Source organism: Sporosarcina sp. NCCP-2331 (assembly GCF_023707945.1).
Lineage (GTDB): Bacteria > Bacillota > Bacilli > Bacillales_A > Planococcaceae > Sporosarcina > Sporosarcina cascadiensis.
Genome location: NZ_BRCD01000027.1, coordinates 1 through 47,948, shown reverse-complemented (window position 1 = coordinate 47,948; position 47,948 = coordinate 1). Strand labels below are relative to the sequence as shown.

46 protein-coding genes and 2 riboswitches are annotated in these 47,948 nt (G+C 43.6%); of the genes, 13 read left to right on the top strand and 33 right to left on the bottom strand.

Annotation, left to right across the window (positions count from 1 at the left end):
• Positions 1-469: 469 nt before the first annotated feature.
• From hisC to hisZ, 8 genes are read right to left on the bottom strand one after another with little or no spacing between them, the layout of a single operon-like run.
• Complete coding sequence (hisC, locus tag NCCP2331_RS14695; protein ID WP_251671647.1) at positions 470-1,531, bottom strand: histidinol-phosphate transaminase; 1,062 nt, start codon at positions 1,529-1,531, stop codon at positions 470-472.
• Positions 1,524-2,174, bottom strand: a complete 651-nt coding sequence (hisIE, locus tag NCCP2331_RS14690) for a bifunctional phosphoribosyl-AMP cyclohydrolase/phosphoribosyl-ATP diphosphatase HisIE (protein WP_251671650.1) — start codon at positions 2,172-2,174, stop codon at positions 1,524-1,526. The genes hisC and hisIE overlap by 8 nt, the downstream gene beginning before the upstream one ends.
• Positions 2,167-2,931, bottom strand: a complete 765-nt coding sequence (gene hisF, locus NCCP2331_RS14685; protein ID WP_153721867.1) for an imidazole glycerol phosphate synthase subunit HisF — start codon at positions 2,929-2,931, stop codon at positions 2,167-2,169. Before hisF ends, hisIE begins: the two co-directional genes overlap by 8 nt.
• Positions 2,918-3,643, bottom strand: coding sequence for a 1-(5-phosphoribosyl)-5-[(5-phosphoribosylamino)methylideneamino]imidazole-4-carboxamide isomerase (hisA, locus tag NCCP2331_RS14680; protein WP_251671646.1), 726 nt, complete (start codon positions 3,641-3,643; stop codon positions 2,918-2,920). Before hisA ends, hisF begins: the two co-directional genes overlap by 14 nt.
• A gap of 28 nt (positions 3,644-3,671) precedes the next feature.
• Complete coding sequence (gene hisB / locus NCCP2331_RS14675; protein ID WP_251671632.1) at positions 3,672-4,256, bottom strand: imidazoleglycerol-phosphate dehydratase HisB; 585 nt, start codon at positions 4,254-4,256, stop codon at positions 3,672-3,674.
• Positions 4,257-5,537, bottom strand: a complete 1,281-nt coding sequence (hisD, locus tag NCCP2331_RS14670) for a histidinol dehydrogenase (protein WP_251671630.1) — start codon at positions 5,535-5,537, stop codon at positions 4,257-4,259.
• Entirely contained in the window at positions 5,534-6,169 is a 636-nt protein-coding gene (hisG, locus tag NCCP2331_RS14665) for an ATP phosphoribosyltransferase (protein ID WP_251671628.1), read from the bottom strand. The genes hisD and hisG overlap by 4 nt, the downstream gene beginning before the upstream one ends.
• Positions 6,157-7,389 carry an ATP phosphoribosyltransferase regulatory subunit gene (gene hisZ, locus NCCP2331_RS14660; RefSeq protein WP_251671626.1) on the bottom strand — a complete coding sequence of 411 codons (1,233 nt, stop codon included), beginning with the start codon at positions 7,387-7,389 and terminating at the stop codon, positions 6,157-6,159. The genes hisG and hisZ overlap by 13 nt, the downstream gene beginning before the upstream one ends.
• Before the next feature lie 154 nt (positions 7,390-7,543).
• Here hisZ and NCCP2331_RS14655 point away from each other — a divergent pair, with 154 nt between their 5' ends.
• A complete protein-coding gene (locus tag NCCP2331_RS14655) occupies positions 7,544-8,338 on the top strand; it encodes a histidinol-phosphatase HisJ family protein (RefSeq protein ID WP_251671624.1) in 795 nt (264 codons plus the stop codon).
• A 60-nt stretch (positions 8,339-8,398) separates the two neighbouring features.
• Here the strand turns inward: NCCP2331_RS14655 and NCCP2331_RS14650 are convergent, their stop codons facing one another.
• Positions 8,399-8,965: a YdcF family protein gene (locus tag NCCP2331_RS14650; protein ID WP_251671622.1), complete on the bottom strand. Its 567-nt coding sequence runs from the start codon at positions 8,963-8,965 to the stop codon at positions 8,399-8,401.
• A 946-nt stretch (positions 8,966-9,911) separates the two neighbouring features.
• Positions 9,912-11,294: an NADP-specific glutamate dehydrogenase gene (gene gdhA / locus NCCP2331_RS14645; protein ID WP_153721859.1), complete on the bottom strand. Its 1,383-nt coding sequence runs from the start codon at positions 11,292-11,294 to the stop codon at positions 9,912-9,914.
• A 396-nt stretch (positions 11,295-11,690) separates the two neighbouring features.
• Here gdhA and NCCP2331_RS14640 point away from each other — a divergent pair, with 396 nt between their 5' ends.
• Positions 11,691-11,834, top strand: coding sequence for a hypothetical protein (locus tag NCCP2331_RS14640; protein WP_194841104.1), 144 nt, complete (start codon positions 11,691-11,693; stop codon positions 11,832-11,834).
• A 41-nt stretch (positions 11,835-11,875) separates the two neighbouring features.
• Here NCCP2331_RS14640 and NCCP2331_RS14635 read toward each other — a convergent pair whose 3' ends face one another.
• The gene (locus tag NCCP2331_RS14635) at positions 11,876-13,159 is read right to left on the bottom strand and encodes a glycoside hydrolase family 18 protein (RefSeq protein ID WP_251671619.1); all 1,284 of its coding nucleotides are present in this window, start codon (positions 13,157-13,159) and stop codon (positions 11,876-11,878) included.
• 126 nt (positions 13,160-13,285) lie between these two features.
• Here NCCP2331_RS14635 and NCCP2331_RS14630 point away from each other — a divergent pair, with 126 nt between their 5' ends.
• A complete protein-coding gene (locus NCCP2331_RS14630) occupies positions 13,286-13,921 on the top strand; it encodes a spore coat protein (RefSeq protein WP_153721857.1) in 636 nt (211 codons plus the stop codon).
• 106 nt (positions 13,922-14,027) lie between these two features.
• Positions 14,028-14,687, top strand: a complete 660-nt coding sequence (locus tag NCCP2331_RS14625) for an HAD family hydrolase (RefSeq protein WP_153721856.1) — start codon at positions 14,028-14,030, stop codon at positions 14,685-14,687.
• Positions 14,688-14,732: 45 nt separating this feature from the next.
• On the opposite strand, the gene NCCP2331_RS14620 is transcribed toward NCCP2331_RS14625, so the two are convergent.
• Together NCCP2331_RS14620 and metA are read right to left on the bottom strand one after the other, a co-directional pair.
• Positions 14,733-15,437, bottom strand: a complete 705-nt coding sequence (locus NCCP2331_RS14620) for a YetF domain-containing protein (protein ID WP_376776829.1) — start codon at positions 15,435-15,437, stop codon at positions 14,733-14,735.
• 86 nt (positions 15,438-15,523) lie between these two features.
• Positions 15,524-16,432 (bottom strand): homoserine O-acetyltransferase MetA, encoded by a 909-nt coding sequence (gene metA / locus NCCP2331_RS14615; RefSeq protein ID WP_251671617.1) that lies wholly within the window; start codon positions 16,430-16,432, stop codon positions 15,524-15,526.
• A gap of 93 nt (positions 16,433-16,525) precedes the next feature.
• A riboswitch (SAM riboswitch) is annotated at positions 16,526-16,632 on the bottom strand.
• 149 nt (positions 16,633-16,781) lie between these two features.
• Between metA and NCCP2331_RS14610 the strand changes: the two genes are divergently transcribed.
• Positions 16,782-17,051, top strand: a complete 270-nt coding sequence (locus NCCP2331_RS14610; RefSeq protein ID WP_251671615.1) for an AbrB/MazE/SpoVT family DNA-binding domain-containing protein — start codon at positions 16,782-16,784, stop codon at positions 17,049-17,051.
• A 42-nt stretch (positions 17,052-17,093) separates the two neighbouring features.
• Here the strand turns inward: NCCP2331_RS14610 and NCCP2331_RS14605 are convergent, their stop codons facing one another.
• Positions 17,094-17,405, bottom strand: a complete 312-nt coding sequence (locus tag NCCP2331_RS14605) for a thioredoxin family protein (RefSeq protein ID WP_251671613.1) — start codon at positions 17,403-17,405, stop codon at positions 17,094-17,096.
• A gap of 618 nt (positions 17,406-18,023) precedes the next feature.
• Between NCCP2331_RS14605 and serA the strand changes: the two genes are divergently transcribed.
• On the top strand, positions 18,024-19,610 hold the full coding sequence (serA, locus tag NCCP2331_RS14600) for a phosphoglycerate dehydrogenase (RefSeq protein ID WP_153721852.1): 1,587 nt from the start codon (positions 18,024-18,026) through the stop codon (positions 19,608-19,610).
• Between the two features lie 49 nt (positions 19,611-19,659).
• Here serA and NCCP2331_RS14595 read toward each other — a convergent pair whose 3' ends face one another.
• The gene (locus NCCP2331_RS14595) at positions 19,660-20,451 is read right to left on the bottom strand and encodes an HAD family hydrolase (protein WP_251671611.1); all 792 of its coding nucleotides are present in this window, start codon (positions 20,449-20,451) and stop codon (positions 19,660-19,662) included.
• Positions 20,452-20,628: 177 nt separating this feature from the next.
• On the opposite strand from NCCP2331_RS14595, the gene thpR reads away from it, so the two are divergent.
• Entirely contained in the window at positions 20,629-21,177 is a 549-nt protein-coding gene (thpR, locus tag NCCP2331_RS14590; protein WP_251671609.1) for an RNA 2',3'-cyclic phosphodiesterase, read from the top strand.
• A gap of 33 nt (positions 21,178-21,210) precedes the next feature.
• Here the strand turns inward: thpR and NCCP2331_RS14585 are convergent, their stop codons facing one another.
• On the bottom strand, positions 21,211-22,899 hold the full coding sequence (locus tag NCCP2331_RS14585) for a methyl-accepting chemotaxis protein (RefSeq protein WP_251671607.1): 1,689 nt from the start codon (positions 22,897-22,899) through the stop codon (positions 21,211-21,213).
• Between the two features lie 399 nt (positions 22,900-23,298).
• On the opposite strand from NCCP2331_RS14585, the gene NCCP2331_RS14580 reads away from it, so the two are divergent.
• From NCCP2331_RS14580 to NCCP2331_RS14570, 3 genes are all read left to right on the top strand, one after another.
• A complete protein-coding gene (locus NCCP2331_RS14580; protein ID WP_194841103.1) occupies positions 23,299-24,204 on the top strand; it encodes an AEC family transporter in 906 nt (301 codons plus the stop codon).
• Positions 24,205-24,381: 177 nt separating this feature from the next.
• Positions 24,382-25,539, top strand: coding sequence for an acyl-CoA dehydrogenase family protein (locus tag NCCP2331_RS14575; RefSeq protein ID WP_153721848.1), 1,158 nt, complete (start codon positions 24,382-24,384; stop codon positions 25,537-25,539).
• A complete protein-coding gene (locus NCCP2331_RS14570) occupies positions 25,536-26,093 on the top strand; it encodes an SLOG family protein (RefSeq protein ID WP_251671605.1) in 558 nt (185 codons plus the stop codon). Before NCCP2331_RS14575 ends, NCCP2331_RS14570 begins: the two co-directional genes overlap by 4 nt.
• A gap of 46 nt (positions 26,094-26,139) precedes the next feature.
• Here NCCP2331_RS14570 and NCCP2331_RS14565 read toward each other — a convergent pair whose 3' ends face one another.
• Positions 26,140-26,679, bottom strand: coding sequence for a hydrolase (locus NCCP2331_RS14565; protein WP_251671603.1), 540 nt, complete (start codon positions 26,677-26,679; stop codon positions 26,140-26,142).
• A 140-nt stretch (positions 26,680-26,819) separates the two neighbouring features.
• Complete coding sequence (locus tag NCCP2331_RS14560) at positions 26,820-29,009, bottom strand: malate synthase G (protein ID WP_251671601.1); 2,190 nt, start codon at positions 29,007-29,009, stop codon at positions 26,820-26,822.
• 696 nt (positions 29,010-29,705) lie between these two features.
• On the opposite strand from NCCP2331_RS14560, the gene metE reads away from it, so the two are divergent.
• Positions 29,706-31,997 (top strand): 5-methyltetrahydropteroyltriglutamate--homocysteine S-methyltransferase, encoded by a 2,292-nt coding sequence (gene metE, locus NCCP2331_RS14555; protein ID WP_251671599.1) that lies wholly within the window; start codon positions 29,706-29,708, stop codon positions 31,995-31,997.
• 41 nt (positions 31,998-32,038) lie between these two features.
• Here metE and NCCP2331_RS14550 read toward each other — a convergent pair whose 3' ends face one another.
• The 9 genes from NCCP2331_RS14550 to cobT all read right to left on the bottom strand — a co-directional run bounded on the left by NCCP2331_RS14550 (position 32,039) and on the right by cobT (position 41,810).
• The gene (locus NCCP2331_RS14550; protein WP_228551054.1) at positions 32,039-33,358 is read right to left on the bottom strand and encodes a Na+/H+ antiporter family protein; all 1,320 of its coding nucleotides are present in this window, start codon (positions 33,356-33,358) and stop codon (positions 32,039-32,041) included.
• Between the two features lie 153 nt (positions 33,359-33,511).
• Positions 33,512-35,032, bottom strand: coding sequence for a histidine ammonia-lyase (gene hutH / locus NCCP2331_RS14545; protein WP_251671597.1), 1,521 nt, complete (start codon positions 35,030-35,032; stop codon positions 33,512-33,514).
• Between the two features lie 171 nt (positions 35,033-35,203).
• A complete protein-coding gene (hutP, locus tag NCCP2331_RS14540) occupies positions 35,204-35,653 on the bottom strand; it encodes a histidine utilization transcription antiterminator HutP (protein WP_153721836.1) in 450 nt (149 codons plus the stop codon).
• Positions 35,654-35,807: 154 nt separating this feature from the next.
• Entirely contained in the window at positions 35,808-36,275 is a 468-nt protein-coding gene (gene ribH, locus NCCP2331_RS14535; protein WP_251671594.1) for a 6,7-dimethyl-8-ribityllumazine synthase, read from the bottom strand.
• Positions 36,276-36,287: 12 nt separating this feature from the next.
• Positions 36,288-37,481: a bifunctional 3,4-dihydroxy-2-butanone-4-phosphate synthase/GTP cyclohydrolase II gene (locus NCCP2331_RS14530; protein WP_251671592.1), complete on the bottom strand. Its 1,194-nt coding sequence runs from the start codon at positions 37,479-37,481 to the stop codon at positions 36,288-36,290.
• A gap of 22 nt (positions 37,482-37,503) precedes the next feature.
• Positions 37,504-38,148 (bottom strand): riboflavin synthase, encoded by a 645-nt coding sequence (gene ribE, locus NCCP2331_RS14525; RefSeq protein ID WP_251671590.1) that lies wholly within the window; start codon positions 38,146-38,148, stop codon positions 37,504-37,506.
• Positions 38,149-38,151: 3 nt separating this feature from the next.
• Entirely contained in the window at positions 38,152-39,240 is a 1,089-nt protein-coding gene (gene ribD, locus NCCP2331_RS14520; protein WP_251671588.1) for a bifunctional diaminohydroxyphosphoribosylaminopyrimidine deaminase/5-amino-6-(5-phosphoribosylamino)uracil reductase RibD, read from the bottom strand.
• A 127-nt stretch (positions 39,241-39,367) separates the two neighbouring features.
• Positions 39,368-39,513, bottom strand: a riboswitch (FMN riboswitch).
• Positions 39,514-39,673: 160 nt separating this feature from the next.
• Positions 39,674-40,585: a heme o synthase gene (gene cyoE, locus NCCP2331_RS14515; RefSeq protein WP_251671586.1), complete on the bottom strand. Its 912-nt coding sequence runs from the start codon at positions 40,583-40,585 to the stop codon at positions 39,674-39,676.
• A gap of 184 nt (positions 40,586-40,769) precedes the next feature.
• On the bottom strand, positions 40,770-41,810 hold the full coding sequence (cobT, locus tag NCCP2331_RS14510) for a nicotinate-nucleotide--dimethylbenzimidazole phosphoribosyltransferase (RefSeq protein WP_376776828.1): 1,041 nt from the start codon (positions 41,808-41,810) through the stop codon (positions 40,770-40,772).
• A 233-nt stretch (positions 41,811-42,043) separates the two neighbouring features.
• Between cobT and NCCP2331_RS14505 the strand changes: the two genes are divergently transcribed.
• Positions 42,044-42,544, top strand: a complete 501-nt coding sequence (locus NCCP2331_RS14505; protein ID WP_153721829.1) for a ferritin — start codon at positions 42,044-42,046, stop codon at positions 42,542-42,544.
• A gap of 19 nt (positions 42,545-42,563) precedes the next feature.
• On the opposite strand, the gene NCCP2331_RS14500 is transcribed toward NCCP2331_RS14505, so the two are convergent.
• From NCCP2331_RS14500 to NCCP2331_RS14480, 5 genes are all read right to left on the bottom strand, one after another.
• Positions 42,564-42,776, bottom strand: coding sequence for a cysteine-rich CWC family protein (locus NCCP2331_RS14500; RefSeq protein WP_251671585.1), 213 nt, complete (start codon positions 42,774-42,776; stop codon positions 42,564-42,566).
• Positions 42,773-42,922: a hypothetical protein gene (locus tag NCCP2331_RS14495; protein WP_153721827.1), complete on the bottom strand. Its 150-nt coding sequence runs from the start codon at positions 42,920-42,922 to the stop codon at positions 42,773-42,775. The genes NCCP2331_RS14500 and NCCP2331_RS14495 overlap by 4 nt, the downstream gene beginning before the upstream one ends.
• Before the next feature lie 15 nt (positions 42,923-42,937).
• Complete coding sequence (locus tag NCCP2331_RS14490) at positions 42,938-43,936, bottom strand: YcjF family protein (protein WP_376776827.1); 999 nt, start codon at positions 43,934-43,936, stop codon at positions 42,938-42,940.
• Positions 43,937-44,042: 106 nt separating this feature from the next.
• Complete coding sequence (locus NCCP2331_RS14485; protein WP_251671583.1) at positions 44,043-44,600, bottom strand: DUF420 domain-containing protein; 558 nt, start codon at positions 44,598-44,600, stop codon at positions 44,043-44,045.
• Positions 44,601-44,669: 69 nt separating this feature from the next.
• Positions 44,670-45,560 (bottom strand): LysR family transcriptional regulator, encoded by an 891-nt coding sequence (locus tag NCCP2331_RS14480; protein WP_153721824.1) that lies wholly within the window; start codon positions 45,558-45,560, stop codon positions 44,670-44,672.
• A gap of 129 nt (positions 45,561-45,689) precedes the next feature.
• On the opposite strand from NCCP2331_RS14480, the gene NCCP2331_RS14475 reads away from it, so the two are divergent.
• A complete protein-coding gene (locus tag NCCP2331_RS14475; RefSeq protein ID WP_251671581.1) occupies positions 45,690-46,664 on the top strand; it encodes a DMT family transporter in 975 nt (324 codons plus the stop codon).
• Between the two features lie 64 nt (positions 46,665-46,728).
• On the opposite strand, the gene NCCP2331_RS14470 is transcribed toward NCCP2331_RS14475, so the two are convergent.
• Positions 46,729-47,948 (bottom strand): methyl-accepting chemotaxis protein (locus NCCP2331_RS14470; protein ID WP_251671579.1); only part of this gene is annotated, 1,220 nt, incomplete at its 5' end.

Genomic DNA, 47,948 nt, shown 5'->3' with positions numbered 1-47,948 from the left:
CCGGTACACTGGGTGGTGTTTCAGGACTTATTATGTAGTAAGCAGTATGAGCATAATATCTGAGATTATTGTAGGTGAGGTGTTTCAGGCAATACTTATTATTCTGCTAAGGCAAAGATTCTTGTGATCAATGCGTTTGCAAAGTCAAAAAACGAAATAACACTAACTGAACTCGCACCCTGCAAAATAGTAGCATGACATACATTCTATAAGGTCAGCGAAGGCGCAACTGCGGGGTAGGCCGTTGTCATGAGACTGCTGGCGTGCTCTTTGCCAGTAGGCTCATGACGTAAGGCAATCCCCCAGCGCCGAAGCGGGTTTAAACTGCAAACTCACACCCCATTCAAACTTCCTGCAAAGTCGTTCAACGAAACCCGCACATATAAAATTAAGACCACACCAACCCGCAGAATGATTTTCGAAGTACATATATGGCAATTTACCAAAAACAGATCTTGGCGCTGACTTTTTATTTATTCAAATCTGTAAGCACTCTAAACAGTAACTCCATCTGCTCATCTGTACCGATTGTGATACGTAAATAATCACGTATACCCGCCTGGTCAAAGTGCCGGACCAGAATGCCGCGCTCTTTTAACTGCTCATACAGCACTTTTGCATCGTGCTTCACAGACTTGGCAAATAAAAAGTTTGCGTCAGACGGCAGCACATCAAATCCAATCTCCTTCAACATTTGTGCGGAGCTCTCTCTTGTGCGAATGATTTTCTTAGTGCTTTCTGAGAAATATGCATGATCTCGAAAAGCAGCTGTCGCGCCGGCCATTGCCAACCGGTCAATAGTATAAGAGTTGAATGAATCTTTAATTCTCGTAAGTCCCGCGATGAGGTCCGGCTGTCCAAGCGCAAACCCTACCCGCAGTCCGGCAAGCGCTCGCGATTTAGATGTTGTCTGGATGACCAGCAGATTAGCATAGCGATCGATCAGCTTCATAGCGGAAGGACCTGCAAAATCAATATATGCTTCGTCGATGATCACTACCTGGTCGGGATTCTCCTTCAAAATCGCTTCTATTACATCTAGTTCTGCATAAAGACTCGTCGGCGCATTGGGATTCGGCAGAATGACGCCGCCTTGTGAACCATAAAACTTTTCTGCCGGTAAAGTGAAATCCTCATTCAAAGGAACTTTTTCAAATGAAATATCAAATATCTTTGAATACACCGGATAAAAACTGTAGCTGATCTCCGGAAAGCGTATCGTTTTGCCCGGTTCAAAAAATGCCATGAATGAAAATGCCAGCACTTCGTCGGAACCGTTGCCGACAAATACTTGTTCAGCACTCAGTCCGTATGTATCGGCAATCGCATGCCGCAGAGGATCGGCTGTCGGTGAAGGGTACCGCTGCAGTGTATTTGCTTCGAGCGCCGACTGAATCGCCGTCAGCACTTTCGGACTCGGCGGATACGGATTTTCATTGGTGTTCAGTTTGATGATATCCGGTTGATTCAATTGTTCACCCGGAATGTAAGGTTCCGTCCGCCTCGCAACTGTGCTCAGAAATCTACTCATCGCGAAGCACTTCCTTTTTCGGTCTTCTTTCACGCAATACTTGCTGCACATCTTTCAGATCGACGTCGAGAATATTCATTAAGACCAGCGTGTGATAAATCAGGTCCGCGATTTCATTGGACACTTCTTCTTTATCGGCATTTTTCGCTCCGATGACAACCTCCGTTGATTCTTCTCCCACCTTTTTAAGGACCTTATCAATTCCTTCATCGAACAGGTAGGTGGTATAAGAGCCTTCCACCGGATGTTTTTTGCGATCTGCGATTTCATCGATTACTTCATATACCACTTCACGCAGTGATTCTTCCTGCTCGACTGCTGTCGCGAAGAAGCATGTTTTCTCTCCTGTGTGGCATGCAGGCCCCTGCGGTGTCACTTGGAGCAGTAATGTATCTTGATCGCAGTCAACAGAAATACGCTGTACCCGCTGGCGATTGCCGGAGGTTGCACCTTTGTTCCAGAGCTCCTGTCTTGAGCGGCTGAAGAACCAAGTTTCATTCGTTTCCAGCGTTTTTTCAATCGATTCTTTATTCATATAAGCGAGCATAAGGACATCACCTGTGCGGTCGTCCTGTACAATTGTCGGTATCAGGCCATTATCGTCAAATGTAAGTGAGTTGATCTCTAGTGTCATATTAGTCATTCCTAACTGCAATATTTTCTCCTGCCAAATACTCTTTCAATTCGCGGATATTGATTTCATTGAAATGAAATACAGAAGCGGCCAGTGCTGCGTCCGCCCTGCCTTTCGTCAAAACTTCTTTAAAATGTTCAGGCTTTCCTGCGCCGCCGCTAGCAATAATTGGAATATTGACCGCTTCCGCCATTGCCCTGTTCAATTCAAGATTATAGCCATCCTTCACGCCGTCTTCATCAATACTGTTGACGACCAGTTCGCCGGCCCCGAGCTTCTCCATTTTCTTAGCCCATTCAATCGCGTCGATATCTGTTTCTTCCATTCCGCCTTTTGCGAACACTGTCCATTTCCCTTCGCCTGTCTGACGGACGTCCATTGACAGCATAACGCGTTCTGCACCATATTTATCCGCCACTTCTTTAATAATATCGGGATTTGTCAGCGCAGCACTGTTAATAGAAATCTTATTGCCGCCGAGCGCAAATACTTTGTCAACATCTTCAAGTGTGCGGATTCCGCCGCCTACAATGAACGGAACCGGCACTTCTTTAGCAATTTCCTCTATTAAATCCAGGAACATTCCGCGATTTTTCGAAGAAGCTGAGATATCGTAAAATACCAGTTCATCCGCACCGTCTGCTACGTACTTTTTAGCGAGTGCCAGTGGATCTGCCACCTCTTGTACGTCCAGAAACTTCTTTCCTTTTACGACTTTGCGGTTGTCTACGTCTAAACACGGAATAATTTTTTTAGTTGCTGACATGACTGTCGTCCTCCAGTAGTTTTTCCAAGGATAGTTTGCCTTCATATAATGCTTTTCCGATAATTGCGCCGTACATATCTTTCGCGGCAAGTTTACTAATGTCTTCTTCAGTGGAGACACCGCCAGAAGCAATGATATCGATGGAAGAGGCTTCATTCATTATTTGCAGTTCTTCAAAGTTAGGTCCCTGCAGCATACCGTCCTTCATGATATCTGTATATACAACCGTTTTCACTCCGATTTTATCCAGTTCCTGCAGTAAGTCCACTGCTTTGACATCGCTCATTTCGGTCCAGCCGTCTGTTGCGACGAGCCCATTGCGCGCATCGATGGAGACTGCAATTTTTTCGCCGTACTTTTTGATTGCCTGTTTAAGAAATTCAGGATCTTGAATTGCCGCCGTGCCAATGATGACACGTGCAACGCCATTTGCAATGTGCGAGTCAACAATATCCATCGTGCGAATCCCGCCGCCGACTTGAACCGGTATTGTGACTGCTTTAGCAATTGCTTCAATTGCTTTTCTATTTAATGAATCACCTGTTTTAGCTCCGTCCAGATCGACGACGTGAATGTATTCAGCACCCTGGCGCTGCCATTCCTGCGCCATGTCGGTCGGCGAATCATTATATATAACTTCCTGGTCATAATCCCCTTGAATCAGGCGCACACATTTGCCGCCTCTAATATCAATTGCCGGAAATAAAATCATCCTCTGGTTCCCCCTAATGAAATGATAATTATAACGTTCCTTTAGTAGAAGGAACACCCTGAATATCCGGGTTGATGGTGCTGGCGACCCGCAGCACGCGGCCGAAGCTTTTGAAAATTGATTCGATAATGTGATGTGTGTTTTTTCCGTAGTCCAAGTTAATATGTAACGTGACTTCAGCATGGCTTGTGAAAGCGATGAAGAACTCTTCCACCAGTTCTGTGTCGAAACCCCCTACTTTATCTTTCATTCCGTGCACATTAAACACAAGGAATGATCTGCCGCTTATATCGATTGATGCTGTGGATAACGCTTCATCCATCGGCGTCGACACTGTCGCAAAACGTTCAATCCCTTCTTTAGTTCCGATGCATTTATTGAATGCTTTCCCTAAGACAATACCCACGTCTTCAACGGAGTGGTGCTGATCCACTTCGATATCCCCATCGCATTTCACCGTTAGATCAAACCGGCCGTGCTTTGCGAAAGCTGTCAGCATGTGGTCGAAGAATCCTACGCCCGTCTGAATCTTCGTTTCCCCTGTGCCATCCAAAGAAAAGTCCATATTTATGTTTGTCTCGCCTGTTTTCCGCGTGATTTGTTGTTTGCGCATTTACCTTCCTGCCTTTCGTACTTTAATGGAGTTGGCATGCCCATTCAGCTGTTCTGCTTCCGCCAGAACAATTACATCATCCGCCACTTCAGCCAGTGCTTCTTCAGAGTAATAGATAACACTCGACTTTTTCATAAAGTCATAGACGCCGAGAGGAGATGAGAATGCTGCTGTTCCGCTTGTCGGCAGCGTATGATTCGGCCCTGCCATATAATCACCCAGTGCTTCAGGAGCGTGTTCGCCAAGGAATATTGCTCCTGCATTTCTGATGGAAGCTAAATGTTCCATTGGATTTTTGATCATGAGCTCCAAATGTTCAGGCGCCAGCCGATTGACGATGTCAAATGCTTCTTTCAGTGTGTCGACCACAATGATGCGCCCGTATTGATCAATGGACTGTGCGGCAATTTCTTTGCGCTCAAGTTTTGCAAGCTGACGGTCCACTTCTGCGGACAAGTCTTCTGCAAATGATTCACTTGTTGTGATACATACAGCAGCCGCCCGTTCATCATGTTCTGCCTGTGACAGCAAATCTGCAGCCGCATAGACGGGATTCGTATTCTCATCCGCGACGACACAAATTTCACTTGGTCCTGCAATCATATCAATCGCCACATCGCCAAATACCCATTTTTTTGCACGGGCGACGTAAGCATTGCCAGGGCCTGTAATTTTAACGACTTTTTCAATTGTTTCTGTTCCGTAAGCAAGTGCAGCAATTGCCTGTGCGCCGCCGACCTTATAGATTCTATCCACCCCTGCTTCCTTTGCTGCAACGAGTACGTGAGGATTAATTTTACCGTCACGCTGCGGAGGTGTTACCATGGAAATCTGTGAAACTCCTGCTATTTTCGCAGGTAATGCGTTCATCAGGACGGTCGAGGGATATGCTGCTTTTCCGCCAGGAACGTAAAGCCCAACGCTGTCAATCGGCGTTACCTTCTGGCCAAGCATGATCCCTTCATTTGGATTGAAGAACCAGGACTGTTCTTTTTGTGCTTCATGATAATTTGAGATTCGCTGCTTTGCTGCACGTAGCGAACGGATAAAATCGTCTGTAACAAGTTGTTCCGCTTCCCGAATCTCTTCATTTGTAACCAGCATTTGAACCAGCTTCACGCCATCGAAACGCTCAGTGAACTCAAGCACAGCCTGATCGCCTTCTGCGCGGACACGTTCAATAATCGACAGAACATTCCGGTCGAATTCTACATCGGGCTGACTTGAATCGCTGCGCTTGAGCAGTTCTTCCCTGAATTCATTTCCTCGAATCGTTTTCATGCGCGCACCTCCAACCCTTCTTTCATATCCTGAATGAACTGCTGAATGTCTGCAGTTTTGGTTGCATAGCTGGCCTTATTTACTATCAAACGGGCACTGACATCTGCTATTTCCTTCAGCACAACCAACCCGTTCTCTTTTAAGGTGGTACCCGTTTCCACAATATCGACGATGACATCCGACATGCCGATCAACGGTGCCAGCTCAATAGAACCGTTCAGTTTGATCATTTCAGTGCGTATACCCTTCTTGTCAAAATACTCTTTTGAAACAAGTGGGTATTTCGTAGCGACAGTCAGAAATGGCTTGTTTTCTATGTGCGTTTCAGGAAATCCCGCTACCGATAATTTACATCTGCCAATTTCAAGATCAAGCAATTCATAGACATCACGCGGGTCTTCCATCATGACGTCCTTGCCGACGATCCCGACATCCGCTGCACCGTTCTCGACATACACCGGGACATCTACCGCTTTGACGAAAATGAGTTTAATCTTCTCTTGATCATCATAGATGACGAGCTTTCTGCTTTCATCCGTAAAATCTGAAAAGCGGACATCTGATTTCTCCAGAAATTTCATCGCCCGCTCGGCCGTACGCCCTTTGGCCATTGCGACAGTTAAATAGTCCATTCAGGTACCCCTTTCCTGCTCACAATCATCTCCAGCAATTCCTTGAAATCTGCAAACTCAGTTGTTCCTTCTTCATCTGTCAGCTCATTAACAAGTTCAGTCAGTTGAATCGTGTACATACTGTCTTTCGAATGAAATGTCTGTTTCATTGGCTTGGAGAGCACTCGATAATCACGTTCACGCAATTCATTTGTAATATCAATCGCATATTTCATTCGGCTTTCTTCATAAAGAACTGTGATATCTATGCTGAAACGCTCTTGAAGTTCTTTGTGCGCCGTTGCTTTTACCAGCGAATCAATCTCACAGGCAAAACCGATCGCCGGTCTTTTGATGCCGAATTCTTCACTTAAAGAATCATAGCGTCCGCCCATCAATACAGGTTTGCCAAATTTCTCTACATACCCTTGGAAGATGATGCCCGAGTAATATCCCATACGATTGATCAATCCAAGATCGATGACGATATGTTTTTTCAGGCCGTATAGATCTGCGATTTCGTATGTCTGTTGCAAATAGTTGATGGCCTGCTTTACAGATTCGCTTACCCGCAGATTTTGAAGCCTTTCAAAAACTGTTTCAGGGGCACCGTACAGGAACGGTAATTGTTCTAATACTTCTTTGACTGATGGGTCGATTTCCAAGTTTTCCAGGAATGGACCGATCTCCACAACATTCTTGGCCTGAATTATTATTTTCAGCTCAGCCGTCTGTTCTGCTGATAATGACAGGTCTGCAATTAATTCATTGAAGAATCCTGCATGGCCGATTTCAATTTTCACATCCGAAAATCCAACATCTCTTAATGCATGACATGCCAGCATAATGGTCTCGGCATCTGCTTCAGGTGAGCTTTCACAGAAATACTCGACACCCGCCTGCGTCTTTCCGATCTCCTCATTTTCCCGGAAGGTCTGTCTGAATACTTCCTGAACATAGTAATAGCGCATCTCTTCGGGCAGGCTGACGTTCATTTGAACAAGTTCCTGTGTCAAAGGAATAGTCACGTCCGGACGCAATACCAATAATTCACCGGTATAATCAATCACTTTGATCATTTCATTCTGATTGATCGATGTACGGACATTCGAATAGAGATCATACCTTTCAAAAGCTGACGTTTTAATTCGCTTATAACCATATGTAGTGAAACGTTTACTCAACGTTCCGATAATTTTTTCATGTCTCTCATGTTCATGAGCCAGGATTTCAGAATACAAGATACTTTCTACCGCCTTCCGTTCCAATAAATACTTCATCGCTTTACTACACTAAAGTTATTTACTACTATAATGGGTTATTTGGGTATTGTCAACTGTATCTGCCCTAATTCATCTGCTACAATATGGATTATAGAAAAGGAGACCTGATCAAATGTTTGATTATCATATGCACAGCGCATTTTCAGCTGATTGTGAAATCCCGATGGAAGAAATGGCCAAAGCATCCGTGGCCAAAGGATTGAAAGAAATTTGCTTCACCGATCACATCGACTATGAATATCCCGATGAAACAATACTGTTTGATTTCGACAAGATTGCTTATGCTGAAAAAATCCAGCAGCTCAACAATCAGTTTGAAGGACAGCTGACGATTAAAAAAGGCGTAGAAATCGGCCTGCAGCCCCATCTGCTAGATCGCTACGAACAACTCATGGACGAGCACAGTTTCGACTTTGTTATCTGTTCACTTCACACTGTCGAAAATAAATCGCTTCATTATAAGGAACTATTTGCCGACCGTTCTGTGGAAGATGCTTTTGAAACATACTATAAGGAGCTGCTCTACTGTGTCCAGAATTATAAACGGTACAGCGTGCTCGGCCATGCGGATCTGATCAAACGCTATACCGGACGGCCGCCGGCTCATTTATTCCATGATTACCTGGAAAAGATATTTAAGACCATTATTCCTGAAGGTAAAGGAATCGAACTTAATACCTCGGGCACACGTTACGGTCTGGCGCACAATATGCCTAGCGAAGATATCTTGCGCCTTTACAAACAATGCGGAGGTGAAATTCTTACGCTTGGATCAGACGCACACCGCCCTTCAGATATCGCCCATGAATTCAAGGAATCCATTGAACTGTTCCAATCAATCGGTTTCCGTTATATTGCTACATTCAGTAATGGCAAACCCCAATTCCATGCTATTTCTTCTTTATAAGAAAAAAGTGACGAAATCAATTGATTTCGTCACTTTTTTTCAGTATGTGTCAGTTTAATTTTATTTTCTGAAGATCCACGTCTTCAATAAAGCCAGCCGCTCCCGAATCAATACTTTTGTTTTTACAACATCTGGAGTCTTTGCCGCCACCACATCTGATTGCCAGCCCATTTGCTTTGCCAAAAATCGAGCTCTGGCCAAATGAAAATCACTGCTGATTATCGTCACACCGGCCAATTCGGGAAGCAGTTCTTTAGAAAATTGCAGGTTTTCATATGTAGAAGTTGACCGGTCTTCCATGATGAGCCGCTCTTTAGCTATTCCTTGATTGAGCAAATAACGATACATCGCTTGGGCTTCACTGATCGCTTCGTCTTTCCCCTGGCCGCCGGACAGTACTAATTTCACATGCGGGAAACGTGTTGCATAATCAGCTGCCGACTCCAGCCGGTACCGAAGCGATAAAGAAGGCGTTTCTCCGTTTACTTTCGCCCCTAACACAATGGCATATTCATGGGAACCGTCTGCTGTGTGATGTTGCGCAGATTCCATCTTTTCTTTTGGAATGAACCAAAACATCAATGCCAAAATCACTATGACAATGCCTGCAGCTGTCAGTTTTTTCATTCACTCGCCTCTCTTCTTGTTCAGTAAGACGGAATAGAATGGCGTTTAGTTCCAAAAAACCAGCGAAGCTTTATCGCCGCCGCTCATTGACTAATACTTTTTTAAAAATTGTTTTGAGTCTGCGCCATTATCTGTTCTTGACAACGTGTCACGTACGAATTGCGAAATTCCTACTGCAGTTGGGCAATGTGTGGATTTATAATGTGCATGTTTCGTTGCTCGACTTTGCTGGAATTTTGAATGAGATGTGTGTTTGTAGTTTAAACCCGCTGCGGCGCTGGGGGATTGCCTTACGCTGGTGTTGCAGGAAATATGTCATGTTGCTTTTTGGCAGGGTGTATATTTAGTTAGCTGTTGTTCTCGTTGCTCGATCTGACGGGAAGTTTGAAACCGGAATGCGTTTGTAGTTTGAACCCGCTTCGGCACTGGGGAATTGCCTTACGCTAGTGTGAGAATGAATGACATACTTCTTTTTCGCAGAGTGTGGATTAGTTGACTTGGTCCCGTTACTCGATTTGCAAACGCATCGATCACAAGAATCTTAGCCCATGCAGAATGATAGTAGTGCATGTAATACCACACCTATCATAATAATCTCAGATATAATGCTCATACTGCCTGCCCACATAAAAAGTTCTGAAACACCAGCCAGTGTACCGAAGTGGAAGGCGGCGACTCTGAGAGGATCAGCCCGACAGGTGAGACAACTTGCGGGAGCGCAGCGACCAAGTTGGCTCACCGCGGGCCCTCCAGAATGCGTCCGCCTGGAACGCAGGGAAACGGACTCCTTCCACCTCCTCTATACCCTATACTGCACCTGCACCACCCCAGCCAAATCCCAAACTTCTCATAAAATAAACTGTCAAGCACACGTTTTGGCGAAGACCATTGTTTTAAAACAAAAAAACAGACACATTGATTACATAATGTGTCTGTTTCTTATCGATTATCTAATTCCGTGAGCGACCATTGCATCCGCCACTCTCAAGAAGCCTGCAACATTCGCGCCCATGACCAGATTTCCCGGTTTGCCATAGTCATCAGCCGCATTTTTACAATCGGTGTAAATATTTTTCATAACAACTTTCAAATGCTCATCCACTTGCTCTGCTGACCAGGAAAGCCGCTGGCTGTTTTGCGACATTTCCATCGCAGATACCGCTACGCCGCCTGCATTGGCTGCTTTAGCCGGAGCAAATAGAATATTATGATCTTGGAAGATCTCGATTGCTTCAATCGTACAAGGCATGTTCGCACCTTCTCCAACTGCTTTTACGCCATTTGCAATCAGCATATGCGCTGCAATCTCATCGATTTCATTCTGCGTGGCACATGGCAGCGCGATATCGCAGGCAACAGACCAGATCGCACTGCAATCTGCATGGTATTCAGCTTCCGGACGTTCTTTTGTGTATTCCCAGATTCGTTTATTGCCGTATTCCTTCAGCTCTTTCACAAGTTCTAAATCGATGCCGTCTTTATCGTAAATATAGCCGTCTGAGTCACTGCACGCGACAACCTTGGCTCCAAGCTGCATCGCTTTTTCCATTGCATAAGTAGACACGTTTCCTGAACCTGAAACGATCATTGTCTGGCCTTCCAATGAAAGATCGTTCTCTTTCAGCATTTCATCTACAAAATAGACAGTTCCGTAACCCGTCGCTTCTTTACGTCCCAAGCTGCCGCCGTGATCAGGATTTTTCCCTGTCAGAATGCCTGCCTCGTAACCGCCTTTAATTCGGTTATATTGGCCGAATAGATAGCCGATTTCACGTTTGCCGACTCCGATATCACCTGCCGGAACATCAATGTCCGGTCCGATATGGCGGCTGAGCTCTGTCATGAAGCTCTGTGTGAAGCGCATGATCTCGCGGTCTGACTTTCCTTTCGGATCAAAGTCAGAACCCCCTTTACCCGCACCAATCGGCTGGCCTGTCAATGCATTTTTGAAGATTTGCTCGAAAGCCAAAAACTTCATGATACTGTTATTTACAGAAGGGTGGAAACGAAGGCCGCCTTTATAAGGACCTAAATCACTGTTGAACTGAACACGGAACCCTCGGTTAACATGAACTTTCCCCTGATCATCTTCCCAAGCCACTCGGAATGAAATGATACGTTCCGGTTCTGTAATGCGCTCAAGAATTCCATTCGACATAAACTCGGGATGCTTTGCAAAGACAGGTCGTAAGGAATCAAAGATTTCTCTGGTAGCTTGCAAGAATTCTTTTTCGTCCGGATTCCGTTTCTTTACCAGCTCATATACTTCGTGTACGTAATCATTTGCCCGTTTGCGGTTGTTGAATTGAACTTCATCAATCTTTGTCATATGCGACCATCCCTTTCCTTGTTGGTAGTTAAAAGCTGACGACCGACCAGTCGCTCACTTTACTCAGTAGAAGTTATCCTGCACGCTTGAATCTACACAAAATACTTCTCATAGAGGATGAATTCTACTGAATAAATTGAATTTTAATTGTTCGAAATATTTCTGTGTATTCCAATATTATCACTGAAACCATAGTAAGTTACAAGATTTTTTTATTTTTTATTCCGTTTGCTCCAATTTTTGTGTCAGTTTTATGTATTAATTAGAAATTTCCCATTTACAATAAACAGAATATATAGTATTATTAATCTATTCAAACAATCTGCGCGGAGCTAGCAGAACAGTGGCTTTTGCCTGAGCGGGAGAAACAATACGAAAAGAAAGAGGCGAAGCAATATGACAAAGAAAAACAACCCAATCCGCTCAATTATAGGAGCTAATCTGCTGCTCATCATGACTTTTGCTTTCTTACCCGCCTTACTCGTAAATCCAGACATGGAATTTTTCCAAAACGCTGTAAAAGCACTGACTAATGAATAAAATGACGCTAAAGAGCCTTCCCTCTGAGGAAGGCTCTATTTTTATCGTTTCCGGATAGTAAACCGGTCCTCCAGCAACAGCCAGTTTTGTGGAAACGATAAGCCGAGTTTCCAGTACATAATACCGCGAAGCTTAAAATCCTTAAGCAGCGTAAACTTCGCATTAATGCTTCTTGCATCTTCAAACCACACTTCATGCTCGATGCTTTGCTCATCATAATACGTATAATGAGGTGCTTGAGATAAAGCGTCGTATTCGATCGACACATTTTGATCGATTGCAAGATTCGTCGCAGCTTTGGGACTGAGCGCGGTGGCTGGCTTACTTTCCACCTGGCCGAATGGTGCCGTCCAATCGTAGCCGTATAAATTTTGACCAAGAAAGATTTTGTCTCTTGGAACTTGACTGACAGCATATTCCACCACCTTTGTGACTGGACCAATTGGACTGACGGCCTGCGGGGCACTGTATGTATATCCCCACTCATATGTCATCAAGACTACAAAGTCGCAAATTTCCCCATGTGCCTTATAATCATGCGCTCCGTAGATTCCTGTCATCACCTCGCCCGCTTTCGGGGCAAGCGCAGACGATAGTGTCAGTCCCGCCTTATGGATTTGATCACGTGCATTACGCAGCATTTGATTATATAATGCACGGTCTTCGGGAAATAATAACTCAAAGTCAAAATGAACGTCTCCATATCCCGAAGCTTTCGCCGTATCGATGGCATTTTTAATCATGTTATTTTGTGCGGTTTGATCTGTAAATAACACGTGTCCGAGCTCTGCACTGAAGCCATAGTTCTCTAAGTTTGTCAGTACAAGCATATTAACCGCTCCAGCGTCTTTTGCAATGGACAGAATATCTGCTGTTTCAGGTGCCTTCAAAGAACCGTCCCGCTGAACTTCATAGCTGAACATCGCTAAATATGTAAGCTGTTCAACTCGCTCCCTCACTTCCGCAAGCATATCCTGACTTACCGGGTTACGTGGCTCCACATACAGCAACGCATCAATCGGCGTCTTTTTCTCTTGAGGAATGTATAAACGCTGTCCTATTCTTAATATACCCGCAGGATTAATGGCATTAATCTTGGCAAGCTCTTCAAAAGAAATTCCATAAGTTTGTGCGATTTTGTAAAGACTGTCGCCCGGCTGCACCCAATAATAAGTGCCGATAATTGGTATCACTAATGCTTGTCCAATTGCCAGACGCGTCTCACTCACGAGTTCATTGACTTGAGCGATCAGTTGGTACGGTACACCATACATTTTGCCAATCATATATAAACTTTCTCCCGGCTGCACAACATGAATTTGCATATCCAAACACACCTTTCTTCTAGTCTCTACCAAAGATATTGTCGGGACAGTCAAAATATGCATGATGAATAATTTATCCTTTTCTTCTCATACTACCGTTGATGTGAATTATAATTGAAGGAGGAAATGTATTTGACAAATCAATTCGAGACATCCCAGCACATGCATGACGGTCCAGTAACACCCTCAATGAACCATGGCGGTCATGAACTTTTTGATGTGCACGAAGTATTAAATGCAGCAGTAGGTGCGCTGAATCAATCCATGTTGCTGCGTCCGCACGTAAAAGATCCGGAACTCTTGGATATTCTGGACCGCCAGTATCGTTTTATGCTGGACGAGTACAATATTACAGTCGAGTGTTTCAAAAGCGGAAAAGATCCTTCACATCCTACACAGCGATATCAAATGCAGGAAAACAGTGATTTTGTCTATGGGATGAAAGAAAAAGCGCCTTCCAAGCCGATCCAATCCACAGCGGAGATAACGGATGAAATCGTATCAGGTTTCTTGCTGGGTGCAGTTAAAGAAGGCGCCACAGGCAAGACTGCTGCTTCTCTTGAAGTTTGTAACCCTGTTGTACGCCGTGTATTAGCAGATTCGATTCCAAACTGCATTGAAATGGCATATGAGTTGTCGATTTACCAAAACAAACATCATTACTACCAAGTACCGCAACTGAACAGCCAGGATATGAATATGCTTCTCAACTCATATGCTCCTTCACAAGGACAGCCAAGTATGCCGAAAAACCTTCAGTAATTCACCTCATTGCAGACGGAGATTTTTTCTCTCCGCCTGCTTTTTTGCTTTTCCACTCATTATATTTGTATACTGTAAGGAGATGAATGAACTGAGGGGTGTCTGAATGAAAGTTGCAATTTTTGATTTTGACGGCACGTTATATACGAAAGAAACGTTTAAACTCCTGATGGAACATTTAAAAAAACATCCGGCCTATCAGCAATATTACGGCAAGTTTTACCGGTCCATCCTGCCATTGTATATTCGTTACAAATTAAAAATGCTTCCGGAACCGGTCATGAAAGAACGTTCCATGATGCTTTATTTGAAGGCATTGGAAACACTGACAATTCCCCAGCTTCGGGTTTACTTCGAAGAAATGCAGGACGAGATGTCAAGTGATTTTAATGAAGACGTCGTCAATAGACTCGCTAAACATCGGGAAGAAGGTTATCACGTACTGTTGGTTTCAGGTGCTTACACACCATTTTTGACTGCAGTTACGAGCCATTTAACCTTTGATGAAATCATCGGAACCGAAATCCCTGTCAATGGGGAGCATATAGCGATGGACCAGCCCTTCTTACATATTCAAGGACAGCGTAAAAATGAGATGATTTACTGCGCTTTGGAAGGGAAGACAGTGGAATGGGAAAAAAGCTTTGCCTATGGGGACAGCATTTCAGATCTGCCTGTATTGGAACAAGTGGGTCATCCCGTTGCCGTCAGACCTGATGCAAAACTTGCCGCGATTGCCAAGCAGCGTGCCTGGCAAATACTGTAAAAATGTCGCCGCACGCCAGTAACCTGACATGCGGCGACATTTAGTTCAAACACTTTTCAATGTATTAACATACAGACTGCCATCCGTCTGAATTTCTGCATACAGCACTTGCTCCGGCCTTGCGATTCCCTGCTGTTCCAGCTGCTTTGTCAACCATACATCTGTCAGCTTCAATTCTCGCATATTCTTTTCTTCCACTTTGCCGTTTGTGATTATTTCAGTAGGAATATATTTCGGCGGAGGTGATGAAGCCTGCACATCTTTCTTGGTGGCCGGTTCCTCCCCTGTTTTCAACATCACACTGAGATTTCCGTTTGTTTCGAATATCGCATAATTTACTTCTTTCATGGAAAATATGGACTTTTCACGAAGCAACATATTCAGATCATTAAAACTCAGTCTTAATTTGCGGAGTGAACCTTCAATGATTTCACCATTTTCAATCACAATCATCGGTTTATCGTCCAATAAAACACGCAGTTTGATTGATTTGAATGATAAGTAATTAGCGACAATTGTCAAAACTGCCCATAATATCATTCCATACAAACCATTCAAGAAAGGCGTTTCCGACTCTCCTGCCAGGTTAGCCGCAATCGAACCTATAGTAATCCCTGTTACATAATGAAAGAACGTTAACTGCGATACTTGCTTTTTCCCCATAAAACGCGCCAGGATCAAGAGTACCACAAAGGAGAGCACTGTCCGAAGTGTCATTTCCCAGAAAGCCAACTCCCAAAATTCATCTATATTCACAAACGTACACCTCCATTGTATGGAGTATGTGTGAAACGGATGGACTTATACGCTCATCATGTCAGAAGCAGCCGGCTCTTTCAATTCCATACGAATGGAGTTGCCTGATAGACGTAGTAATTCAGCCAGTTGGAAAACAGTAAATGCGTATGAGAACGCCATGTATTCATCGGCTCCTGATTTGGATCATCATTCGGATAATAATTTTCAGGAACATCAATTTCCATTCCCTTTTCAACATCCCTTTTATATTCACTGTCTAATGTATGCGCATCATACTCCAAGTGACCTGTCACCATAATATGTTTTTCATCGTTGGAGATGACGATAAACGCTCCCGCATCTTCTGAAACAGAAAGCAGGGTCAGATCTGGGTGTTTCTCTATTTCTTCAATGGATACACCTGTATGTCTTGAATGCGGCGCTACAAATACATCATTGAAACCGCGTGAAAGATTTACTGTCTGATCATAGACTTCGTGTGCAAATACACCAAAACACTTTTCCGGCAGTTCAAACTTATCAATTCCGTAATGATGATAAAGTGCAGCCTGTGCTCCCCAGCAAATATGAAGGACTGAGGTCACGTTCGTCTTGGTCCAATCCATAATATCTTCCAGCTCTTTCCAATAAACTACATCTTCAAACTGCATCAGTTCTATCGGTGCCCCTGTAATAATCATTCCATCAAAACGGCGGTCTTTAACGTGCTCAAAAGTTGTGTAAAATGTCTCTAAATGTGTCTGACTGACATTTTTCGATGTATAAGAGGCGGTATTCAAAAATGTCACATTTACCTGAAGCGGTGTATTACCCAGCAATCTCAGCAGCTGCAGTTCCGTCTTTTCCTTTTCAGGCATTAAATTTAGGATTAATATATTTAACGGGCGGATATCCTGTGCAACCGCTCGATTCTCATCCATCACAAATATCTTCTCTTCTTTCAGTAACTCTCCTGCTGGTAACTGCTGCGGTATATTAATCGGCATGTTTCTTCCTCCTTGGCCATTCACTCGGCCAGTTATTTTCAATAAAAAAACCTTCATTTTCCTATAGATAAGAAAATGAGGTTCGGGATATCATTCTTATCTCTCAAGAAAACAATCTTGTTGGAGTTAGCACCTTCCTGTTTGCACAGAGGTTGCTGAAGCGTCATCAGGCCAGTTCCCTCAGCTTCTCTTGATAAGTTTTATGTAATTACAGACTATTATAACATTAATATATAAATTGTATAGCGGAATTATCAAATAGTTCTGCTCATTCCAGCCAATCAAATTGTATAAAACAAAATTTTCCGTATAATAGACATACAGACTATTATTTCCGAAGGAGGCATCCATGAGATCTTTAGGTATTGTTCGCAAAGTCGATCATCTTGGCAGATTCGTCATTCCAAAAGAACTTCGTCAAACTCTGCAAATTGTCAAAGGGGATCCAATAGAAATCTTTTCGGAAGATGAACAGATCATCTTGAGGAAATACCAAGTTAACAAAGCTTGTTTCATAACCGGTGAAGTAAACGAAGATAACAAGGAATTATCTAACGGATTATTCATCAGTCCCGAAGGTGCAAAAATACTGCGGAAACAGATTGGTGATATGGAGTAACAGGAAAACCATCCCAACTCGCGGGATGGTTTCTGTTTGTGCTTATAAACTATTGATAAACTCTTCAATTTCCTCTTTTGTTTTGCGATTCTTGCTGACGAAACGTCCCAATTCCTTACCTTTGCTATAAGCGACAAAGCTGGGAATGCCAAAAATATCATGCTGACTGCAAAGGTCAATGAAATCGTCGCGGTCAACAGAAAAGAATTCATACTCCGAAAACTCGGTTTCCAACTCCGGCAGAAACGGTTCGATCACTCTGCAATCAGGACACCAGTCTGCAGTAAACAAGAAAATTACACGCTCTTCTTTCTTCAGCTCGTCAAATTGTTCCAAAGTCTCAAGTTTCCTCATAAATATAACCTCTTTTCTACTTATTCTGCCGTCATTATAGCATTGTTTACTATCCTTCTTCTCTCTTGACGACTTATCTAATTTACAGAACAAACTTGATATTAAGTGCATTTCTTTCGTTTTCATCATCCAAACACGAATGTTCACAATATATTCAATAAGATACGTTCGCATTTAATACTTTTTGATTTTTTGCTTAAAAGTAATTGACAATTGTTTTGGACGTGTTATGATTAGTTCTAAATTTAATACATGCAAAACAATTTTGACGAAGACATACCTTTCCGTAATAGAATTTCTTAGAGAGCTGATGATGTGGTGAGAGTCAGCAAATTCTTAGGATGGCGGCACTTCCGAATTGATTGGCTGAATATTCAGTAGGCCGATCCGTCACATGCACGTTACGCATGCTGAATGAAGGCTGCTCCGGCAGCAAAACAAGGGTGGTACCGCGTTAGTTAATCGAGCTTTTCGCCCCTTACGTATTGTAAGGGGTGGAAGGCTTTTTTATTTTTCCTAAAAGGAGGTTAGCGCAGCTTACATAGACGATTGATCAGATGAATGCTCATTACCCGAATGCAGGACCAAAACAAATTACTGAAGGAGAGAATGATAATCATGGCTTTTAAAGTACTTATTAGTGACCCACTCAGCGAGGATGGTATTTTTCCATTAAGGCAGGCAGAAGGTTTTGAAATTGTTATTGATACAGATTTGACTCCAGATCAGCTGAAAGACAGAATTAAAGGTTTCGACGCCCTTCTAGTGCGCAGTCAAACTACTGTAACAAAAGAATTATTAGAATCTGCAGATCAATTGAAAATTATCGGCCGTGCAGGTGTAGGCGTCGATAACATCGATTTGGATGCAGCAACTGAAAAAGGAATCATTGTTGTCAATGCTCCTGACGGTAATACAAACTCAGCAGCTGAGCACACTGTCGCGATGATGATGGCGATGGCACGGAAAATTCCTCAGGCTTTCAATTCTTTGAAGAACAATAAATGGGACCGTAAATCTTTCCTTGGGGTCGAACTGAAGGATAAAACACTCGGTATTATCGGGCTGGGCAGAATCGGAGCAGAAGTTGCACGCCGTGCTAAAGGTCAGCGTATGAGCGTTGTCGCATATGACCCATTCCTGACAGAAGACATTGCTAAAAAATTAGGCATTGAGATCGGAACAGTAGATGAAGTACTGGCTGCAGCAGATTTCATTACCGTCCACACGCCATTACTGAAAGAAACTCGCAGAATGATTAATAAAGAAGCATTCGAAAAAATGAAAGACGGCGTTCAGATCATCAACTGTGCACGCGGCGGAATCATTGACGAAGATGCTTTGTATGATGCAATTGTTGCCGGGAAGGTTGCCGGAGCAGCGCTTGATGTATTTGAAGAAGAGCCTTTCCTTGACCACAAATTGCTGACATTGCCGCAAGTGATTGCTACACCTCATTTAGGAGCAAGCACAATTGAAGCGCAAGAATCTGTTGCAGTAGATGTCAGCCGTGACGTTGTGAACTTCCTCAATATCGGATCTGTTCGCAACCCGGTAAATTTGCCATCCGTTTCTCGTGATGTATTAGCAAAAATCGAGCCTTTCTTCGATCTAACTGAAAAGCTTGGTATGTTCCTGTCCCAAATTCAAAACTCTGTTATTGAAGAAATTAATATTCAATATGCAGGCGAATTGGCGAACTATGATGTACGTGCATTAACACGCAACACAGTAAAAGGTTTGCTGAAGCGTAATCTTGGCGAAACTGTAAATGACGTGAATGCAAAGCTTTTGGCTGACCGTTATGGCATAAAAATAAATGAACAGAAAACGACGACTGCTAAAGGTTTTCTTAACTTAATCACAGTAGAAATCGTTACACAGAAAGGCATCCGCAAAGTAGCGGGTACTCTTCTGAACGGACTGGGACCGCGCATCGTAAAAGTAGATGACTATGTAGTGGACGCTATCCCTAAAGGTCACTTGCTGTTCATCCGCCACATTGACCAGCCAGGCGCAATCGGCCGCGTAGGTACTTTGCTTGCAGAAGAAAATATCAATATCGCTGCAATGCAGGTAGGACGTTCTGCTGAAGGCGGAGACGCAATCATGATGCTTACAGTCGATCACCATGTGGAGTCTGCTTCTGTTTCCCGTATTAAAGAAGTCCAAAATATCCATGATGCAAAAGCGGTTGATCTATAAGAATGACAAAAATCCAGCTGATAGAAAATCAGCTGGATTTTTTATGTTTTTAGTTTGTAAGTTGGGATAGTATTGGAAATAAACTTTCTAAGTGGTCAATCTCATACGTCGGTTTCACTCCATCGACAGGCAGCTTGCTTTCACGGTTGATCCATACATTTTTCATACCCACTCTGCTTGAGCCGAGTATATCGGTCATCAGATTATCACCGATCATCAGTCCTTCATCCGCAGTTATACCGCAAGTATCCAGGACATGCTGAAAAATCGTTGCATCAGGTTTGCCTTTACCAAAAGCTCCGGACACGATGATATGGTCGAAATACGGCGGTATCTCCGGAGAAATCGTCAACTTGATCTGCTGCAGACTAGGAGACCCGTTCGTCAGCAAAATCAGCTGATAATTCCCTTTTAAACGATCCAGCACATCAAATGTTTCTTCGTAAATATAGGGATGATTTTTCCGTTCTTTCGGGAACACCTCCGCTAGCTCTCTTCCAAAAGCTTCATTATCCACGCCTGACTTCTTCAGTCCTTTAATCCATGCATCCTGCTGGTAACCCGGAACAATCTCTTTCATTTTCTGAAATTCTTCACCCGGATCATCAAATACGCCCCAAAGACCTTCAAATGGATTGATGCCTATATTTTGTGTATGAGGATAAGTTTCATAAGCTGCATACAGTTCTCTAGCTTCCTGGCGCACTGCTTTCTCAAGCTCAACCGGGTTAACACCTGTCTTTTTCGTAGCATATTCACATGTCTTCTGAAATGCCATGGCAATACTTTTTGCATCCCAAATCAGCGTATCATCCAAATCAAATATCAGTGTTTTGATCATATCGCCTGCCCCCTTCTCTTTTCTGCTTTTACGTTAGATACATCTTTAATTATACACATTCCCCTGCCAGTTTGTCAGTTTGCTCCTCATCTTTATCATGTAAATGCAAATTTTCTGCCTTCCATGCATAGTTATCTGCAGAGAAGGGAATCTAATAAGCAGGAGGTGAACTGAAAAGTGGCTCAACATTACTTTATCGGCATCACGGCCGCTGATTCCGCTTCAGAGCTGGCAGAAAAGTTTCGCGTCAAATATCTGTTAAAAGAAAAATATAAAGTCCTTCCGCACAAGGATGATTTGCATATAACCATGCGGTATATAGGAGAGATGAACGAAAAAAGCGCAGAAATGCTCATTTCTTCCCTGCATAAGATCGCGAGTGACCATCCATGTTTCTCTACATCTCTTACAGGTTTAGAATTTTTCGGTTCGTCTACCGGTCCTCGTGTTGTCTATCTTTCAGTTAAAAAGGTTAACGCAATGTGCAACCTGCAGAGACAGATTGCCAGACGGACTGAAAAAATACTGGACTTGGAAAAGGATACACGATTTGTTCCGCATGTGACGATTGCAAAAAAACGTAAAACTGCTGATAAAATGCAATTGGTGAAAGAGGAAATAATACCTATTCCCATTCATATAAATGGCTTCACCTTGTTTAAAATCAATCCAAACGTTATACCTTCCTACGAATCGATAGAATATTTCCCCTTGAAAAAAAGCTGATTGCGTGTTTGCAATCAGCTTTTCTCTATTTAATCATATTTGAAAGCGGCCCATATCGCTTTGAAGCTGTTCTGCCAGCACCGCCAATGTTTGGGAACTGGAGGTAATCTCTTCGTTTGCTGCCAGCTGTTCTTCTGTTGCAGCACTTGTCGACTGTGCCTCTGCAGAAGCCTGGATCGCTAATTCTTCTACGCGCTTAGAACCAGCTGCCACTTCATCTGTCATCGCGCGGATTTCTTCAATAGCCGCGGAAACAGTGGAAACTTTTTCACTGACATCTGATGTCGCATGTTCGATACTCGCAAAAACTGCATTCGTTTTCTCGGTCGATGCCAGCCCTTCCTCTACACGTTTATGGCCTTCATCGGTACTTGCAACAACCTTTGTCACATCTTCAATAATCGTGTCAATCATTCGGCCGATTTCCTGAGTAGATTGTTTGGACTGTTCCGCCAAATTTCGCACTTCGTCAGCAACGACTGCAAAGCCTTTGCCGTGTTCCCCTGCCCGAGCTGCTTCAATCGCCGCATTTAATGCTAATAGATTTGTCTGTTCCGCTATGTTCGTAATCATGGCGGTTACATTTCTAATGTTTTCTGAACGGGCGGCCAATTCATTGATTGTCACCATCGAATCACCAATCGTCTGGCTGATATTGTTCATTTGATCTGTCGTTTCATTCATCAATGAAGAACCTTCTTTTACCAAACGGGCGACATCTTCGGAAGAACCAAGCATTTCTTCATTATCCTCTGTAATCTGGTCAATCGCCGTTATCATTTCTTCCATTGAAGCAGTAGACTGACTGACTATGTGTGTCTGTGCTTCACTTGTCTGCAGATTTTTCTCGGAAATCTCTGCAACCATTTCCGAAGCAGCCAAGCTTTCTTCCGCACTGGCAGATAATCCTTCTGATTGAACAGCCAGCTGACTCGCTGAATCTTTTGCCCGCTGAATGATGCCTCGCAAATCTGCAACCATCGAATTTAAGGCTGTCGCCATATCCCCGATTTCATCCCGGTTTTTGATAGTTACTTCATCCAAAGCAAAATTTCCGGCTGATACTTTATTGAGCGCACTTGTCATTTGTTGAACAGGACGGCTGATTAACCGGCTGATGATAATAGTAATAATGATACTTCCGATCAAGCCAAGCACGATGAGTACAACCATCAGTAAGATTGCAGCATTTGTATAACCTTCCACTTGCTTTTCAACCTGGTTTTGCTGTTCTTTTTGGTACTTAATCATGGCTTGTATATTAGTTGAGATAATCTCTTGATAAATTGCACCATTCGTTCCAGTCTGCAGCGCTCTGTCACGGTCACCTATTTCTATTTGACTTATTATATTCCTTATGACGCCATCGTAATTTGTCGTTGCCGCACGAATTTCTAAAATAGCGTCTTTCATATCTTTATTATGTATAATCTTATCTAACTCTTCCAAACGAACTTGATTACTTTCTTGTTTTTCTTGAATTTCAGATAGATAGGTATCATTCCCATGCAGCATGTACCCGCGGATACTGCTTGTTAAATAGTTTTGATCACTCATTTGCTGCTCAAGTAAAACTACTTTATACATACGGTCATCTATTAAAAAACGATATTTTTCATTGACATTTTTTAAAGACAAATAACCTATTGCCCCTATAATAACCATAATAATGCCAACGCTTAAAAAACCAACCCAAATTTTCCTGCCCACCGTGAATTTCACGATTTCATCCCCTTTATTCAAATGAATGAATACTTATACAAAGGTATTCATTTATAAATAATTATACCGCAATATGCTGTACTCGTATACAAGGAGATTTACTGTTTTAAAAATTTAAAGCAATCTATAATCATTTGTCTTTTTATGTCTTTTTATAAAAACATAAAGTCATTCGAACTAGTGTTAGTTATTAAACCAGTTCTTTAAAGCCTGAATCTGAAAGGGTTCTTTACTCCCTGCCTGTTCAATTTCTTTCATTATTGCACATGCCATTCACAGTCATTTTTATACAATTCGTTGTATAAATATTATTTTCTTCGTTCTTCTGCAGAAACCTATAGATTCTGTTACTCAAAATTGTTTATAATAGAGTGGCAGCTTAGAAAGGACGGAATTTTCTTGGAACTTATCGGTATTATCGCACCTGTATTATTTATCTTCCTAATCGGCTTCATCGGCCAGAAATTTCTTTCATTCGACATTAAGACGCTCTCCACGGCAGCGCTTTACTTAATGTCACCATTTTTAGCTTTTCGTACTTTCTATAAAAATGAGTTGGACAGCACGTATCTCTATATTGCTGCATTTGCTCTCATATTATTGATCGTGTTATTCATAACGGTCTGGATCACAGCAAGTGCAATGAAAGCATCCCGGTCTGAACGTTCTGCAATGATACTGAGCGCCGCTTTCATGAACAGCGGGAATTATGGCGTACCGGTGGTATTATTTGCTTTCGGCTCGGAAGCTTTTGATTATGGAGTTATCATGATGGTATTTCAGTCGATCCTGATGAACTCCATCGGCATTTTCTTCGCTTCAATAGGCGGTGAAGCGAAGGCAACGTGGCGCGATTCCATGCAGCGGGTCATTCGAATGCCATTGATCTATGCCGCCATCCTTGGTGTCATTTTTCAATATACGTCGATTAACCTGTCAGACTCCATGATGCAGGGGGTTGATTTGATAGCAGACGCTTCCATTCCTGTAGTGATGCTTGTTCTCGGCATGCAGTTGGCAATGATTGTTCGCAAGCGCGTTGCCTACCGCTATGTTACAGCAGCTACACTTATCCGAATGGTTTTCTCTCCTATAATAGCGGTCGTTATTTTGTTGTTCCTTCCTGTCGATAACTTGCTGAAAGCTGTGCTTATTATCCAAGCGGCAATGCCTGGTTCAGCAAATACAACCATGTTTGCTGTACAGTTTGGAACAGAGCCTGATCTCGTTTCTTTTACAACACTGGCTACAACTTTATTAAGCTTATTGACTATTCCGATCGTACTTTATTTAGTCATGACGTAATCTGTATTTCCTGCTAGTTTTTTGTTCGTCTGAATGGTATTTTGTTTAGTTTTCTAGTATACTGTAATTTCATGACCTTGAAGGAGATACTCAAGGATTTCTTGTTTTTATACATACAGACTCTAAAGAATTACTCAATAGAAGAATGTAGACTGAAGCAGTTAGGACGTGTTACTCGTGTCGACAGAACTTTTTATCACAACGGACTTTCAACGCCGGTGGGTCAATGAATTGACCGAGGCAGGTCCGTTTTTCAGCAGCTTTTCAGAGCAGTCTGACAGACAATCCAAATTCCCAAAAGAGAATATACAAAAACTTGTTGAAATGGGCTATACTTCGTTAATCTTACCCAAGCAGTTCGGCGGAGCCGGAATCAAGGTAACGGATATGGTGCTCTTCCAAGAGACAATTGCCCGGTTTGACAGCTCGACAGCTCTTGCAATCGGCTGGCATCAGGCAACCGCCGGTGAAATTTTCGAGAAAACCATCTGGTCTGCTGAACAATTAACACACTTCAGCGAAGCCATCCAAAATGGAGCATTGGTCAACCGTTCAGCTACTGAAGTCCAGAGCGGCAGCCCTACTCGCGGCGGTCGGCCGCAAACAGAAGCGGTACGTTTCGAAAATGGCTGGATCATAACTGGCGAAAAGACCTTCACTACTATGGCTCCTGTTCTCACCCATTTTCTTGTTTCAGCCTGGGTGGAAGAAAAACAGCGAGTTGGATTCTTTTTGATCCCGCGTGAAGCAGACGGACTTTCTATTAAAGAGACCTGGCATACGATTTCGATGCGCGGGACAGAAAGCCAAACATTAGTATTGGAACAAGTGAAAGTTCAGGATCAACAGCTAGTTGAATTGAATGAACTGCGCCCAGGCAGCAAACAAAATGGCTGGCTGCTGCATATACCGGCCTGTTATCTCGGTATTGCACAGGCAGCACGGGATTATGCTGTCCATTTTGCTTCAACATACCAGCCTAACAGCATGAATGAACCGATTGCTTCGCTGTTTAATATTCAGACACAAATCGGCAAAATGGATTTAGAATTGATTAAAGCGCGTCATTTACTTTATGACATTGCTGGGATTTATGATAATCCCGAACGCCGTATTCATTTACAGAACGAACTAGGAGTCGCTAAGTCGATTGTCACGAACAGCGCAATTGAAATAGTCAATCTTGCAATGCGGATTGTAGGCGCAAAAAGTTTGGAACTTTCCAACCCCCTTCAACGCCATTACCGCGATGTGCGCGCCGGCCTTCATAACCCGCCGATGGATGATATGACTATCACAAAATTGGCTCAAGCCGCAATCAGCGGACAGCAATGAGTAAACGCGTACTCGTCAGCGGCTATAAAGCACATGAATTAGGGATTTTTAATGAGCAGCATCCCGGCATTGCGATCATAAAAAAAGCACTGACAGATCGACTTCTCTCCTTGCTCGATCAGGGATTAGAATGGGTGATCGTCAGCGGCCAGCTTGGAGTCGAGACTTGGGCGGTCGAGTGTGTATGGGAACTGCAAGAAGACTATCCGGAGCTGCAATATGCGGTCATCACTCCATTCCTGGATCAGCAGGCTAACTGGAATGACGAGAAGAAAGAAATGTATGAACAGATTATCGCGATGTCAGACTACTCTGTGAGTCTGACAAACAAACCGTATGAGGCGCCCTGGCAATTTGTAGAAAAGAATAAATTTCTTCTGCGTAACTCAGATGCGCTGCTCCTTGTATACGATGAAGAAAATGAAGGTTCTCCAAAATTCATTAAGCAGATGGCCACACAGCTGGCAGAAACGACTGAATATGAACTTTTGACTATTACTGCTGACGATTTGCAGCTTATTGCGGAAGATTTGCAGCGTGAAAAATGGGAATAAAGAAAGCGAACGCCAATGTGTAACAAAGGCAGTTCGCTTTTTTCTATTATTTTATGATTTTCAATACTTGTTTAAACCCACTTGTGCCTGCTTGACCTACCAGTTCATAAAGGGCTGTTTCCACGCAAGTAGCTGCGATGCCGAGACCTTTCATTTTCTGCAGACCGATTTGTTTATTCGCTTCGGTCCGTGAAGTGACAGCGTCTTCAATGACTTCAACTTCATATCCCTGTTTCACTAAATCCGCCGCAGTCATATAGACACAAATATGTGTTTCAATTCCCGCAATAAGAACTTGTTTCCTGCCTGTAGCTTTCAGCTGTTTCATGAATTCTTCATTGCCGGCTGCACTGAAAGTCATTTTGGCAATCGGCTCCTGCCCTTTCAACAAACTCGATAAAGATTCTGTAGTGGGTCCCAGCCCGTCAGGATATTGCTCCAGCCAGAGGATTGGAATGTCTAAAACATGCAATCCTTTTATCACTTTTTCAAGATTTTCGTGCAGTTTTTCACTTTCATTCACTATTTGGGCAAGTTTTCCTTGCACATCCACGAGTACAAAAACGGTTTGATCTTTCTGCAACATATCTATTCTCCCCCTTCTTCTACTATTGCCGATAGTATAACATATTTACAGATTTATTAGAAAAAATCTGGAACACCGGCTTTGAATATAACTGAAAAACCGTCACAGAAAGTCGGTTGACTCTCCGTGACGGTATATCTTTAGTTTTGTACAGTTGCTTCTTGTTTCGCTTTTTCTTTCGCCTCAATACGGCGTGCGTGCAATATCGGCTCTGTGTAGCCGCTCGGCTGTTCAGCGCCTTTGAATACCAGATCACAAGCTGCCTGGAATGCAACAGAGTCGCCGTAATTTGGAGCCATTGGCTGATATAATTCATCTCCGGCATTTTGCTCATCCACCACTTTTGCCATGCGTTCCATAGTTTCCTGTACCTGCTCTTTTGTACAGATACCGTGACGCAGCCAGTTTGCAATATGCTGGCTTGAAATACGCAATGTTGCGCGGTCTTCCATCAAACCGACATCATTGATATCCGGAACTTTTGAACACCCAACCCCCTGATCAATCCAGCGGACCACATAGCCAAGAATTCCCTGCGCATTATTATCCAGTTCAGACTGAATTTCTTCAGCAGGCCAATCAGAGTTTGGAGCCAGCGGAATTTCAAGAATACCGTCCTGATAATCAATCGAGCTGTCGACACCCGCCTGCACTTCTTTCACATTCACCTCATGATAATGCAGTGCGTGCAAAATAGCTGCTGTAGGTGAAGGCACCCATGCTGTGCTGGCGCCCGCTTTCGGATGAGCGATTTTCTGTTCCAGCATCGCAGCCATCATATCAGGCATTGCCCACATTCCTTTACCGATCTGCGCATGTCCTGGAAGTCCTGCTTGAATTCCTACTGCAACGTTTGAAGATTCATAGGAAGCAAGCCATTTAGAGGCTTTCATATCATTTTTGCGGATCACAGGGCCGGCTTCCATCGACGTATGGATTTCATCTCCCGTACGGTCTAGGAATCCCGTGTTGATGAAGGCAATTCGCTCTTTCACTTCATTGATTGCAGATTTCAAGTTCAACGACATTCTGCGTTCTTCATCCATTAGACCAATTTTTAATGTATTGCGTTCTAATTTCAGCACATCTTCAATACGGTCGAAAAGTTTATTCGCAAATGCAGCTTCTTCCGGACTGTGCATTTTCGGTTTAACGATATAGATTGAACCGTGACGGGAGTTCTTGAATTCCGTGTCTTCTTTCAAATTATGTGTGGCAATCAGTGAAGTGATGACACCGTCCAGGATCCCTTCCGGTACTTCATTGCCGTGTTCATCAAGGATTGCGTTATTTGTCATCAAGTGACCAACATTGCGTACGAACATTAATGAACGGCCATGCAATGACAGTTCTTTGCCGTCCGCCGTTTTATACGTACGGTCAGGATTCATTCTTCTCGTAACCGTTTTGCTGCCGCGCTGGAAAGAAGCTTCCAAGTCACCTTTCATCAGACCCAGCCAGTTGCGGTAAACGCCGACTTTATCTTCAGCATCCACTGCAGCGATAGAGTCTTCGCAGTCCATTAATGTAGAAAGCGCCGCTTCCATAATCAGATCTTTTACGCCCGCTGCGTCGTCTTTTCCGATCGGATGGCCGCGGTCAATCGCAATTTCGATATGCAAGCCGTTATTTATCAGCAATACAGCGGACAGAGCGTCTTCCGTACCATTGTAACCGGCAAATTGAGAAGTGTCTTGTAAAGTTGTTTGATTGCCATTCTGCAGTGTGACTTCTAGCTTGCCGTCTGCTACTGTATACGCTGCCGCATCAGCATGAGACCCTTCAGACAGAGGAGCTGCCTGATCCAGCAGGTTTTTAGCGAAATCGATTACTTTCTGACCGCGGATCGGATTGTACTGCACCCCTGCTTCTGCGCCGCCTTCGTCACTGATGACGTCTGTTCCGTATAATGCATCATACAAACTTCCCCATCTTGCATTGGCTGCGTTCAGAGCATAGCGTGCATTATCGACAGGTACTACCAGCTGGGAGCCTGCCTGTACTGCAATTTCTTCATCTACATTCGAAGTCGTTACCTGGAAGTCTTCTGCAATCGGTTCTAAATAGCCGATTTCTTTAAGAAAATCTTTATATTGATTTGGATCAATTTTTCCGTTATTTTTCTGATGCCATTCATTAATTTTCTTCTGCAGGTCAAGACGTTTTTCCAGCAGCGCTTTGTTTTCAGGAGCAAGTTCATGAATAAGTGAATCAAAGTCTGACCAAAATTGATTTTTTTGGATTTCTAAGCCTGATAGAACTTCATCATTAATGAAGTTATACAGCTCGTTTGCAACTTGCAGTTTACCAACTTTTTCATAGTTTGTCATGGAATAAATCCACCCCTTAAGATTTTTTGCCGCTCTGTTGTATAACATACGGCATCGAACACGATTCTTCAGCATTGATCATAGTTGCCCCCACAGCCATTGATCAAGAAAGCGACTTGTAATTGACGATTCATGTCCTAATTTGAAGTCGTGTTAGTACTTATCATACCTAAAGTCTAGATAACTTTCAACTGAATTGTGAAAATTTCAACACTATCTAATTCAGCCGTCAATCTATTGTTTTTCAAACAGTTATATAACAGTTCATTTCTCCTTCCTCCATGACTATTTAACAATTTGACGAGTCAATATACTTTACTGTAAGGCGTAAAATTAATAAGTTATAATGAGTCAGATCTATTTGACACTACAATCCCCTTGTGATAGTTTTAGAGACAATCATCTGAATTGAATAGTTTGAAAATAGGTGAAATGAAAGAATGAGTCATGTCTTTCACTTCTTAAAAGGGAATCCTTTTCTTGGAGCGGTCCCGCCACTGTGAAGACGCCTTTGCGTCCAGCCAGATACCTGCCTGTTTTCATAACGCTTAATCCTACGGTGAATAGGGAGGTGTTAGACACACGCAAATTGTAATGCATGCTTATTTACGCATGTATATTTACACATACGCGCATCTCTAACATACTTCGTTAGAGATGCTTTTTTATTGAAAAAATGTAAGGGGGAAATGAAAAATGGTAAAAAGCAGTATACTGGGTTATCCCGTTATCGGAGAAAATCGTGAATGGAAAAGGGCACTTGAAGCCTTCTGGTCGAAGAAAATTACAGAAGAGGAACTACTTCAGACAACTAAAGAGATCCGGCTGCATAACTTGAAAAAGCAGAAAGAAGCAGGAGTGGAACAGATTCCGGTAGGTGATTTCACATTGTACGACCGCGTACTAGACACTTCCGCAATGTTCGGAATCATTCCTTCCCGTTATCAGTGGAAAGGCGGTCCGGTTTCGACTGCACAATATTTTTCGATGGCACGCGGAAATGACGATGCAGTTGCATCGGAAATGACCAAATGGTTCAATACGAATTATCACTATATCGTACCGGAATATGAAGGCCAGCGTTTTCAGCTGACGGAGAACAAACCTTTGGCTGCCTATCGCGAAGCAAAGCAAGAACTCAATATTGAAGGGAAGCCTGTACTTCTCGGTCCTTATACGCTGCTGAAATTATCAAAAGGCTATGAAGACAAAGACGTTCCGGCGATCATTCTTCAGCTGATCCCCCTCTATCAGCAGATACTTCAGGAACTGCAGGAGGAGGGCGTAAAGTGGGTTCAGATCGATGAACCCATTCTTTGTACTTCCATCTCTGCAGATGAAATGAAAGCTGTAACAGAAATCTATCTTCAGCTGACGAAAAATATCGACAGTCTCAATATTATGCTGCAGACGTATTTCGACTCTGTTGAACATTACGGAGAAACAATTGCCCTGCCCGTTGCAGGAATCGGTCTTGATTTCGTACACGGCGGTAAAAAGAACCTTGAAAACTTGACAACCCACGGCTTCCCCGGCGATAAAATCTTAGGTGCGGGCATAGTGGACGGACGAAACATCTGGCGCTCTGATTTAGATGTTAAACTATCCCTTCTTCAGACAATCAAGCAGTATACAAGCGCAGAAAAACTATGGATTCAACCGTCATGCAGCCTCCTACATGTACCTGTAACAATCCGTTCCGAGCAGAAACTGGACTCCGTCATCACCAATGCTCTGGCATTTGCGGATGAGAAAATCAGAGAAATCAACGCTCTTTGCAACGCAGTGCACAAAGGTAAAGAAACAGCGGCAGACTTTGCTGACAGCGAAAGAGCATTGACTGCATTCAATGAACTGTCTGCCCGCAAGCGCCTAGATATACGCGAAGCTTCATCAGGCAGTATACTATCAGACAGCAAACGCAATCTACCGTTCGCAGAGCGTAAAGCAAAGCAGCATGAAAAATTTCAACTGCCTTTACTTCCCACTACTACAATTGGAAGTTTCCCGCAAACACCGGAAGTGCGCAGGACACGTACAAAATGGCGCAAAGGTGAAATCACAGATCAGCAGTATAAGGATTTCGTCAATGCAGAAATCAGTGAATGGATTAAAATTCAGGAAGAGCTGGGTCTGGACGTCCTGGTACACGGTGAATTCGAACGTACCGATATGGTTGAATATTTCGGCGAGAAACTGGATGGTTTTGTCTTTACTGAGAAAGCGTGGGTTCAGTCTTATGGATCGCGCTGCGTCAAGCCTCCCATCATTTATGGAGACGTTGCTTTCACAAAGCCGATGACTGTTGAGGAATCCGTCTATGCAAAGTCGCTGACGGATCATGAAGTAAAAGGAATGCTGACAGGTCCAGTCACTATTCTGAACTGGTCTTTCGTAAGAGATGACCTGCCAAGAGAAGAAGTCACAAATCAAATTGCTCTGGCACTTCGCAAAGAGATCGAATCACTTGAAGCAGCCGGTATTCATATGATCCAAGTAGACGAGCCCGCACTGCGTGAAGGACTTCCATTGAAGAAAACAGAATGGGATCACTACTTAAATTGGGCAGTGAATGCATTCCGGGTTGCGACTGCCTCGGTAGAAGACACGACGCAAATCCATACGCATATGTGCTATTGTGACTTCAACCACTTTATCGATGCAATCAGTGCACTGGATGCAGATGTTATTTCCATTGAAACGTCACGCAGCCACGGTGATCTGGTCGAGTCGTTCAATGAATATCACTATGATAAAGGAATTGGTCTCGGCGTCTATGATATCCACAGCCCTCGTGTGCCGGCAATAGAAGAAATGACAGCAATCATCGACAAAGGATTGGAAGTACTGGATCCTTCACAGTTCTGGATTAATCCGGACTGCGGTTTAAAGACAAGAAAGCGCGAAGAAACAATCGCAGCTCTAGAACATATGGTTAAAGCAACAGAGCAGGCACGTGAGCGTTTAGGCGTTACCGCAACAAAATGACTAAAAGAGCAGACCCGTAAATCAGGTCTGCTCTTTTTATTTTATAAAACCATTGCGGCAATGACACCAAAAATAACTAATGGAATATTGAAGTGCAGGAATGTCGGTACACATGTATCCCAAATATGATGATGCTTGCCGTCTGCATTCAGACCCGATGTCGGTCCAAGCGTACTGTCTGATGCCGGAGATCCAGCATCGCCCAGTGCTCCTGCTGTACCGATTAAAGCGGCTGTAGCAAGAGGCGAGAATCCGACCGCCATACAGATTGGAACAAAAAGTGCGGCAATAATCGGAATCGTCCCGAATGAAGAACCGATCCCCATTGTGATCAAGAGACCAACCATCAGCATGATAAAGGCGATCATCATTTTATTGTCACCCAGTATTCCTGTAGCTGAATCGACAAGACTTTCTACAGCTCCTGTCTCTTTCAGTACAGTAGCATAACCAGAAGCAATCAGCATGACGAAAGCAATCATACCCATCATCGCGATGCCGTCATTTACGACCTTTTCCCCGTCTTTAAATGGAATAACAGTCAGGACGAACATCAGGAAGATCCCCGCCAGCGCACCAAGTATCAACGAATCAGTAGTCAGCTGGACAACCAGCGCGGCAATAATTGAAACGATTGTAAAGCCATGGCGGATATTAAATTTCAAGTCAATATTTTCTGCTTCTTCTTCTCTCAGAATATTGATTTTCTCTGCATCATCATCTGCATATTCACGCGGCTTACGATAGGAAATGAATACAGCAACCAATAGTCCGACAATCATACCGCTGCCTGGAATCAACATAGCCAAGTTAGCTTCGGAAAGAGTAATATTCATTCCGCTTGCAACCATTTCATCAACAATAATTCCTTTGAAGATCAAACCGAATCCCGCAGGAATCATAATATACGGCGTTTTCAATCCGAAAGTAAGCGCTGTCGCAACACCTCTGCGGTCAATTTTCATTTTATCAAATAAATGCAGCATTGGCGGAATTAAAATGGGAATAAATGCAATGTGAATCGGTACTAAATTTTGTGAGAAACAGGCAACGAGAGCAATTGTTAATAATAAAATAATCCGCTTGCCTCTTAATATTCTCACTAAATTCTTCACTAAAAATCCTGCAATTCCTGACATGCCGATCATTACGGCAAACATCCCGAGCAAAATATAGCTTAACGCGGTATTCGCCTGTCCGCCCATTCCTGAAACGAGCATGGACGTGGCATCTGATAAAGAAAGCCCTTCCATCAGACCCGCCACTCCTGCAGCCACTAAAATAGCGAAAATTACATTCACTCGGAATAAACTTAGTACTGCCATTATAACGACGGATACTACAACTGTATTAAATAACATTTTCTCATCTCCATGTCTTCTATCTGCGCCCTTGAAGCAAGCGCTTACAACAACCTGCGAATAACATCCAGCTGCAGCCGGACGGAAATAATCGCCGCCGGCATTAGACTGGATATGTCATTCTTGCATTACAATATTATATTAGCAGTAAGATTATGCTTGTTTCGGCAGAGATTGATCCGCAAATGCTTTCCAGTCCATCTCAAGCAGCCATGCAGCAGCAGCTTCGATATCCTTAGAGAAAATGCGATCTTTTTTAATGCTTGGTACAACAGTACGAGCTTCTTCATAGAACTTCTTCGTAAAGTCAGCCAGTTTTTCAGCTCCTCTGTATTCTGCAGCCTGCATTGCACAGATCAATTCAATCGCCAGTACTCTGCGCGCATTCTGAATGATTTGGTACGCATGGCGAGAACCGATAGTCCCCATGCTGACGTGATCTTCCTGGTTGGCAGAAGACGGAATCGAGTCAACACTTGCCGGGTGAGCCAGCGTTTTATTCTCTGAAACTAATGATGCTGCAGCATATTGCATAATCATCGCTCCGGACTGTAAGCCGGGTTCTGGGCTCAGGAATGGCGGCAAATCGTTCAGCTGCGGATTGACAAGACGCTCAACCCGACGCTCTGAAATATTCGCAAACTCTGCCATGGCAACTTTCAGGAAGTCCATAGCAAATGCGATCGGCTGGCCGTGGAAGTTGCCGCCTGAGATAACCTTTTCACCTTCATCAAAAATTAACGGATTATCAGTTGCCGCGTTCATTTCGATTTCCAGCTTTTCTCTTACATAATCAAGAACCTGCCAAGACGCCCCGTGAACTTGAGGAATACAGCGTAATGAATACGCATCCTGCACACGAAGTTCCCCTTGTCTTGTTGTCAACTGGCTGCCGATGAACATACGGCGCATACGCTCCGCTACTTCTGTCTGCTGGCGGTAGCCGCGTGCTTCGTGAACATCCGCATCGAAAGCATCCACGATTCCGCGCAAACTTTCCAATGTCAATGTAGAGATTGCTTCTGTTTGATAAGCAAGCTGTTCCGACTCGATGTAATTGACCAGTCCCATTGCGGTCATCGCCTGCGTTCCGTTGATCAGCGCCAAGCCTTCTTTCGCTTTCAATTTAACTGGCTCGATACCTTCCTGAGTCATTGCTTTCATGGATTCCATACGCTCGCCTTTATAGAATACTTCTCCTTCTCCCATCAAAACAAGTGCTAAATGTGACAGAGGAGCCAAGTCTCCGCTTGCGCCGAGTGACCCTTGCTGCGGGATAACCGCATGAATGCCGGCATTGACAAGATCCAGCAGACGTTCGATTACGACAGGGCGAATTCCTGAAAATCCTTTTAAAAGAGCATTTGCACGAAGCAGTGTCATCCCGCGGGATACCATTTCAGGAAACGGTTCGCCGATTCCGCATGCATGCGAATGAATTAAATTTAATTGAAGCTCTTCCGTATTTTCCGGTTCAATGAGCACATCACTGAATTTACCGAATCCTGTTGTGATACCGTAAACAACTTTACCTTCTGCCACAATCTTTTCTACTGCTTCGCGGCTTTTCTGAACCGCTTTCATACTTTCTTCTGAAGCCTTTACCTGCACTCCATTTACCAATACTTCTCTTGCCTCTTCAATTGTTAGTGTACGTCCAGTTAATTCGATCATTTACATTTCCTCCTTGATGTCATTTGCTCCAGTTGCATACATCTCATGAAGTAAGAAACCTTTTTGAGCAGGCAAAAAGAGGCTATATCGACAGACGGATCCCTAAAGGGGTACCGCGCATGTCAAATATAGCCTCCTTATTGTCTAAATAACTATAGGCTTATTTCTTATTTACATGTGATTGATCCCTAAACCAATTGCCTCATGTTCGAAACCGCGAACCGGTGCTCCGATTGTACCGTAAACTGCCACGGCAATCCATTCGCCTTCTGCTTCATGTTCGAAAGGCGTGCCCCGGACAATCGCAAAGCGGAGACCAGCAGTACGCAGCATGCCGCCTAATTCCACCTGGCCGCGCGTTACGCCGTGCATGGCTTCAATAATCGCGTGATACAGTGAGTGCATTTCACGATAGACATCCTGGTCTACAATTCCTTGCCGTTTTGCCAGGGTTTCGATGGCCGCTACAATCTTTTGAAACTCCATCGATCCTACTTTACCCTTACCATAACGCCACCCCAGCTGCTGTAGTTCATTCTCAATTCTTTGATCTTCTGCTTCACTCTCTGAGAACGTATACAAAACTGCCTGGCGTCCAATCCTTGTATCAAGCTTTTCCATGTTGTACCTTCTTCTTCAGATGTACTCACATCTAATTTTCACTACTGACTGACTCTATTATTGCAGATGTATTACAGTTGGTCAATACATGCACGAAAATAATTAAAGCGCTTTCTTTGTCACTGCGTTTGGAGCAGCTGCTCCAAACGCAATATTAATCAAACTGGCGCGACAGATTTGCCATTTCAATTGCCGAAACGGCTGCATCCCATCCTTTATTTCCAGCCTTTGTGCCCGCGCGCTCAATGGACTGCTCAATCGTATCTGTCGTCAATACACCGAAGATGACAGGTACTCCCGACTGAAGACCTGCCTGCGAAACTCCTTTTGCCGCTTCATTACAGACGTAGTCAAAATGAGGCGTTGCGCCGCGAATAACAGTGCCCAGCGTAATTACTGCATCGTATTTCTTGGAATCCGCCATTTTTTTCGCAATGAACGGGATTTCAAAAGCCCCCGGCACCCACGCAATGTCCACATCCGATTCAGCTACGCCATGTCTCTTGAATGCATCCTGTGCTGCCGAAAGTAATTTCCCTGTGATAAATTCATTGAAACGCCCTACAACAATACCCACTTTTAACCCTGTACCTGTTAAATGACCTTCAAATAATTTCCCCATTGTCATCTCTCCTTAGATCGTTAATAAATGCCCGAGTTTTTCTGCTTTTGTCTGCAGATATTTTTCGTTTTCTATTTTCATCGGCAATTGAATCGGCATGCGTTCAACAACTTCCAATTCATAGCCTTTCAAACCCGCTATTTTCTTTGGATTATTGGTCAGCAAACGCATTTGTCTGATACCAAGTTCGCGCAGTATTTGTGCTCCTATACCGTAGTCACGCAAGTCTGCCGCAAAGCCTAATTTTTCATTGGCTTCTACTGTGTCGTATCCCTGCTCTTGCAGTTCATAGGCTTTGAGTTTGTTGATGAGGCCGATGCCTCTGCCTTCCTGACGCATATACAGCAGCACGCCGCGGCCTTCCTGCTCAATCTGCGCTAATGCGGCATGTAATTGAGGTCCGCAGTCACAGCGGCAGGATCCGAATACGTCTCCCGTCAGACATTCGGAATGAACACGTACCAAGACCGGCTCGTTCGTTGTCATATCGCCTTTAACCAATGCCACATGCTCTTTACCGGTAAGCGCCTCGGTATAACCGATCATGCGAAACTCCCCAAAATCAGTAGGCAGCTTGATTTCCGCTTCCCTTACAATTAATTGCTCCTGCTGCAGGCGATAACGAATCAAATCCTGGATCGTAATCAGCTTTAAATTCAGCTCTTCCGACATCTTCCGCAATTCCGGTACGCGCGCCATCGTGCCGTCGTCATTCATAATTTCGCAGATGACGCCTGCGGGTGAACTGCCGGCAAGCCTAGCCAAGTCTACTGCAGCTTCCGTATGTCCTGTACGTTCCAGAACCCCTCCAGATTTCGCAACTAGCGGAAAAATATGACCCGGCCGTTTGAATTCATTCGCAGCTGCAGCAGGCTCCATCATCTTGACAATTGTATCTGCACGTTCAAATGCACTGATTCCAGTATGTGTGGTGATATGGTCGACACTGATAGTAAATGCAGTGCCATGTGTATCAGTGTTATGATCTGTCATCATCTGCAATCCAAGCTGCTGTGCTTTCTCCTCCATAATCGGCACACAGATCAAACCGCGTCCTTTCGCTGCCATAAAATTAATAATTTCAGGTGTGATCTGATCGGCCAGCGCGACAAAGTCTCCTTCATTCTCACGGTCTTCATCATCTACTACGATGACGACTTTGCCCTGTTTTAAATCTTCCAGTGCTTCTTCGATTGTATGAAACATTTAATTTCTCCTCCTCATTCACTCACAAGAATCCATGCTGCCTCAAATAATCTTCAGACATTGTTTCTTTTTTACCGACACCCCGGTTCAGCATATTTTCCACATATTTTGCGAGCATATCACATTCAAAATTGACCGTTTCACCTATTCGCTTATTGGCGAGAACGGTCATTTCCTGTGAATGCGGAATGAGCGAAATGGTGATATCTGTTTGATTTACTTCAAAGATCGTCAATGATGTTCCGTCTAATGAAATCGAGCCTTTGTTAAGCAAATAAGGTTCATATTTTTCGGGCAATGCAAGCCTGATATAAAGGGCATTATCGACAGTTCTCTTCTCACGTATCACAGCTACTCCGTCTATATGGCCGGTGACAAAATGACCGCCAAATCGTCCGTTTGCAGCAAGTGCACGTTCTAAATTCACTCTGCTCCCGGCTGTCAGCTGGCACAGAGATGTAGACGATACGGTTTCCGGCATCACATCAGCCGAAAACTGACTGCCTGTAAACTCTGTTACCGTCAGACAGACACCGTTTACCGCGATGCTGTCACCGAGATGAACATCTGTCAGTACTTTCGAGGCAGCAATTGTCAGAGTCATCGATTGGGAATCGGGACGTACGCTTTTGACTGAACCAATTTCTTCAATAATTCCTGTAAACACTGCTCAATCCACCACTTTCGGTATGGCTGTTATTTTGATATCGGGACCGATTAGTTCCACGCTTTCGAAAATCAGGTTGAGAGCTTCATTCATCATACGCGGATTCAACCCGCTGACCGGTGTCAGCGAATCCCGGCCACCAAGCAATTTAGGCGCCATATAACAAATCACTTTCTGTACAGCGCGTGCTTTGACAAAGGAAGCATTGACCGCTGCACCGCCTTCAACTAACAGTGTCATGACATCCCGCAAGCCAAGCTCCAAGAGAATTTCTCCGATGACAAGATCAGTTTTGAGCATACGGATCACTTGAACATGAGGCTGTGTAAATAAATTTTCACGCTGCGGATCTGCATCTTTTCCGCAAAAAATCCATGTGGAAGTCTCACTGTTTTGAATCACCTGACTGTGTTCTGGTGTTCGCAGCCAGGTATCTAAAATAACTCGAATAGGATGTTTTCCACCTTGGGGCAGTCTGGTGGTGAGAAGAGGGTTATCATGAAGTATAGTTTGAACGCCTACTAAAATCGCATCTTGGGAATGACGAAGCAGATGGACATCGAGCCTTGCCTGCTCACTCGTCACCCATTTACTGTCTCCTGCAGAAGTTGCAATTTTACCGTCAATTGTCATCGCTGTTTTCATTGTCACATGAGGTGTTTTTGTTCGAATAAAATGAAAAAATGATTCATACAGTTTCTGTGCCTGTTTGCTGCACAGGCCATCCTGTACCTGTATACCCGCGGCTCGCAGACGTTCCATGCCTTTGCCTGCTACCAGCGGATTAGGATCCGAAATCGCGACAAATACACGTAAGACACCTGCTTGGATTATTGCATCTGCACACGGAGAGGTTCTGCCGGTATGGGAACACGGCTCCAGCGTGACATACAAATCAGCACCTTTCGCTTTTTCGCCCGCCATATCCAGCGCAATACGTTCTGCATGACTTTCACCTGCCTGCATATGCGCACCCATCCCGATCACTCGGCCGTCTTTCACCAAAACAGCACCGACCGGCGGATTGGGAGACGTCTGACCTGCAACATTTTCTGCAAGCTTCAGCGCCATTTCCATAAAGTCTTGATTCACTGCAACACACTCCAACTTGCTGTATTCCTCTGTGACATTATCAATGAAAAAAACCCCGCAGAGTAAAAATGCGGGGCTTGTGACCATGACAAAATAAGCGTTATAAATGACAAATTTAAAAAACGCACTGTTCCTTCTCTCATCCAGACTGTAACTGTCGGCTTTGGAGTTTCACCAAATCCACCTTCTGCTTAATAGCATCCGGGTCACGGACTAAGAGCTCGTAAGCTCATCACCGTCGGTAGGGACTTCCACCCTGCCCCGAAGGAAACTTATTCGATTACCTACGAGTCTAGCATACCCAATTAAGAAAAGACAATATCTGAATACTTATTCAGTTGAAAATACCTAGTGCACAGTTCTTTTCGCAGAGCAGTGAGATAGAAAAAACTTCTCTTATGCCGATAAGGCAAGAGAAGTCTTCAAATCGAAATTAAAATGTCAGCAAAATCATCATCGCAAACAGCAGTGTCATATAATTTACTGAATATAAAAACATAACATTTGCCCATCGGTAATTATCTTTTGCATAAAATCCATAAATACTGGCACCGATATACCCGAGATTCATCAAGGTGGCAACCACAAGGAAAGCTGTCCCGAACATTGGCAGTAAAAACGGCAGCGGCAGCAGGCACAGTACGTAATTCAGCATCTGACGCTTAGTAAAATCAAAGCCTTTGACGACTGGAAGCATCGCCACATTTGCCGCTTTATAATCATCGTATTTCTTCATCGCAATTGCAAAAGTATGAGGCATTTGCCAAATAAATAAAATAGCGAACAGTACGATCGGCACAATATGATTGGCGGGCATGATTGCAGCCCAGCCGATTAAAGGTGTCACTGCACCTGAAACACTTCCGATTACAGTATTTAATGTATACTTACGTTTAGACCACATCGTATAGGGAATTACATACGTGAACCAGCCGATAAATGCATAAAGTGCTGCTTCAAAAGTCGTGAATAACAACAATAACATACCAATCCCAGATAATATCATTCCGATATTTAATACCGTTTTCAGTTGAAAATTCCCTGTAACTGTCGGCCGCTGCTGCGTTCTTTCCATAAAGGTATCGATGTCTGAATCGTACCAGTTATTCATCACCAGCGCCCCTGCCATCAGGAACGTGCTGCCGATCATCGTCAGCCAGAACATTGTCCAGTTCCCCGCAAGAGTCATTCCAGAAAAATAAAGTGCCAGCCAGAAACCAGCAAAAACCGGTAATACATTCGCGATAAGGACAGGTCCTTTAATCAATGATTTAATATCTGAGAAGAAGGCAGACGCCGAGCGGCTGTGTGTATCAGACGATACAATATGGGCTTCTTTCGTCATAAGATCCGTTCTCCTTTTCTGCTTATGTTTCACAATTAATGATAAGTTGATTACTGTATACTTCTAACTATATCATTTTCTTAAAAGTAAAATCAAAAAAACTCGATATTTTTTACAAAGTGTTACAAATCTTTGTCCACACCGAAAAAGACAGGAAAGTGTATGTAAACACCTTCCTGTTTTTCTATTCGCTTTTAGCTGAAACGCCTGCGCTTTCAAAAGTGGCCATTTCATTCACCATACGCACAGCAGACTGGATCACTCCAAAGGCAACCGCTGCTCCAGTTCCTTCTCCAAGACGCATGCTCAGTGATACAATCGGCTCTTTCCCCAGATAGCTATATGCTTTTTGATGTCCCGGTTCCATCGATTGATGACCCAGCAGCATATAATTCACTGTTCCTTTTCCAAGCCGCTCTGCTACACAGGCTGCAGCTGTAGAAATAAAACCGTCCAGAATAATCGGCACGCGATTTGTTGCTGCCGCCAGCATCGCCCCTGCCATTGCAGCTAATTCCAAACCGCCGACCTTCTGCAAAATATCATAGCCGTCTTCCGCATCAGGCTGATGAAAATCCAAAGCTCTTTTCACGACATCAATTTTATGAACATGCTGTTCAGATGAAATACCTGTTCCGAATCCCACCAGTTCTGCAGGATCCAAACCGGTAACTGCTGCTGCTACTGCACTGCTCGCTGTCGTATTCCCGATTCCGACTTCACCGACCGCCAAACAGTCGACACCTTTCTCAAATAAAGCCACCGCTTCTTCGTAGCCAGTCTGAACCGCGCGCAAGGCTTCTTCAGCCGTCATAGCTGCTTCTTTTGCGAAATTCCGAGTACTTTCACGTATTTTCCGGTTCTTCACCGGCTCTTCGAATTCCCCGCCTTTTACTCCTACATCAACCAATGAAAATTCCGCTTGCTGCTGTCTTCCGAACACATTGATCGCGGCACCGCCCTGTGCCATATTACTGACCATTTGACGGGTTACTTCTTGTGGAAATGCTGATATCCCTTCCTCTGTCACTCCGTGGTCTGCAGCGAATACCAGAATACCGAGCTTTTCCAGATGCGGCATAAACTGTCCCTGCATTTCAGCTATCTGGACAGCTATCTCTTCTAATTTACCTAAGCTGCCGACAGGCTTCGTCAACGTGTCTATATAAGCTTTGGCTTCTGCACCAGCCCGCTGATCCAGGGCGGGTATTGTATAATTGTACACTTCAATTCCTTCTTTCACTTCATTAATTAGATAAATGCATTTTCATTCATATGTACAGTATATCACTAGAATCAAAGAGTTTGATATCAGCTTTGCTTGTTCTGAGAGAAATTACATGACTCTCTAGTAAATTGAGGCTTCCTGCATGTATACTTAGGAGTGTACAGCATACTTCAGATTGAAAAGTTCCTGACAGGGTATAGAACCCTAAAAGAAAAAGGAGTCGAAAGCACATGATTAGCGAAAAATTAGCACAAGCATTGAACGAACAGATGAACAATGAATTTGCCGCAGCTCAAACGTATTTATCCATGGCATCCTATTGTGAATATCAAAATTACAGCGGTTTTGCCCACTTCTTCCTTCAACAGGTGGAAGAGGAGCGCTTCCATGCCATGAAGATTTATTCTTATTTGAACGACCGCGGCATCCGTGCCATCATTACAGAAATACCGGCGCCTGCTACATCGTTCGATAACTTGGTCCACACGTTCGAAGTGGCATTGAAACAAGAAAAAGAAGTCACGAGATCATTTTACTCAATTATGGATCTGGCATGGGAAGAAAAAGAGCATGCGACAATTTCATTTCTGAACTGGTTCCTGGATGAACAAGTTGAGGAAGAATCAACGTTTGATACACATATCGAATATTTAAAGCGTATCCGCGAAGATAAGAATGCTCTGTTTATTTACGAAAAAGAACTGGCACAGCGTTCTTTTAAAGAAGAATAACCAACAGGCAGGCGAAGGGTCAGTGACCTTCACCTGCCTGTTTTTTTGCAGCGATTTTTTCCAGACAGTGCTGACAGATGCAGTGTTTATGCAGTTCTTGTTCTGGAATATGGAAGAAAACTTCTTCAGGAAATGTTTTAGACGTGCACCAGCAAACTCCTTTTTCTTTTGGCAGTCCATTGCCGCAATGGTTGTCCCCTTTGCAGATGGGACAGACATCCGTTGCACTCATAACCTGTGCTTATCGAGCTCAGCTGTCTGCTTCTTCTCCAGCTTTTCAACTCGTTCTTCCAATTCTTTATTGCGTTTCATGCTTTCCATTGAATATAATCCCGCCAATAAAGCCACCACAAACGTTGCATAATTAAACCACTCCATACAGTCAGCCCCTTTTTACTTTTCTTTTTTCAAAAATGTTTTATACACCTTCTTCAATGTTGCCGGGTTCAGTTCCATCTCATTTTCATACATATATTTAACTGCATATCCCAGTGCGACAGTCATCGAACCCGCGACGCTCGCTGCCACTACCATGCCTGCACCCGGAATCACTTTGACGATTTGGCGGAATGCTGTTTTTCCGATATTGCCAACAACGGTTGCGATAATCAACTCTTTTGCATGATCCTTCGTAATCGGCTTGCCGTACAGCGTCGACAGTTTCAGCATGAGGCCGACCTGTAATGTCGTAAGCGGAACAAAATCGGCTCCGGGGATCGGCACCGCACCGATTGCAGCGGCAGAAGCGCCGGCCGCTAAGATCCAGCGCTTGGCAATCGATGATTTATCCGCCATTTCTGATGCCAGCAGCACATCTTTATTCGTTTCTTTCAATTGCTGCAGAATTTCTTTCTGAAGAAACTCCATCTGTTCCCCTGTTTTAGATGAAACCGGGATAACGGGATAAGCAAACCCAGTATGCTCCAGTATGTAGTTCACTAAACTCGGAATGTCATCTGCGGCATCGATTTTATTGAGGACAAGGATAATTTTCTTGTTAAGCGTCGCAATTTTATTCAGAGATTTCAGTTCGGTATCTGAAAGGACCGTACCCGCTGCATTCAAAAAGAATAAAATGACATCAGCTTCATTGTAGAATTTCAGTGTTTCTTGTGAATGTTCCTGGTAAATATCATCAAGTCCGGGTGTATCGACAAACAGGATATTTTCTCTGTAATAATATTTCTTTACTTCTTTTGTCTCTCCGGGCTGTGCGCCTACTTCCGCCACGTCTTTTTGCATAAGACGATTTAATGTAGAGGACTTTCCTGCATTGACGTCACCGATCATCGCGACTAGGATTTCCTTTTTTAACTGTTCATTAATATCATCCGATTCCTGCTGAAAGATTTTGTCGAACGAGTCATCTGACATAAAATTTGTTACTTTCACACAAACACATCCATTCAACTGATTATTTGTAATATTTAGTTTACTGAGTTGTAGAAAAAGCATCAGTCAAGAAATACAGATGACTGATGCTTTTTCAGTTTGTTTCTTAATAATAAGGTGAAATGAGGATATACACAAGTACACCAGTCAGACTGACATAAAGCCAGATCGGCATAGTCCAGCGCGCAATTTTTCGATGGCGTGCATTTTCCATATTCCATGCTCTTGCGACACTAGTTAGAGCAAGCGGCACAATCGCTGCTGCAAGGACAATATGCGTGATTAAGATGAAATAATAGAATCCTGCCATGAATCCTCCGCCTCCATATGGAGTGGACTCTGATAAAAAGTGATAGGAGACATAGGTCACGAGGAATAGTGCCGTTGTACAGAATGCTGCATAAATAAAGCGTTTATGCACAGTAATATTTTTCTTCAGTATTGCGACTAATGCGCAGACCAGGAAAATAAATGTAAAGCTGTTAAAGATGGCATTCAAAAGAGGCAGTATCGTAATATCAAATGCTGTGAAGTTTTCAACTCCGGGCATTCCCGCCAGCACGCCGATCGCACCAATTAGGATAACTGAAATAATGATGATGGGGGGTTTGTAATTACGTTTTTTGAATGAGCCGTGAATTGTTGTGTGATTGCTGGGATTCATCTATAGACACTCCTAATTCTATATTTATAAACTACCCTACATACTATCATATATAACCTTCCTGCGAAGTTAACTTTGTGTCGATTTTTGAACTTGATTGGATGTTTCTTCATGAAATTCTTCTATAATTTTAATGAACTTGTTAATTGTCGGCGTCAAATACGAATCAGATCTTCGTACAAACACCGTTTTTATGCGGCTGTATTTCGGGGGTAAAGGATACGTATGCACGAGTCCCTGTTCCACAAGATGCGCGACTGTGGACTTCGGCACAAATGTGACACCAAGCCCCGCTGCCACACTGCCAAGAATTGTTTCAAGTGTACCGAATTCCATCATTTTTGTCGGAGTGAACTGTTCATCCGCAAGCCAGAGTTCCAGTCTTTCCCGGTAGCCGCAGCCTTTACTGAAGCACAAAATCGGTTCATCTTTAATATCTTCAAGTGATTGAAAGGGTTTATCAGACAGAAGAACGAGTTCTTCTTCCAGTACATCATGCACCGCCAGATCTGGATGAGCGTGGCCCGCCGAAATAAAAGCACCGTCCAATTGATGATTCAGCACTTTATACTGCAGCTCCTCCGTGACCCCGCTCAATAAAGATAGATCCACCTGTTTGTACTTTTTATTATATCTCGATAGAATTACAGGCAGTTTGATCACCGTTTCGACAGAGCCAATTTCCAGTTTTCCTGAAGGCTCCTTATCATTCTGCACGACTTTTCTCATTTCATTTGTCAAAGACAGAATCTTTTCACTATAAATGAGAAGCCTCTTTCCTTCCGGCGTCAAAATCATTCCGCGGTTATGCCGATTGAATAACGGGGTTTTCAATTCATTTTCCAGTTTCTGAATCCTGGAAGTAATGTTTGACTGTACATAACGAAGCTCTTTTGCAGCTTCCGTAATTGTTCCTTTTTCTGCAACCATCTGGAATATTTCCAAGTCCTTAAACTCCAATTTACTCCCTCATTTCTCTATTATCTCTATGGTATCAAAAAAAATGATAGTACGCATCATTATAATTCGTTTTACATGATGGCAAATCTTTAGTTTACTAGAGTTAGTACTTCGAGGAGGTTTGTTTTAATGAAAAACAGAATTTTATGGGGAGCGTTTCTATGCTTTATCGCCAGTGCGTCTTGGGGTGCGATGTTCCCTGTTGCCAATAGCGCATTTCAAGCCATAGATCCATTTTATTTTACGTTGATCCGCTATGTATCGGTAACTTTTTTACTAGTCATTTTATTGTGGTGGAAAGAAGGAAAGCAGTCATTCCGCATGGAGAAGAGAGGGCTTTCGCTTTGGTTCTTCGGCACAATGGCGTTTGTTGTCTATAACCTTTTCATTTTCTGGGGTGAGGATTTAATGGGCGAGCCAGGGATTATGGTCGCATCTATTTCGGAAGCGATGATGCCGATGATTTCGATTGTCATCGTTTGGTTCGTCAGCCGGCATAAGCCGCATGGTTTCACGCTGGCTTGTGTATTCACTGCATTTATCGGTGTCATGCTGGTTATAACGAAAGGCGATTTGCGCTCGTTCTTGACCGCAACAGATGATATCGTTCCTTCCCTGCTGATCTTTTTAGCGGTAATCGGCTGGGTCATCTACACAATGGGCGGTGACCATTTCAGCGGCTGGTCTGCTCTGCGTTATTCAACACTTAGCTGTCTGCTCGGTACGGCCACTGCCTGTGTCGTGGTGTTTTTCGTTACACTGACAGGTTATATTTCGGTACCGACAGTTGCTGTTTTGCAGACGGTCACCCCACATATGCTGTTCATGATTATTTTTCCGGGGATCATTGCTTTGCTCGGCTGGAATGTCGGCGTGCGGATCTTGTCTCCATTGAACGGATTGCTGTTCATCAACTTCGTGCCTGTGACGACGCTGGTCATTTCATTTGTACAGGGGTATCAACTGACAGTATTTGATTACCTCGGAACCCTCTTCATCATTGCGTCACTGCTCGGCAATAACATCTTTTTACGCCTGCAGCAAAAGCGCAAGGATGAGGCGAAACAATATAAGAATCAGCCTCAGCCGAGTGTGACCGCATAAATAAGCAGGCTTGCTAAACCAATTGGTTTAGCAAGCCTGCTTTTCATTCCACTAGGCACCTGCTTTAAAACTTGAATCGATGAACAATTCGGTTCAGTGCAGCAGCTTGATCTGTAAGTCTTACCGCATCACCGGCCAGCTGATGAATCCCTTCAATCTGTTCATCCATTCCCGCAACGGTTTCAGTAACGCTTTCTGTGAATTGCTCGGAAATAGAGGTGATCTGTTCAATGATCTTTTCAATCTGTTCGCCGTCTTTGATCAGCTCTTCCGCATGTCTGCTGTTACTGCTGACAGCCGATTTCGTTTCGATGACTGCTTCGTTCATTTGATGGATGGACTGTCCTGCTACTTGGACGATTTCGACACCTTCCTGAATCGTATCGGTATTCGACTCCACCTGCTCTACGGCAATTTTCACTTCATGATTCGTCTTCTCTAAAGTCCGGACAACGTCGTTTGCGAAGTCATTCGTTTCTTCCGCAAGCTTACGGACTTCATTGGCAACGACAGAAAATCCGCTGCCTGCATCTCCCGCCCGGGCTGCTTCTATCGAGGCGTTCAATGCCAATAAATTGGTCTGCTCCGCAATTTTTGTGATCAATGAAACTTTTTGGATGACCTGATTAATATCGTCCGCCACTTGCATGATTTTCTGAGAGGACAATTGAACCGCTTCATTAATTTGCTGCATTTTCTGCTCAGATTCCTCGATTGCCTGGCTGCCTTCTTCTGCGGCAGAAGACGCCTCTTCAGATTTGGAAAGAGTTTGCTGTACGCGCGTTTCCATTTCCCGTATCCCCTGCATCATCGTCTGCACCATAGCGTTTGCGGACTGCAGCGAAGAAAGCTGCTGTTCTGTTCCGCTCTGGAAATTTTGCATCGTATCGCCATAGGCAGTAAAGACACCGGATATCCGCTTGGCTTCAGAGGCTTGGTCCTCGCTGATCTGGTCTACGATACTGGATGACTGATCTAGCTCTTTGACAATATTCTTTGTACCGATGACCATTTTATTAATTTCAAATCCAATTTGGTTAAATTCGGATCGAGACCGTTCAGTTACCTCTGCTGTCAGGTCGCCTGCTGAAATCTTTCGCGTTACTGACCGCCATGACCGAATGCCTTTCATGACCATCTTATAGAGAGAAATGGTTGTGACTGCAGAAATAATAAGTGACCCAGCAGTAAAAACCGCTCCCTGATTGAACGGGAGATTGAATAGATAAGCAAGAAACGCCATAACAGCAGCCGGCAGAATTATCGATGCTGTCATTCCGTAAA

Excerpts from the sequence above, each read along its gene's own strand:
- hisC (WP_251671647.1), bottom strand. The coding sequence starts at position 1,531 with ATGAGTAGATTTCTGAGCACAGTTGCGAGGCGGACGGAACCTTACATT.
- NCCP2331_RS14605 (WP_251671613.1), bottom strand. The coding sequence starts at position 17,405 with ATGAGGAAACTTGAGACTTTGGAACAATTTGACGAGCTGAAGAAAGAA.
- hisB (WP_251671632.1), bottom strand. The coding sequence starts at position 4,256 with ATGCGCAAACAACAAATCACGCGGAAAACAGGCGAGACAAACATAAAT.
- hisA (WP_251671646.1), bottom strand. The coding sequence starts at position 3,643 with ATGATTTTATTTCCGGCAATTGATATTAGAGGCGGCAAATGTGTGCGC.
- NCCP2331_RS14530 (WP_251671592.1), bottom strand. The coding sequence starts at position 37,481 with ATGTTTCATACAATCGAAGAAGCACTGGAAGATTTAAAACAGGGCAAA.
- NCCP2331_RS14495 (WP_153721827.1), bottom strand. The coding sequence starts at position 42,922 with ATGGAGTGGTTTAATTATGCAACGTTTGTGGTGGCTTTATTGGCGGGA.
- hutH (WP_251671597.1), bottom strand. The coding sequence starts at position 35,032 with ATGATCGAATTAACTGGACGTACACTAACAATTGAAGAGGCAAGAGAA.
- gdhA (WP_153721859.1), bottom strand. The coding sequence starts at position 11,294 with ATGACAAAGATTGATGAAGTTCAATTCAACAACCGCAAACGGGCAAAT.
- NCCP2331_RS14565 (WP_251671603.1), bottom strand. The coding sequence starts at position 26,679 with ATGTTGCAGAAAGATCAAACCGTTTTTGTACTCGTGGATGTGCAAGGA.
- NCCP2331_RS14550 (WP_228551054.1), bottom strand. The coding sequence starts at position 33,358 with ATGTTATTTAATACAGTTGTAGTATCCGTCGTTATAATGGCAGTACTA.
- NCCP2331_RS14610 (WP_251671615.1), top strand. The coding sequence starts at position 16,782 with ATGAGATCTTTAGGTATTGTTCGCAAAGTCGATCATCTTGGCAGATTC.
- cyoE (WP_251671586.1), bottom strand. The coding sequence starts at position 40,585 with ATGACGAAAGAAGCCCATATTGTATCGTCTGATACACACAGCCGCTCG.
- metE (WP_251671599.1), top strand. The coding sequence starts at position 29,706 with ATGGTAAAAAGCAGTATACTGGGTTATCCCGTTATCGGAGAAAATCGT.
- NCCP2331_RS14560 (WP_251671601.1), bottom strand. The coding sequence starts at position 29,009 with ATGACAAACTATGAAAAAGTTGGTAAACTGCAAGTTGCAAACGAGCTG.
- NCCP2331_RS14500 (WP_251671585.1), bottom strand. The coding sequence starts at position 42,776 with ATGAGTGCAACGGATGTCTGTCCCATCTGCAAAGGGGACAACCATTGC.
- NCCP2331_RS14630 (WP_153721857.1), top strand. The coding sequence starts at position 13,286 with ATGTATTTGACAAATCAATTCGAGACATCCCAGCACATGCATGACGGT.
- hutP (WP_153721836.1), bottom strand. The coding sequence starts at position 35,653 with ATGGAAAAGCTTGATACAAGGATTGGACGCCAGGCAGTTTTGTATACG.
- NCCP2331_RS14625 (WP_153721856.1), top strand. The coding sequence starts at position 14,028 with ATGAAAGTTGCAATTTTTGATTTTGACGGCACGTTATATACGAAAGAA.
- NCCP2331_RS14475 (WP_251671581.1), top strand. The coding sequence starts at position 45,690 with ATGAAAAACAGAATTTTATGGGGAGCGTTTCTATGCTTTATCGCCAGT.
- hisF (WP_153721867.1), bottom strand. The coding sequence starts at position 2,931 with ATGTCAGCAACTAAAAAAATTATTCCGTGTTTAGACGTAGACAACCGC.
- hisG (WP_251671628.1), bottom strand. The coding sequence starts at position 6,169 with ATGGACTATTTAACTGTCGCAATGGCCAAAGGGCGTACGGCCGAGCGG.
- NCCP2331_RS14640 (WP_194841104.1), top strand. The coding sequence starts at position 11,691 with ATGACAAAGAAAAACAACCCAATCCGCTCAATTATAGGAGCTAATCTG.
- serA (WP_153721852.1), top strand. The coding sequence starts at position 18,024 with ATGGCTTTTAAAGTACTTATTAGTGACCCACTCAGCGAGGATGGTATT.
- NCCP2331_RS14635 (WP_251671619.1), bottom strand. The coding sequence starts at position 13,159 with ATGCAAATTCATGTTGTGCAGCCGGGAGAAAGTTTATATATGATTGGC.
- NCCP2331_RS14485 (WP_251671583.1), bottom strand. The coding sequence starts at position 44,600 with ATGAATCCCAGCAATCACACAACAATTCACGGCTCATTCAAAAAACGT.
- hisD (WP_251671630.1), bottom strand. The coding sequence starts at position 5,537 with ATGAAAACGATTCGAGGAAATGAATTCAGGGAAGAACTGCTCAAGCGC.
- NCCP2331_RS14655 (WP_251671624.1), top strand. The coding sequence starts at position 7,544 with ATGTTTGATTATCATATGCACAGCGCATTTTCAGCTGATTGTGAAATC.
- metA (WP_251671617.1), bottom strand. The coding sequence starts at position 16,432 with ATGCCGATTAATATACCGCAGCAGTTACCAGCAGGAGAGTTACTGAAA.
- ribH (WP_251671594.1), bottom strand. The coding sequence starts at position 36,275 with ATGGGGAAATTATTTGAAGGTCATTTAACAGGTACAGGGTTAAAAGTG.
- NCCP2331_RS14570 (WP_251671605.1), top strand. The coding sequence starts at position 25,536 with ATGAGTAAACGCGTACTCGTCAGCGGCTATAAAGCACATGAATTAGGG.
- NCCP2331_RS14595 (WP_251671611.1), bottom strand. The coding sequence starts at position 20,451 with ATGATCAAAACACTGATATTTGATTTGGATGATACGCTGATTTGGGAT.
- NCCP2331_RS14505 (WP_153721829.1), top strand. The coding sequence starts at position 42,044 with ATGATTAGCGAAAAATTAGCACAAGCATTGAACGAACAGATGAACAAT.
- NCCP2331_RS14650 (WP_251671622.1), bottom strand. The coding sequence starts at position 8,965 with ATGAAAAAACTGACAGCTGCAGGCATTGTCATAGTGATTTTGGCATTG.
- hisIE (WP_251671650.1), bottom strand. The coding sequence starts at position 2,174 with ATGACTAATATGACACTAGAGATCAACTCACTTACATTTGACGATAAT.